The sequence below is a fragment of the Phenylobacterium sp. FG114 genome (assembly GCF_057809855.1).
Genome location: NZ_JBMDKU010000022.1, coordinates 1 through 46,166 on the forward strand (window position 1 = coordinate 1; position 46,166 = coordinate 46,166).

A 46,166-nucleotide genomic window follows, 5' to 3' on the forward strand; every position below is an offset into this window, starting at 1 on the left:
GGGTGACGATGATCTGCAGCGCCAGCACCGCGAAGGCGAGCATGATGCCGATCATGGCGAGCCCGAGGATGAGGGCGTCGGTGAGGGCGCCGGCGACGTCGAGCGGGTTGTTGATCGGCGCCGGGGTCTCGCCCAGCGCCTTCACGATCTCCCAGCCCTGCTGGAGGATGGCGCCCGGATTCAGGAAGTCGGCGCGGGAGAGGCTGCCGCCGCCGGCGGTCAGGCCAAGTTGGATGAACCCGCCCCAGATCGTCTGCGACAGCCCCTGCCAGTCGTTGATGATGTACGCGAAGGCGCCGATCAGCAGCACCTTGCCGAAGCCCGAGGCCAGCACTTCGCGGTTCGACGACAGCGCCCACTGGATGCCGGTCAGCGCCACCACGAGGGCGATCATCAAGCCGAAGACGCCGTTCACGGCTCCGCCCAAGGCGTCGAAGCCGGCCGAGATCGTGTTCGAGAACACGGTCATCAGGTCATTTGCTGTGTCGGTGGTGACGGCCATCGTCGAGCTCGTGAGCTAGTTGCGGGCGTGTGGCAGCGGATCGAAGTCGGGGTTCGCGGGCGCGCTCCCCTGCCTCCCCCAGAACTGACGCCGGGCCTCCGCCCCCGCCTGGCGTTCAGCGGTCCGTCGCGCGCTCTCGGCCGCCAGCAGCCGGGACTGCGCGAGCAGCAGCGTGCGCATCGATCCCAAGTCCTCGGCGAGGACGGCCAACACCTGGGTCGAGGACTGGATCGCGGCGGTCTGGCCGTCGGCCGACTGGCTGGCGCCGAGCGCGCCTTGCAGCCGCCCGGTCCGGCCCCGGCTCAGCCGCTCCAGCTCCGCGGCAGTTCGGGCCAGGTCCTGCGCGGTCTCCCGGGCCTGGGTGTTGCGCCCCCGCGCCTGCTCCAGCGCCGTGCGGGGATCCAGGCCGTCGACTGTCGCGGGGTACAGCCGCTCGAAGTCGCGCTGCAGGCCCTGGACGTCGGTCGCGATGCCACGGACGGAGCGGGCGAGCTCGCCGATGTCGCGCAGGGTGTCGGACGTCTCGGTCAGATGGCTGTAGGGCGACTTCGCCAGTCCCCGGGCCTGGTTCGCCAGGCCGCGGGCCTCGTTGGCGAGGCTTTCCAGCTGGCGGGCCGCCTGCAGGGCGTTCTCCAGGTGGTTTTTCGGGTCGAACACCACCTGCTGCGCCTGGGCGGGCTTGGGCTCCGAGCAGGCGGCCAGCGCCAGCGCCAAGGGCGCGACGGCCGCCGCCCAGCTACTCCGCCGCGAGCGGCAGCTCGTCGAGCGCGTCGAAGAGCGTGTCCACATGGGAAAACCCCTTGGCTGCGAGGAAGGCGCGCACGAACCCCTCGGGGCCGGTGCGGGCGAGGATCTGGTCGATGAGGGCGTGATCCTCAGGCGCGGAGGCGCCGCAGAGGGCCAAGGCCACGCCGTTGAGCTTGAGATCGAACAGCCGGCGGCCCTGGGGCTGGCGCCAGTAGTAGGCGCGCTTGGGCGTCGCGAACGCGATGAGCTCCAGCTGCCGGCGATTGAGGCCGAAGCCCTGGTAGAGCGGCGCCGAGGCCGGCTCCAGCGCGCGCGGGTTCGGCAGGAAGACCTGGGTCGGGCAGGACTCGATCAGGCTGGCGGCGATCGACGAGGCGGCCACGTCTTCCAACGACTGCGTCGCGAACACCACGGCAACGCGTCGCTTGCGCAGCGTCTTCAGCCACTCGCGAATCTTCGCCGCGAAGGTGGTGTCGTCCAGGAAGAGCCAGGCCTCGTCGAGGACGAGCAGGGTGGGCCGGCCATCGAACCCGCGCTCGAGGTCGTGGAAGAGCGCCGCCAGCACCGGCGCCAGCGCCGAGCGCGTCGCCATCAGCGTCTCGAGTTCGAAGGTGTCGAAGCGGGTCTCGCGCAGGGTCGCGCCGGCGCCGTCGAGCAGGCTCCCGTGCGGACCCTTCAGCGTAAGAGGCTCGAGCGCCGCGGCGACCGCGCGATCCTGCACCAGCGCGCAGAACACGGTCATCGACCGCTGCTCGACCGGCGCGTCGGCCAGCGTCGCCAGCGCGCTCCAGATCTCCTCACGCAGCTGCGGGCGGACCTCGACGCCCGCCTTGGCGACGGCGTCCTCGATCCATTCCGCCGCCCAGGCGCGCTCCGCCGGTTCGTCCACCCGCGCGAGCGGCTGCAGGGCGATGTCGGCGCCGGGCTCCAGGGCCCGCCAGGCCCCGCCCGCGGCCAAGGTGGCGGCGCGGGCGCTGCGGCCCTTGTCGAGGAAGACCACCCGCGCCCCCGGATAGCGAAACCACTGCAGGGCCAGGAACGAGAGGAAGGCGCTCTTCCCCGCGCCGGTCGGCCCCACCACCATGGCGTGGCCGACGTCGCCGACGTGCAGCACCAGCCGGAAGGGCGTCGACCCCGTGGTCCGCGCCACCGCAAGCGGCGGCCCCGCCAGGCAGGCGTCGCCGGCCGGACCCGCCCAGACCGCGGAGACCGGCAGGAGGTCGGCGAGGTTGAGGGTACTGACCAGTGGCCGGCGGACGTCGGCGTAGGGCTCGCCCGGCAGGCCGCCCAGCCACGCCTCGACCGCGTTCAGATCCTCGGTGCGGGCGACCAGGCCCTGGGCGTTCAGCGCCATCTCGACGGCGCGCGCCTTGTCCGTGGCGCGCGCCGCGTCCGGATCGAGGATCGTCACGGTGAGGGTCAGGTAGCCGAAGGCGCAGGCTTCCGACCCCAGTGCGGCCAGCGCGCCGTCGCACTCCTCGGTCTTGCCGGCGGCGTCGGTGTCGAGAAGCGGAACCTCCTCCTTGGTGATGGCCTCGCGCAGCAGGACGCCCACGCCCTTGCGCTTGGCGAACCAGCGCTTGCGCAGGCGGGTGATCTCCCGCTCCCCATCGGCCTTGTCGAGGGCGATCCAGCGCGCCGTCCAGCGGTACTCGAACGGCAGGGACGAGAGCGCATCGAGCAGCCCCGGCCGCGTCGCCGCCGGCAGGCTCCGAGCCGAGACGACCTTCAGCCAGTGGCCGCCGAGCCTGGGGCTGACGCCTCCGGTCAGCGGCTCGTCCGCCAGGGTCGCATCGAGAAACGCCGGCGCGCCCTGCGGATCCACCCGGTGGCTGCGGGTCGAGACGCAGGCGTGCAGCCAGGTAAGCAGGTCGGCGTCGCCGAGCCGCTCGGCCTGGGGCAGGGTGTCGGCGACCAGGTCGAGGATGGCGTCGGCCTCGCGCTGGAAGGCCTCCAGGGCCGCACGCCAGTCCCGTCCGTTGCGCGCGAGTCCGTCGAACATCACCCGCTCGAGCCTGCGGGTCTCGTCGGCCGGCGGCAGCCAGGTGAGGCTCAGGCGGAAATCCGTCTCGAACGCCGGGTCGGCGGTTTCGAACACCGCCCGCCGCTCGGCGTCGAGCAACCAGGCGGCGGTGACTGTCGGCTCATCGTGGGGATAGGGATCGGCCGGACGCCGGCGCGCCTCGACGTGCAGGCACCAGCCGGTGCCCAATCGCTTCAGGGCGTTGTTGAGGCGGGCGCGGACGGCCATCAGTTCGTCCTCCGTCGAGGACTCCAGGTCGGGGCCGCGAAAGCGCATGGCCGTCAGGAAGGAGCCGTCCTTGTTCAGGACGACGCCGGGGGCGACGAGCGCCGCCCAGGGCAGGTGGTCTGCGAGGCTGGCCGGGCGCCGGCGGGCTTCGTCGAGGAACCGCATGGCCGCCTCACGCGTCCAGGTGGCCGGCGCGGCCGAGGTGCCGGCGCAGGACGTCGAAGAAGCGCTTGTCGGCGCGGGCGACGTAGAGGCCGAGGCCATGGGCGAACGCCCACCACAGGATCCCGAGCCACCAGATGCGCAGCGCCAGGCCCAGCACCAGGGCCACCGTGCCCATCAGGATCGCGTAGTCCCGAGGCATGCCCGCCAACAGGACGGGTTCGGCAAGGCCCTGTGCAACGGGGAGGTCCCAGCCTTCGCGATGCACCAGCTCGCTCATCACGCCACCTCCAGCCCGCCGGCGAAACCGAAGAAGTCGAGGAAGAAGGTCGAGGCGGCGAAGGCGATCGACAGGCCGAACAGAATGCCGATCCCGCGGCGCATGCCCGAGCCGCTCTCGCTCATGGCGATCCCCGCCCCAAAGATGACGACGGCGATCACGGCGGCGACCTGGACGACCGGGCCGGTGACCGACTCGACGATCTGCTGCAACGGCCCTTCCCAGGGCATCCCCGTCCCGCCGGCCCAGGCCGGGCCGGCGATCAACAGGCCGCAAAGGGCTGTCGCGGCCCGAAGGCCACGTGGGATCAGCTTGCACATCGTTGCAATCCTCGGCGCGTCGTCGCGCTCTGGTTGCAATGCAACGTGAGATGATTCGAGTTGTCAACAGGGTTGGTGGGAAAATTATTGCACATTTTCCGCACTGTGCGAGTAAGTCGCCCACGACTTTCAGGTAACTTGCGTACGACTTGCCGAATCCGAGGGAAAACGTTGATCACTCTTCGATGATCGATTTTCCGGTGTCCGCAACTTAACTTTGTTCACCTTGAGATGAAGCTTCGCAGTTCTCAATGTGCGTGATGTTGTACCCCCGATTCGGGCCGAGAATTGGAGTTCCGCACATGAGTTTTGCGTGGGCGGTTGGCCCGGAGTCCTCAGGCCGCGCCAAGCTGCCATGGCCGATCGCGGGCAGCGGACCGGGCGCCGATGTCCTGCGGGACGCGCGGGTCCTCGTGGTCGAGGATGAATTCATGATCGCCGCCCTGCTGCAGGATCGGCTTCAAGACCTTGGCTGCAGCGTCGTCGGGCCGGCGCATGAGATCGAGGAGGCCCTGGAACTGCTGGCGAGCAAGCCGGTGGACGCCGCCGTCCTCGACGTGAACATCTCAGGTCGCATGGTTTTCCCGGTTGCCGATGCCCTGGCCGAGCGGGATATCCCGTTCATCTTCGCGACGGCCTATGAGGCGACGAGCCTGGTGTCACGGCATGCCGAACGCTCGGTCCTCGCCAAGCCCTATAATGAGCGCGCCCTGGAACACGCCCTGCGCGCCGTCCTCCTCGGCCGGCGCCGCAGCTGACACGTCGCGACGCGCGGTCACGAACCCAAGGCAGGGAAGAAGGTCAGGCTTCCGGCCTCACGGATCGACACGCGTGAAGCGCACGCGTTCGTCGCCCTCCAGCAGGTCCGCGCGGTACCGGCAGCGAAGCCATGACCCGCATTGGACACGCGAGGGCTCCTGGGTCTCTTCGTTGGCCCACCACGCCGCGTGGTGCGCGCGCTTCGGCAACAGCGCCCCCAGCACCCGCTCGATATCTCGAAACGTCATCTCATAGGTGGCCGCCTTCTGGCGGCGCAGATGACCTTCCAGCGCGTCGTACTTCCCCAACTCTACCTCTCGATCTCACGCCCCCGCTCGGGCGAGGGCGGCCTATCAACCCTTGTGCCGATAGGGCGTCCAGGGGATACGGACCGTCGGCCGTTTGGCCGCACCCCTGACTCCAGAGTCGCGATGAACGGCAGTCGTCAGCAAGCCCTTCAAGATGCGCGCAAGCTCGTCCGCACCTTCGGCTCTGCGCCGGACGCGCGCGGACGCGCCGTGGCGGTGCTGTCGGAGTTGAAGCGCGCCGAGGGCTGGTCCGACGCACAGCGCCGCGAGATCGCGGCTGTGGCGGACTGGGTGCAGCGTGGCCCTTCGGTCACGGCGCTGGAGCCGAAGCTCCGCGCCCTCATTGCGGCGCTGAGCTGACCGGATGGCGGGTTGACGGCTCAGCCCGCCGACGCGTGCGCGGGCCGAAGGGCGTAGTCGCCGTGGGCGTCGAGCCCCGTCAGCGTGGTGACGGTCTCCACCTGCCGTCCGCTCGGTGTCCGGCGGATGTGCACGATGAGATCGATCGCCTGGGCGATGGCCCGTCGCGGGGGGCGGGCGACCACTTCGGCGAGCAGGTCCTCAAGCCGGGACAGGGTCTCCTCGGCGGAGTTGGCGTGCAGGGTGCAGAGCCCGCCGGGATGGCCCGTGTTCCAGGCCTTGAGGGTCTCCAGCGCCGCGGCCCCGTCGCGCATCTCACCCACCACGATCCGGTCCGGCCGCATCCGCAGCGCGTCGCGGACCAGGTCCACGACGCCGATGGGCTTCGGCTGCCGGCGCGTGAGGACGGGCACCAGGTCCCAGGCGGAGCACTGCAGTTCCGGCGTGTCCTCGATCAGGAAGATCCGGTCCCCGACGAGGGCCGGCTCCGCCAGGATGGCGTTGGCGAGCGTGGTCTTGCCGGATCCGGCCCCGCCCGAGATCAGGATGTTGCGGCGCCCCGCCACAGCGGCCCGGATCGCCGCCGCCTGGCCCGCGTCGAGCACCCGTTGCGCGACATAGTCGTCCAGCGTCCAGACCACCGACGGGCGCTTGCGGATCGAGAAGGCGGGCCGCGCGCAGACCGGCGGCAGGAAGCCCTGGAAGCGTTCGCCGGACGGCAACACGCCGGAGAGCCTCGGATCCTCCCGGGTGATGGGCTCGTCCATGTAGTCGGCCACCAGGCGGATGACCCGCTCGCGGGCCGGGTCCGACAGCCGCGCGCCGGCCTCCGCGCGCCCTTCGCCCAGCCGGTCGACGACGATGCGCCCGTCCGGATTGGCCAGCACCTCCACGACCGCAGGGTCGGCAAGCGCGCCCAGCACCACCTCGCCCAAGGCGTGGTCCAGGGCGTCGCGCTTGCGCGAGAGGGCCAGGGCCGCGCTGCTCATTCGGCGGCAGTCGAGAAGGACCGCAGTTCGGGAGCCGTCCTGTCGTCGGCGCGCGACGTGCCGCCCGCGACGATCCGGGCGGCCGCCGCGTCGAGCAGGCGCTCGATGCGCGCCTCGACCGCGGCGCGCAGCAGCGGGTCCTGGTCGGCGGCGGTGTCCGGCAGGCGCGCGAAGAAGGCCCGCGCGAATTCCACGAGCAGTTCCTGGACGATCGTCATGTCGCGCGCCGTGGCGCGCATGTGGTCGCGCAGCGCCCGGTCCAGCGAGGCCACGCGGTCCTCCGGATCTGCCGCCGGCCGGCGCTGCAGGCCGCGGGCGATCGCCTGTTCGGCGGCGCGGCTGAGGGTCATTCGGTTGGCGCGGGCCTCGCGCCGCAAGGCGAGCTCCGTCTTCGGGTTCTCGAAGTAGACCTGCACGCGAGGAGTGGGCTTCTCGTCAGCTCTGGCCACGGTGTCCTCCCTGCAGGTGATCCAGCACGGCGTCCTGGGCCGCCAGGTCCTCGGCCGCCCGCTGGTAGATTTCCGCGACCCGGGCCGCCGCCTTCTTGTCGTCCATGGCGGCGACCGCCTCCTTGAAGCGCGGCAGGACCGCCGCGGCGTCCTCGCCGAACGCCCGGCGCCCGGCCCAGGGGTGCGCCGGCCGACCGGGGCTGTCGGTTCCGCCCTGGGGCGGCGCGACCGCGGCGCGGCGGCGGAACGGCTCGCGTTCGTCGTATCGAACCTTGCGGGTGCGCAGCGGCTTTTGGCCCGCCACGAAGACGAGCTGGTCGTCGTCCGGCAACGCGCGGATTTCACCGGGCTCCAGGAGCGGCCGCTCCACCTCCGAGCGGGAGACCGAGCTCCGCCCCGCGCCCAGGCCTGCCGGGCCGCTGCGGCTGGTGCGGGTCTCGGCGATCGTCCCTGTGAGCCGGGACACCTTGTCCTGGGTGATAGGGTCCAGCGCCGCGAACGCGGTGTAGACGAAGCAGTTGTCGAGGATGGTGTTGTTGGGTCCGTAGGTCTCGACGATATCGTTGAGGCTCTGGGCGACGAACAGGGTCTTGAGCCCGTAGCCGCTCATCAGCCTGAGGCTCTTCTCGAAGAACTCGACCCGGCCGAGCAGCGGGAACTCGTCCATCGCCATCAGCAGCTTGTGGCGCTTGGCGCGCCCCGCCGCGTCCATCCGCTCATGCGCAGTGAGCGATTGCGCGGCGGCATAGAACAGCAGCCGCACCAGCGGCTTCAGCGCCGCGGCGTCGGCCGGGGCGACCTGGACATAGAGGCTGACCGGCGCCTCGGCGCACATCAGGTCGCCGACCTGGAAGTCCGACGCCGAAAGGGCGCGCTCCACGTCCTCGCCCGCGAGCCACTTGAGGTAGGATCGCGCCGTCCCCTGCACCGAGGTGCGGAAGCGATCGTGCATAGCGGCGTAGCCCTTCACCGCGGTGCGAACGAAAGGGTGCGTCTGCGGCGCGCCGTCGGCGTCGCGGACGTGCTGGGTGCGCAGCATGGCTTCCGCCGCCTCGTCGAGGTCCGCGAGCAGCTCGCGCACCTTGAGCAGGGTCTTGGCCTCGTCCTCGGCGGTGTAGAGCACGTGGAGGATCACGGCTTCCAGGATCTCCGACGCCGACTTGTCCCAGATCGCCTCCTCATCCCGGACGCCCCCGGGGTCCGAGAGGATGGACACCAGGCGTTGCACCTGGGCGAGCTCGCCCGGGCCCGGCCGGATCTCGGCCAGGGGATTCCAGCGTGCGGAGCCGAGGTCACGAGGGTTGAAGCGCAGCGCGTGGGAGAAGCCAGCGCGCCAGCCCGCAGTGACCGCCCAGAGTTCGCCCTTGGGATCGTGGATCATCGCGCTCTCGGTCCAGCTCAGCAGGCTGGGGACGACATGCCCCCTGCCCTTACCGCTTCGCGTCCCGCCGGTGACGAGGCTCGGCCGCAGGTCCGCAGTGATCAGCAGGCGACCGCCCATCTCGCCGACGACGCACCCGGCCTTGCCGAAAAGACCCGCGCGGCGCGCATCCTCGCGCCCGCCCCAACCTCGCGTCCGGCGGGGCGCCCCGCCCTGCCCTTCGAACAGGATGGCGCCGCCCAGGCCGCCCGCCACGGCGAGGAGGATGAGCGAGGTCGCCGAGGCAAAGACGCGCGGGGCCTCGGTTCCGAATTCCTTCCTCCAGGCGAGGATGCGCCAGGGCGCGTAGATCGTGAGATCGGAGGACGCCTGCAGGCCGCCGCCCAGCGCCGGCGACCACGCGAAGGTCCACCCCACGAACTGGGTCGCGGCCTGTAAGCCCAGCAGCAGCCCGCCCGCCGCCGACACGATGCGAAGACCGGCGCCCAACGCCGTCAGCCCTGTACGTTACTCATGCCTCAAGGAAGGCGCTCCGCAGTCCGAATGTTCCCCGGCTCCCTGTTCAAATTAAGTATTTGTTTTATATCGGAAGTTTTTCGATTTAGCGTCGGAAGAATTCCTGCCGAATACCACATCTGGCTGCGACTCGGAGGGCGTCTGGTCGCGTGATCCGCAGGCCTTCGACGCAACACCGAAAGCATCCTCGGCAGGAATTCCGCCGAGGCCTGGCGGCTTATTCAGCACATACCGCGCGATGGCGTGTCCCCGCTTGATCGCGCGCCCGAGGCCCCCTAACTCCACAATAAGTCGCGTTCGTAACAGGACGATTGCTATGGTTGCGAATAAGAACGCAGACCCCTTCGGCCTCGCAAAGCTTGCCCCGGAGATTCTGATCCCGCTCCGCAAGATGCGGAACGTCCCGCCGCCAGAGATGGCCAAGCGGATGGGCATCTCGTCTCGCGCCTACAACGACTTCGAGAACGGCCGAACCAAACTCCTGGTCGAACGGGTGATGCTGTTCGCCGAGATCCTGCGGTTGGACCACGTCGCCATCCTCTCGGCCTTCCATTATCGCAAACCGCGCATCGCCCATGTCTTCGCCCAGAACAAGTTCATGCTGGTTCAGACCAGCGCCGTCGACGAGCTGGACGAGGCGACACAGGATGCGATCGCGGCGGTCGACCCGCTTACGACCTTGGACGCCCACCTGCAGTTCTACGCCCAGCTCGCTGAGCATGGGCGAGCGCAGATGCGGGCCGCGGACGGCAGGCGGCCGTGACGGGTTTTGACTCTTAGGCGAAGTTCGGAACGTCTGCTGGCCGGCACTATGCTCAGCGCCGGCGACCAAGGCGCCGGTCTGACTCGTTGCCGACTTTGGGAGGTCCGCCCTACCGGCACGTCGTGCTCAGGTCGGCCTACATGAAGAGCCGATAGGGATAGACGTTCCGCGGCAAGTCCGGGACATTCGCGATCGTTCGCGCCAGCCTTTGGGAGTAGCGGATGCTCACAGGCACGGGGTCGTATAGCGCGTCGTTGTTCCAATCCATCTTGGTCAGGGCGAGCGCCTCCTGAGCCGTGAGCTCAAGGGGGCCGCTTCCTGTATGCCGGATGAGCTGGAGAGGCCTCGGGATGCTCTTTTTACCTTGGTAGTAGTCGCCACTCGTGGAGACCTCAGGCGCATTGCCCGCCACCCACACCAGCGCCGAATTGCCGGATCGCACGACCATCGTCCCCCGTGGCACCGGGTAGTTGGATGGTCGGGTGGGCGGCTTGGTCTGGCCTGACTTGATCAGCCAGACGCCGCGCCAGCAGGAGGCCGAGCTGACCTCGACGCACTCAATTTCTCGGACGCCCGCCAGGGCGTCGAACGCGCCCTCGATCTCGCTATCCTTGAAGGCCGTGGTCTTGTGGATGACCATCCGCTTGGGCAGGTTCCCGCCATTGCGGCCCTGGTAGAGCGCGAGGCTCCGTGCCAGCACGGCGCGCATGTCGTCACGGCTCAGGAAGGGGTTTCGTTGGGCTTCCGCGAGGTCGGTGACAGGGTCTCGGGCTTCGAAGGCGACGAACTGCATGCCGCCGCCGTCCATGTCGAAGACCTGCGAGCAGCAAGTCACATAGTGCGCGTCTCGCTGGTCGCCCCGCAACGCGTAGGCCAGCCCGATATAGGCGGTGTCGGCCGGGACGCCTTTCAACGGCGCCAGCTTCCACGGCGTGCCGCCGGCCTTCACATAAAGCGCGGTCGCCAGCCGCCAAGCCAATGAAGCCTTATGGCTGAATGTGAACGCCCGATCGTTGAGGACCTGGGTAGGGATGTTGTGTCTCGCGCCGAGGGCCTTGAGCGCGTCGTGCGCGTCGAAGAACTGGCTTCGCGTCGCCGCGCTCCAGCTGTCGGGGAAATGGACCAGCACGACGTCAAAGGCGTCGCGAGTTGCGTCGAGACGGCGAAGTGCGGCTTCCATCGCGAGAAACAGCCGTGCCGGCGGGTCGCCGTCGCCAGGAAGGTCTTTCAGATGCTCGGGCCATTTGACGTGCGCCTCAGGCGGGGCGGATTCGAGCCCGATATGGAACAGCGCCTCGAAACCCGGATACCCCGGCACGTATTCGGACCGGTCCGACGGGCGGTGCGGATTGCGCAGCGACAGCATCAGCTCGCCGCGGCGCTTGAAAGCGCTCGCCGGGCCCACCGTGGCAATCCGTACCCGCGGCGTATATCCGCCCAACGAGCCTTTCGAATAGGGTCCGTAGTTGACCAGCCCTCTCAGCGGATGGACATCCACATGGGTGGCGTTGGAGGGCGAAAACGCCAGGAAGGGCTCGTCCAGCAAGGTGAATGGCGGAAGCTTCGCCACCGAGGCAGGCGCGCTCATCACTTGGTCCTGTCGAAATAGACGTGGTGATGGCCCGGCCGGCTCCAGCCGGTAACCGGCGAAACCTCGAAGACCGCGTCGATCCCCGAGCCGTCCTCCAACCCGAAAGCCTCCCGTTTGCCACTCCCGCTGCTGGTCAGAAGTTGGGCCCAAGCACTAATGATGTCCGCCCAACTCCGGTTGTAGCGCTGCGCCCAGCGCTCTCGCCGCCAGTCGCCGACCGGATCGCCCCCACGGTCGACGCGTGCGTTCATCGGAGCCGGAGCGGCGGCGTCGACCTCTCCCGGGCCGCCTTCATCGGAAAAGTCCGGTCTCGGGATGGACACGAAGGTGTAGGGCTCGAACCCACACCACCAGCGCCCGTCGACTTGGTCCAGCTTCAGGGAAACGCCTTCCTGGAACGGAAATCCGAGTTTGGGGACGGTTCCGGTCAACGCGCCTCCATAGGCCTCCCGTAGCCTCGCCAGCGCCTGCGCGTTCCGCCGAGCCCGTTCTGCATCTTCTCCCTCGCGCGGCGCGGCGACGACGATGGAATGCCCCCCACGCCTATATTTCGGAATGAGCGGACGACGGCTCGCGAGGCTCCTGACGAGCGCGTCGTAAATCAGTCCCAGCGCCCAGCTGTCGGCGGTGGGGTCAAGGTTGACCTCTCCCGCAAGCCTCACGCCAAGCGGCGCAAGCGCATCCAGAATATCCTGGTCCCTGCCGAAGACGGCAAGCTCCCGCCCGTTCGCTGCCGCGGTCGCCCTGCACTTACTCACCTTCAACAGCTCTCTTACGGCGGCAGACGTGGCCGGTTCTCGGAGCGTCATTCGCCTCGCGCGGCGGGGTACAGCTTCGACGAGCAGCGCGGAATAGCGCAGGACGGGGAACGGCCGGGCTTCGGCGGTCGGCAACTGTACGGGCGTCAGGCGCGGCGCTGGGCGGCCCCGCATCACCCAATCGAACAGCGCCGTGGGTAGGTCGGTCGTCTTGAGAATTTCAGCGGCCAGTTCGTCGAAGGTCGCGCACTCGACGATCTGTGCATCGACGCCGGCGTTCCGCGCGCGGTTCAGGAAGTCCGTAACCGCCGGCAGCAATCGAGACGCCGAACCCGTCACCCAGTACAGCCCGTTCGGAAACGGCGACGGGCTATCGAGGGCGGAATTCAACGCCTCCATGACCGAAGTGTCCCGACCGCTGTAGCCTACAAATACCATTCCGTAGCGCTTGCCGGCTTCCACCAGCACATGCCGCATCCGGGCGTCCTGCTGCTCCAGCTCCGATCCGGTATTCTTGATAGTGATCGACTGGTAGTCGCCGTGAAGCTTGGCCACCAGCGGCCAATCCGACTCGCTCAGGCACCGCATCGCGCGGTCGGCAGAGTCGATGGCCGCGACCGTTGGGCGGGCTTGATCGCCCGGGGGCAATAGCGCGTTGGCTGAGACGGCAGAGTCCTCCGCCAGCGGATCGAAGTTCGTCGTGAAAACGCACTCGGCCTTCCGAGCCGCCACCAGGCTCCCGAGAACCTTGTGCCCGAAGCAGGGCGTCCCCTTGGAAATCGCGTCGTCGATGTACTGCCTTCGATGCCGGGGCTCTGGGTAGACCGCTTCAAAGGCGGCGGCGTACTCGGTCGGATCGCCTTCCGGCGGAAGGATTGACGTGCGCTGGAAGAAGGCGTCAATCCTTTCGATCCAGACAGGATCGCCGATATCGATCTCGCGCTTTGACAGCTTTGTCTCGCGGCAGAAAATCTGAGCCTTGAAGTCCCGGATCATCGCGTAGCCCGTCGGAATCCCCGACGCCGCCGACGCGCCTGCGCCGAGGAACCACGCGATCAGATTAGGCCTCAGAGCGAAGACGGTCGCGAACTGCGCGGCGGACAGTGTTGGAATGGAATTGATGCGGCAATTCCTTCAGCGTGCTCAAGGAGCAAGCATAGTTCAGGTCGACTCAGCAACTGTAAACCCAGTTTGCCATGCGGCATCTTGCAACTTTTCGGCGCACGGCCTCGCCGGTTTGGCGCATGCGCGAGGACGCTCGCGCTTCTTCCACCGGGGTGGCCAAGAGTGTTGGCTGGTAGCTCGGTCACCGGGCTAACGCCTCCGTTCATTCGACCCTATTTCGCTGCGGCCTTCAGGGAGACCTCGAGCTCGCTCAATCTGATCGCGAGCTGGCGCCCCTCTTCCGGTCCGCCCTTGTGGACGATCCCGACTACTTCGTCTTTGACGTTCAGGATTGGCCCACCCGACATGCCTGGTGTCAGCTGCTGAGTGACTTCGAACAGTAAAAGGCCGGATCGGACTGTCAGCAGACTGACCTCGCCAGGTCGGATGTTTAGGCGCTCACCCTTTCCCCACAACGGGAACCCCACAGCCAACACAGCATCGGTGACCGCAGCCGCTTTCGCGGCGGGTTCGAGCTCGTGGAATTCGGTGGGCGGGATAGTGGCATGGTCGAGCACCGCCAGATCCCGATCCTTATCGTAGTGCTGAACCTTCACCTTATAGGTGGTCGTATGTCTCGTCGGATGGAGGACCTCGACCTCGTCCAGGCCCTTGACGCAGTGCGCCGCGGTCACCAAGCCGACGCCCGCGAGGAAGAAGGCTGTGCCGTTGTGCTTCTCGGGAACTTCGACGACCCAGACCGCGCGGTCGCGCCGCTCGGCGACAGTCGGAGTGAGCTTGATCAGCTTGGCAGGAAAACTCTTATTGTAGCGCTGAGCCAGGGAGCGAACGACGGGGTCGGTCTGGCCCTTGAGATACGTGACATAGGCGATTTTGCCCCGGAGGTGGGTAGCGAGCGCGCCCTTGCCGCCGGTAGCGTCGTGTCTTGCCTGCGCAGCGGCAAGGCCTAGCTTCTCAATGGAGTGCAGCACCGCCCGGATGTGCCGGATGTAGCGCCGGTCGACGTTGAGGCCGGCGTTGATTTTGACGCCCGTCACCATCCGCCGTGAGTTGCGCTCGGCGTAATGGGCCTTGTCAGGGTTCACCACGAACCCATTGCTCGTGATCGCTTCACGCAGCTGAGGCGCTAGCAGGTCGGGCGAGAACCGGCCGGCCGCTGGGGCGGCGGCTTCGAACAGCGGTGTCGGAGGCTGATAGCTGGAGAAGGTGATGTCGTCGGCATAGCGCGTGTAGATCGCGCGGGCGGACTTGGCGAGCAGCAAGAGGTCGGTGTCGAGGCGATAGCAAATCATGTTCGACAGGACCGGGCTGGTGGGCGCGCCCTGCGGAAGATGACCCATGTGGCAGCAGAGTCGGGCGATGATCTCCGACACGCGTGGGTCGACGCCCAACGCACGAAGGACCCCGGCGACCCGCTTCTCCGTGATCGCCGGAAAAAAGTCCCGAAGATCCAAGTTCATGACGAAGCGACGGCGACCATGAGCTTCTGCGTTGGTCTTCACAGATCGATCGGGCACGAAGCCGTGGACAGGCTGGCGCGGCCGGTAAAGCTGGTCGAGCAACGGGACGAGCTGGCGTTGGATGATCTTCAGGCGCCGGTCGGGCGCACTGATGGTCCGAACCTTGCCTGACCGCTTCGCGATGTCGAACTCGGAATACATCCGGTGGCGGAACCACCAGATTTTCTTCAGTTCCGCCGGGGTGACCTTCAGGTGGGCGAGGAGCGTTGCCTCGCTGGCGAGTTCAGGCGGGATTGGGATCGGAATTCGTTTGCCGAAGGCGCGCCGGGCGGATGGCACGAGGTCTCCCTTCCAATCCGCCAGGTTGCCGTGAACCATGTGGCGGCCACGATATGTACAGACGTTCGCTCTTAGGCCGCAGTTGCACAGCCCGTATGCGAAGGGAGACCCCGCGCGACTAGGGTTATCAGCCGCCGTTCGATTCATCCAGAGAGCCCACGCCGGGATTGCTGGCGCCCGCAACACGGCGAGGGACTGGCCGTCGCGAACGTCCGGTTCCCGATCCGATCTGAACTTCTGCTCCTGGCGCTGCTGCAACGGCCAACGGCTTCACGTCGCGCGTGGCGAATGGATTGGTGTCACGCAGCTCGCCCCCGCGCAGCCGGCCTCTTGCAACGCTTGCTCGTCACGCCCATGTTCTTGCTTTGATCTGAGGGGCGCTACCATGGCGAAGACCGAGAAGACCAGCCGAACCGCCGCATCGGCCGCCGCACGTACTCTGAGCAATCCGAAGGCATCGGCGGCCGCGAGGAGCGCCGCGGGGTCTGCCCTGACCCAGAGGGGTAGCAAAGAGGTCACCAGCGCTGCTGCGGCCTCGAAGGCCTCGGCGACGCTTCGCAGCGCCACCGCCTCCAAGGCGGCGAAGAGCGCGGCCGCTTCGGCGCTGACCCAGCGCCCGAGTAAGCGTGGAAGTTGATGGCGGGGTGTTGGGCAGGCCTTGAGTAAGGCCTACAGGGGAAGTCCAGCGTCTACTGTGCTGACCGCTGACATCATCACCTTCGACCAAGCGCTAGCCGAGAGCGACGGCCAAACTACCCGGCGCACGCGTCTGGGACGACCCGTTTCTTGGTGCGGGGCGGCGAAGCCCGGTCTTGGGACCGCGCGTAGGCTCAGCCATGCGGCTCACCTGGTGGCAAACTGAACCGGGCAGTTCCTGGGCGCGATTGTTGTTGCAGAACGCTGAAATGCTGCTCAACTGATACGAGCGATCGGGGGCAGAGCTACTCATGGTGGGCGGGCTGAAAGGCCGTTCGCGCGGGAAGCGCGCGAGTTGGTGCGCCGGGGCCGTTGGCGTCCTGGCGCCGCTAGTCGCGTATGCACAGGCCGAGCCTGCGGCACCGGCGAAGGAACCTCTGTTCACCAGCGTCGCCGATATCGAGCGCCCCCCCATGGCACTGCCGCAGGTGTTGGGCGGCGTCGAACCGCCCCCGCAGAACTGGCCTGCCACCTTCATCGCCACCGGTCTTAGGGCCTGCACAGGCTCGCTGCTCGGACCTCGGGTGCTCCTCACCGCGGCGCACTGCGTGGCGAACGGCGGAAAGGCCCGCCTCGGCCGCAGCCGCACTGAGAAGTCCGCCACGTGCCAGCACATGGACGGCTACGACCCGGTATCCCCACCCGTCCGCGACTACGCGATCTGCATCCTATCCGAGGCCGACGCCATCGTGGCTCCGCTCTACGAAAGGGTGAACACGGATGCATCGCGGGTGAAGCGCGACGCCGACATCCTGCTCACCGGCTTCGGGTGCAACCAGACGAGCGGCGACGGCGGCGGCGTCTTCCGCATCGGGACGTCGCGGGTGGAGCGCCTGCCCACGACCCTGAGCTACGCGATCGTCTCGAGCGGCGGAGCGGCGCTGTGCTTCGGCGACAGCGGCGGCGGCGCGTTCCTGGCGGAACCCGCCACGCTGAGGCGCATCATCGCCGGCGTCGGCCTCTCGGGCGCCGCGGCGAAGGCGCAAGGCGCGCAGGACAGCGAGTCAGCGGTCTCGAGCCTCTCGACCCCGGAGTTCGTCGCCTTCGCCTCCAGATGGAAGGCCGAGGGGGTCTGCGGGATCACGCCCGGCATGGCCAACTGCCGCAAGCCGCCGTGGCCGATGTGATGGTGCGCCGCCGCCTGCATCTGACCTTGGCGCTTTGCCTCCTGACTGGGGCGCAGGCGGAGGCTGGAGAAAGCATCACCGTCCGCTCGGCGCTCGTCGTGCCGGCGGCCGCCGAGGAGTATCTCGCGCGCTCGGCCGAGCCGGTGACCGCCGCGATTCCGGCCGGCGTGGATCCCGGGGCCGTTGTCGAGGACTACTGCGGCAAGATCACCGACGCCTTCGACAAGCTCCTGAAGCAGGAGAACCGGACGTTCGCCTGGCAGCGGACCGAGACGCCGCGGGTCCTCGCGGTGCCGGCATGCTTCTACGACACCCGCGAGCCGCGCGCGGCGCGGGCGCAGCCGAACGACACCCTGCGTACGTTCGCCGACCGTTGGGTTGGCGCGGCCGGGCCCAAGACCCTCGCCGCAATCCTCCTCCTGAACCCGATACTGCCGCAGGACGTCGAGCCGTCCGCGCGGGGCGCCATCGCGCTCACGCCCGGACAGGTCTACCAGATGCCCCGCGTCACCCGGGTGCGGACCTACGCCCTGCGCGCGGCGGTGGCCTGGCGGACGGCGCTCGACACGCTCTCGAACATGCTCGACGCCGAAGATGGACAGGCCGTCCGCCTGGCCCGGGCCGATGAGAAGCTCATCCTGCTCGCGACGTCCCAGGAAGGCGAACTGACCTGCCGGGTCGAGACGAAGCCACCCGCCACATGGCCATTCGACCAGGCCCTCCTGCTCACCGTTCTGAACGACCCCGGCATCTCCGGGGCGATGGTCGAACCGGCCCGCGTCGCGATCGCCGACACGGGTCTTGCGGACCTGCCGACGATCTTCCCACCCGCGGTCTTCGCCTACGGTCCGGAACGTGACGCGCCGGACTACCAGGACAACGACGAGCCGAAGAACGACATCGTCGACGACATCATTGGCGCGAACATCGCGGTCAACAACGCGCGGACGACGCCCTCGCCCACCGATCCGTTCGCGAGCCACGGCACGGAGATGGCCAGCCTCGCCTTGGGAGGGCCCTCGTATTGGGCGAGCCAGAAGGACAAGCCGGCCAAGCAGCAGCGCGTGACTCTGCGCATCCTGAACGTCGCCGACCAGGGTGGCGGGATCGCGGTCCGGACGCTGCCGGACGCGATCGCCTATGCGCGGACGGCGGACGCCGACATCATCAGCCTCAGCCTCAGCACCGCGAACAACTCGTCGAGCCTGTACACGGCGGTCGAGATCAGCAAGACCCTGCTCTTCGTCGTCGCCGCGGGGAACACCAACAACGATTTCCGGTCGAGCTTCACCTACCCGGCCGCTTACGGCGGCCTAGCCGGCGACCACAAGGCCCAAGTGCTGACGGTCGCGGCGGCCGCCTGGAACGGGGACCTCGCCTTCTGGTCGCCGCGTCAGTCGGACGCCATCGACATCGCGGCCCCGGGTTGCCTCGTGCCGGCCACCGCGCCGGACGGCACCACGAAGCTGCGCAACGGATCCTCCCACGCGACCGCCCTGGTGGCCTTCACAGCCGGCCTCCTTCGATCGCTCGAGCCCAAGAAGCCTCCACGTTGGCTCAAGTCGCGCCTGCAGCTGGCGGCGGACTTCTATCCCGCGATGGAGAACACGGTCGCGGCGGGCGGCATCCTCAATCCGGTGAAGGCCGTGAGCCTGCGGATGTCCGTCCTCGAGACGGAGCGCGGTAAGCTCCGGTTCGGGCGTATCGGCGATCCGCTCGAGACCCTGGACTTCTGCGATCGTGAAGGCGGCGAGTTCCCCAACGCCGTTATCCGCAAGCTCTCCTGGGACGGGGCGCGCCAGCAGCTGAGGATCGGCTATCTCGATCCGGTGGGGAACTTCAAGACGGCGCGCTGCGCGCCCCGCCCCGACGTGGCGGTCACCTTCGCCGAGATAACGCCGACATCCGGCCAGCCGACGCCGATCCCCGTCCGAAGCATCGTCGATCTTGTGATCGCCGAACCATGAAGCTGCCCCCCCTTATCGCTGGAGAGGAATTGTCCATGAAGGCCCGCCACGTCATCGCCGCCGCCGCTGGGCTCGGCGTGTGCCTCACTGCAGGACTTGCGATCGCTGCGTCCGAACCCGCCTTCAAGGCGACCCAGGCGCTGCCGAAGGCGATGATCTCGACGACGATCAAGGAGACTCTGATCGCCTGTCCCGCGGACGACCCCGACCACCTCGCGAGGGTGCGGACGAGCGCTGTCGTCGACACGAAATACGAGGCCGATCAGCGGCGGACGTACGAGATCACTGCGAAGGGTGGCGGCTGGGCGACCGTTGGGTTCGACCTTGAGTGGACGGGAGATGGGCGGCTCACCAAGATCAATGCGAGTTCCGAGGGGGCGGGCGGCGCCGTGCTCGGCGGCTTGTTCAAAGCCATCGCCGGCTTCGCCGCACCATTCGTGGGCGAGGGCGCCGCTCCGCCGCCGGACTGCCTTCCCGAGGTGCTGAAGGCGACGCGCGAAGCGAAGGCCCTCCGGGACCAGATCCTCGAGCTGGAAGCCAAGGCCGCAGGCGCGGAACCGCAGGTCAGCGCCGGGGGCGGACAAGGCGGCCAGGCCGGCTCGGCCAACAAGGAGGCGGGCGGCAAGGACTCCGGTGGGGCGGCCAAGCTCGCGGCGCTCAAGGAACTGCTCACCCGGCGCGAAGGCCAGCTGACCCTCTCCCAGCCCCTTGAGCTCGACCTTGCGACCGCGACTCCGATCGTCGTGGCGGCCGACAAGGACGGGCCCGCGCGGACCGTGGGGTTCATCGCCCTGCGCAAGGGGCCCAGCGCCTACGACAAGTGGTTCAGGATCGAGGGCTACACCGCCGCGCAGGACAAGGTCGGCTGGATCGCGCGTCTTGAGCCCTACGGACTGAAGGGTCTGAAGGGACTGGCGCTGAAGGCCTCGAGCGGCGTCCCCCTCGTCATCGCGCCAGCCGCCAACAACTCACCGCTCGTCAACGAGGTCGCCTATGTCCAGGCGCCGCCTGTGACGGTGAGCGCCTGCGGGTTCGATCCCGGCAAGGGCGACTGCGCCGGAGCCATCTCGAGCGGGCCGAGCTTCCTTCCCCAGGCCGCGCCGGCCAGGTTCTTGAGCCTGAAGACGTCGTTGTTCGGCTCGCGGAGCCTCGCGGCCACCTTCTCGCCGCAGGGGTCCCCCCTGACCATCAGCTACAAGACCAAGGCGCAGATCGAGCAGATCGCGAATGCCATCAGCGGCGCTTCGGAAGCGGTGGGCACGCTGCGCAAGGCCGACACGACCCAGATGCAAAACGAACTCGCCGAGACGAAGGCGGCGATCGAACTCCTCGAGGCCCGCAAGAAGCTCGCCGACCTGCAGGCGAAGGACTGAGTCCGTCGTGTCGCGTGTCCGGCCTGTCCTTCGACTTGCGGCGAGCCTCGTCGCCGTCGTCGCGCTGTGCGGTTCGGCTGTCGCCCCGCCGTCCCCGCCCCTCGAACCCGGCGACCTGGAGGTGGACGGCAAGCTGTGGGGGGCGCCGGAGAAGGACGGGGACAAAGACGGCCGCCGGGCGCAGGACCTCAGTGGGATGGCATGCGCCCCGCCCGAGGCCGACGGTCGGCGCATCTGCGTTGTCGCCGACGACGAGAGCCAAGGTGTCCAGGTGGTCATCGTCCGCGACCGGCGTCTTGCCGTCGGGGCCTGGATTCGCCTGACGGACGCCAGCTTCGAAGGCCGCGCGATCGAGCTCGACGCGGAGGCGGTCGCGTACGCCAACGGCTATTTCTATGTCGCGGGATCGCATGGGCGTCCGCGCCACGGCGACGTCGAGGGGCGTGAGCCCGAGAGCCAGTCCCGAGCCAAGGCCAGCAAGCAGGTCTATCGCCTCCAGTTCCCGCTGGTCGCGGGCGGGCGGCTCGATGTCGAGGCCGAACCGGAGATCGTGGCGTCGGGCGAGCTCAGCCGCTTCCTGACGACACAGGCGGAACTCTCGCCGGCCTTCGACCGGCCGCTCGCGGATGGCGGACTGACGATCAATGGCTTCGCCGTCCGTGGCCGCTACGCCTACATCGGCTTTCGCGGGCCTCTGTTGCCGAACGGCGACGCCATCATCCTGGCGGCGCCGCTGACCGCCTTGTTCGAAGGCGAGCCGGGCGTGGGTGCGGTCTTCCCCATCCCCCTCGGCCTCGACGCGCGGAAGCGTCCGCGGGGTATCCGCGACCTTGCCGCGACCGACCAGGGCTTCGTCGGCATCGCCGGCCCGTCGGGTGACGAGCCTGCCGACACGCCGATCTCGTGCGGTGACTTCGCCGTCTTCAGCTGGGCCTCGAACCGGCCCGTGGTCCGTACCGAGTTCGCCCCGTTCGGTCCCGGACCTGCCGACAAAGATGGGAACGCCCGCGCGTGGCGGCCGGAGAGCATCGTCCCGATCAGCCAGCGCGACGGTCGTCTGCGCGCGCTTCTGGTCTTCGATGGTCCGGTCGGTGGACGGCCCACCGTGATAGACGTGCCGTTGTCCGGAACGACGACGACCTGCTCGTTTTCGCCGCGCTGAGCGGCACAGGCGGAAAACAGCCCTATGCTGCGAACGCAGCTCTCGCCGGCAATTGAACGTCCGCTCTCCGGCTCGATCCCAATGTCTCTTCGTGGCGCTTCGCAGACGCTCGGACCGACGGGGGTGGCGCAAAGGCAACCCTTGCCCGTGGACGTCGCCGATGTCTTTGGAGCGGGCGCCGCGAGAAAATCAGCGCTCTCCAACGCTGATCGCCCTTTTTGCTGCACTGCGGGATCACACGCTCCCTGCGGGCGTTTTGTGCCCGACGGGCGAGGCGCCTGGGGGCCATATGCAAAATCTGGTTCGGACATTGGTGAAGGCGTCGAAACTGGTGGGCAAGCGGCGACCGCTATCGGCCGCCTTGCTGCTTCAGCGTCACGCGTTGTCCCTCGCGAGTCCGAAACCGGCGAAGGCCGCCAAGAGGAGGCGTGCGAAGGTCGCAGGAACTCGAACGCCTTCAAAGGCCGCGGGTGCTGTCCGCCCGGCCCCGAAGACATTCGTGGAGGGTCGCTACGGCCCTCAGGGCCGGCTGTCCTACAAGCTCTACACGCCTCAAGGCTCGTCACGGCGTCGCCTGCCCGTCGTGGTCATGCTCCACGGCTGCGGGCAGTCCGCGGCCGACTTCGCGCGCGGCACGGGAATGAACAGGCTGGCGGACGAGCTTGGCTTCATTGTGCTCTACCCGGAGCAATCCACCTCGGCCAACGTGGGCCGATGCTGGAACTGGCATCGCCCCGGTGACCAAAACCGCGGGAGCGGCGAGCCGGCGGCGATCGCGGAGCTGACCCGCCAGATCATTGCGCTCTGCAAGGCAAATCCGGCTCGCGTCTACATCGCTGGCATGTCGGCCGGCGGTGCGGCCGCCGCGGTGATCGCGGCCGCCTACCCCGAGCTCTTCGTCGCCGTTGGCGTCCATTCGGGACTCGCCTGTGGGAACGTGACCACCTTGACGGGCGCCATGTCCGCAATGCGGCGGGGCATCGCCCCCGGCGGCGGCCCGGTCGGCAAGACGGTGCGACCGCTGCCGACCATCGTGTTTCACGGCGATCAGGACAGCACCGTGCACCCGTCCAACGCAATGGGCTTCCTGAGCCACCTGAAGCGATCAAGCGCCAGGCCGCTCACCAGTCGGCAACGTCAAGGCCGGTCACCGGGCGGGCGGAGCTTCACGCGCACCGAGTACCGGCAAGGCGCAGGCCCGGTGCTGCTCGAGGAATGGGTGGTGCACGGCAGCGGCCATGCTTGGTGCGGCGGACACGGCTCCGGATCGCACACGGACCCGGCGGGGCCGGATGCTTCGCGCGAGATCATGCGCTTTTTCCTGGCGCGAAAGCGGCCAATCGCGAGCCGCGCCCTGGCGAAGGTGAGTGCCTGACAAGCCCGCCGGAGGTCCAACCGGGGTGACCTCAACATCCGTCCGTGGCGCGAGACGGACCAAAAGGCAGCGAGCGCCACACAATAGTCGGCGCCGGTGGACCTCCCCAATGGCGCGGTCACGAAGCCAGCCACGTAGTGTGGCTCGGCAATTCCGGGTGGAAGGGCTGGAGCCTCAAACCCTTCATCCTCGACGGCGACTGGACTTGTGACGTGCAACGGCGCGGACTTCCGCGGGCCGCGCGAACGGCCCGGTGGGCCCGGTCAGTACGCGGACGTCGCCCCGCGCCCCGGCCTCGTCTGCCTCAACGCCCCGAAAGACGGGCTCGATCTCGACCTGATGGTCGAACTGTTCGACGCGGCGCTCGATGAGATCGCGAGCAGCGGGGGGTGAACTAGGTTCTCAAGATCGGCGTCGACGGGAATGAACTCGAGGTGGTTCGATACGATTTGCCTGCCGGTTAGTGTCAGCGAAGGAGCTCGTCTGGAGCGACGCCAAGCACCACGGAAACATGCCACAGGGTAAGCAGTGTTACATTCTGCTTGCCGCGCTCCATGGCGCTGATGTGCGCGCGATCCACGCCAAGCTCGTCGGCTAGGCGAGCTTGGGTGAGTCCTACGCGCGTTCGGATTTCCCGAAGGTTGCCTCCGAACCGCATCCTGATGTCCATCCCAAGGATGGATGCCAACCGTGTATCTTAGTGCGACGTACCAAAATACACGCCCACGCCATGCTGCCCGCTAATCCGACGTGGACTCTGCCCTTTCTTGGAAGAGCAATTCCGCCGGTTCGGCCTCAAGCGCCTCGGCGACCTGCCAGAGTGTGAGGAGCGTGACGTTCTGGTCCCCGCCTTCCATTAAGCTGATGTGGGACCGATCAATGCCCATCCGTTCGGCCAGCGCAGCTTGGGTTAGCCCCGCCCCTACGCGAAGCCTCAGCACGTTTCGGCCGAACAACTCCCTGATGTCCATCTGTAAGGATGGACACCGGCTGTGCATTTTAGTGCGACGTATTATAATACACGGGCCGATTTGGATTTCGCCCGCGCATGAGCAGTCTGGAGGCTACCGGATCCCAAGAACCCGACGCGCGCGCCGCGGTGGAGCGGGCTTATGCGCGGCACCGGTCATGGCTGCTTGCGTTCCTGAACCGCCGCTTCGGAACGCTCGTGGGAGAGGATCTGGCCCAGGAGGCCTTCGCCCGGACGTTGGCGAGCGGGGCCGATGTTCGCAATCCGCGGGCGTTCCTGGCCAAGGTGGCGATCCGCGCGGCGATGGAGGAGCTGCGGCGGCGGCCGGAGCCGGGCTTCGTCTACACGATGCCGGCGGCTGTGGCCCCGGAGGCCGAGCAGGCGTTGCTGCTGGAGCAGACGATCCAGGCGCTGCCGGAACCGATTCGCGACGTCTTTGTCTTGAGCCGGTTCGGAGGTCTCTCTAATGTGGAGATCGCCCAACGCTGCAATCTATCCGTGAAGCACGTCGAAGCCCGACTCACGGAAGCGCGGCGGAGGTGTGCGGCCCTGATGCAGGACTGAGGCGGCAGCCCATGAGCGAGTCAGCAGATCGTTCGCGCGCGACCGAGGCCTCTCAATGGTTCACCACGATGACCGGCGGCGACATCGCCCCGGCTGAGCTCGATGCGTTCCGCGCCTGGCGGCGCGATCCCGCCAACGCCGCGGCCTTCGAGGCGGTGAAGAAGGGTTGGGAGGCAGCGGGCGGCCTGGCGGAGCGGCCTTCGATGGCGGCCCTGACCGAGGCTGCCCTGGCGAAATATCCGGCCAGGGCCGGAACGGGTCAGGCGCGTCCCTCCCGACGCTTCGTCCTGGCGCCCCTCGGGCTGGGCCTGGCCGGATTGGTGGTGGCCGGCGGCGTCTTCCTGGGCTGGCGCGACCGAGAGCCGACCTACGCGACCCAGGTCGGGGGTCAGCGGCTCGAGGTGCTGGCGGATGGCACCCGGCTGCGGCTCAATACCGACACGCGGGTGCGGATCGACTTCCGCGGCGGCGAGCGCCGGGTGGTGCTGGAGCATGGCCAAGCATTCTTCGACGTGGCGCACGATGCGGCGCGCCCCTTCATCGTCGAGGCGGACGGCGCTCGGGTGCGGGCGATCGGCACCCGGTTCGACGTGCGCCATGACAGCCGCGCCGTCCGGGTGACGCTCGTACAGGGCCGCGTCGAGGTTCGCGGCGCCGATGGCAGCGCGGCCGAGCTCGCGCCGGGGCAGGCCGTCGTCGTGGACCGCCGCGGCTTGTCGCGGCCCGCGGCCACCAACGTCAGCGCGGTGGCGAGCTGGACCACCGGGCGCCTCACCTTCTCCGGCGTGCCGCTGCGCGACGCCGTCGCCGAGGTGAACCGCTACTCCGACCAGAAGATCGTGCTGGAGGCGCCCGAGAGCGTCGCCGGCGAGCTCGTCAGCGGCCAGTTCGTCGCCGGCGACGTCGAGACCTTCGTGGCCGGGGCGCGCTCGCTCTACGGCCTCAAGGTCACGTCACAGACACCCCGGGAGATCCGGCTGTCGCCAGGGTGACGAACTTTTTTTGACATCGGCCCAAGGGTTTTGTGGCGGTTTTCCCCTCTACCCCTGCAGACGAACCTCGTGGCGCCGAAGCAAGACCATTCCGGTAGCGCAGAGCCCGCGGTCGTCGCGGGGGAAACATGTTCGAAGGTTCCGAGTATCGCGTAGGGCGCCGGTGGGCCTGGCTCGCCACCGCCGCAGTCCTGTTCGCCGGCGCGGCCCAGGCGCAGACGACCTACGCGGTGTCGCTGACCGGTGGGGGTCTCGAGCCCGCCCTCCTCGGCCTCGCCAGCCAGACCAAGCAACAGATCATGTTCTCCAAGGGCGTCGTAGCGGGTCTGCGCGCGCCGCCGGTGAAGGGCCAGATGACGCCCGAGGAGGCTCTGGACAAGTTGCTCGTGGGCGCGGACCTGCGTGCGCGCCGGGTCAACGCCCAGCTGATCGTGGTGGAGCGGAACGCCGGACGCGCGGCCGCGGACGGCCGCCCTTTCGGAGATGACGCCGACGCCGCGGTGGCGGCGGCGGGGCCAACCCTGGTCGACGAGGTGACCGTCACCGGGTCCAACATCCGCGGCGCCCCGCCGGCTGCGCCGCTGCGGATCGTCAGCCAAGCCCAGCTCCAGGCCTCGGGGCATGCGACCCTGGTCGATGCCTTGCGCGCCCTCCCCGAGAATTTTTCGGGCGGGGCCAGCGAAGGCAACAGCCTGACCGGGGGTGACGGGCTCAGCCGCAACATCACCTATGGCAGCGCCCTGAACCTGCGCGGCCTGGGCAACAACGCGACCCTGGTGCTGCTCAACGGCCGACGTGTGGCGGGCTCCGGGGCGTTCGCCGACTTTGTCGACGTCTCGATGATCCCAACCACCGCGGTCGAACGGGTCGAGGTCCTTCTGGATGGCGCGTCGGCCGTCTACGGCGCCGATGCGGTGGGCGGGGTGGTGAACGTCATCCTGCGGCGCAAGTTCGAGGGGGACGAGACCCAGCTGTTCGCCGGCATCGGCACGGCCGGGGAGCCGGCCCAGGGCCGGATCGCCCATACGTTCGGACGGCGTTGGACGGACGGCGGCGTCGTGGTGTCCTACGAGCTGCAGAAGCGCGACGCCCTGCACACGAAGGACCGCGAGTTCTCGCGAAGCGCCGACCTTCGGCCCTTCGGCGGCGGCGACTTCCGGGTGACCAACGCCTTTCCCGGCAACATCCTGGGCCCCGACCCGGTGACGGGCGGCAACGTGCCCCGCTTCGCCATCCCCGCCGGGCAGCCGGGCACGGCGCTCCGGCCAACGGACTTCCAGGCCGGCACGGTCAACTACAGCAACCCGCGCCTCGGGGCCGACATCCTGCCGCGGCAGACCCAGAACTCGGTCTACCTCTCGGTGGACCAGGCGCTGGGCCAGGTGGAGCTCACGGCAGACGCGCGCTACGCCTATCGGCGGTTCAAGGCCGACCTCACCCCGGTGGTGTCGACGTTCACGGTGGGCCGCGGAAACCCGTTCTTCGTCTCGCCCACCGGGGCGGCCACCCACAGCATCGCGTACAACTGGTACTCGGACCTCGGGAACCCGCAGAACCAGGGCTCGGCCGAAACCCTCGGGCTTTCAGTCGGGGCGAAGGCCCCGCTGTTCCGCGACTGGCGCGGGGAGGCCTACGCGACCTTCGACCAGGAGATCGCCGAGTCGCGCGGCTTCGGCTTCATCAACGCGCTGGTGCTCGGCGAAGCCCTCGGCAACACCGCCGATCGCGCGGATACCCCCTACAACGCCGCCCGCGACGGCTTCTTCAATCCCTTCAACGGCCTCGCCGGCGGCAACAGCGCCAACGTCGTTGGGGCCATCGGATCCGGCCGCGTCTGGAGCCGCATCCGCAGCCGGGTCGCCGCGGTCAACATCCAGGCCGACGGCGCCGTACTGCAGCTGCCCGCGGGCCCGCTGAAGCTCGCGGTCGGCGCCTCGGCGCGGCGCGAGAGCCTGGTGCGCACCGGCGACAATTGGCTCTCGACCCCCGCGCCCGTCCCGATCAGCACGCCGACCGATGCCGAGCGTGACGTGCTGGCCGCCTTCGCCGAGGCCCGCGTACCGCTCTTCGGGCCTAACAACGCCCGGCCAGGATTCCACCGCCTGGAACTCTCGATCGCCGGCCGCGTCGAACACTATGAGGTCGCGGGCTCCACCGCCAATCCGAGCGTGGGGGTCGTCTGGGAGCCGATCGAGGGCGTTCGCCTGAGAAGCACCTTCAGCCGCTCCTTCCGCGCGCCGGCCCTGCGCGAGCAGTTCGATCCCGCGAGCGTGGCGCCCACCCTCCTGTCCCAGGGTCCCGCCCGGGTCCGCGTCCTGACGCTCAATGGCGGCAATCCGGACCTCGATCCCGAGACCGCGAGGTCCTGGACCGCCGGCTTCGACCTGGCCCCGGCGCGCTGGCCGGGCTTCAAGCTCAGCGCCACCTTCTACGATGTGCGGTTCGAGGACCGCATCGGTCGCCCGGCCGCGGTCAATCTCTCGAACGCGCTGACGGACGCGAGCCTTGCGCCTTTCGTGACGCGGATGTCGCCGGCCACGAACCCCGCGGATCTCGCCCTCATCACTGCGGCGCTTGCGAGCGCTCCGTTCGTCTCCACGGGCGGAGCCTTCCCGCCGACCGACTACGGGGCGATCATCGACAACCGCTATGTGAACACCACCACGCTGCACGTGCGCGGGATCGATGTGTCGGCGAGCTACGCCTTCGACGTCGGCGCGGCCGACCACATCGGCCTGGGCGGCGCCGTCAGCTACATGCTGGATTACGAGCAGCAGTTCACGCCGACCGCGCCCACGATCGATCGCGTCAACGTCGCCAACTTCCCGCTCCGCCTGCGCGGCCGCCTGACCGCGGACTGGACCCGCGGGCGGCTCACCGTTGCCGGCGCCGCGAACTACACCGGACGCTATCAGGACAGCCGCGGCGAGCGCATCGGCGACTTCGTGTCCTTCGACGCCCAGGTGCGGCTCGCGCCGGCGGAGTCCGGGGTGCTGAAGGCGTTGGCGGTGCGCCTCAACGTCCGCAACCTCTTCGACCGCGACCCACCCTTCTACAACAACACCGAAGGCTTCGCGTACGACCCGGCCAACGCCGACTCCATCGGCCGGTTCGTTTCGCTCCAGCTCACGCGCGCTTGGTGAGGTCGGGTCATGACGCGCGCGACGATGGCCGGCGCCCTGGCGCTCGCCCTGCTGGCCGGCGCCCCCCACGCGCCGGCCAGCGCCCGCCCCTTCACCGTGGACGACCTCCTGTCCCAAGAGTCGTTCGGGGCTGTGGCCATCGACCCGGCCGGCCGATGGTTGGTGTTCGAGCAGCGCGATCGCTACGACCGGCTGCCCCGCTACGACATCGGCTACACGCCCAGTGAGGCGTTCCCCTGGCTCGCTGTCGTCGATCTGACGCGTCCGGGACGGGCCAGGCCCCTCCTTCCGCGCGACCCGGCCAGCGGCCAGATGCTGGGCCCGTTCTCCCCCTCCGGCCGGCAGCTCGTGGTCTATCGCCTTCGGGGCCGGACCAGGGGCTTCGGCGTCGTCCAGCTCGCCACCGGCGCGGTGCGCTGGTTCGACCTGGCGCCGCAGGACACCGCGCGCGGCCGGACCGTGCAGTGGCTGACCGAAGGCGAACTCCTCCTCATCGCGCGGCCGGACCGCCGGGCGCCGCCGGAGTTGCGATCCAACGACGACATCACCGAGCGCCTGCCGGCGTGGTGGGCGGCCGCGGCGCGGGGCGAGGCCGCTCGCACCGTCGTCGGCAGCGGGATCTATACCGGGCTTCGGCCGCGCGACCCCGCGCGCCGCTTGCTCCGTCTGGACATCCGCACCGGGGCGCAGACCCTCCTGGCCGCAGGCGAGTTCTTCGACCTCGAACTCTCGCCCGATCGGCGACACGTCGCGCTGCTGGAGTCCGGCCCGGACTTCCAGGTCCGCGGGGATGGACCGGTCCGCGGCATCGCCGGGCTCGAGACGGAGGTCACCCGGCTGTCGATCCTCGACCTCGCGCGGGGCGTTCGCACGCCGGCGTGCCTGGACTGCGATGTGCTGCCGCAACTGCTCGCCTGGTCGCCTGACGGCCGCGAGGTGCTCGCCTTCCGCCGCGGCGAGGACCGGACCTGGCAGGGCGGACGCCTGGTCCGCGTGGCCGCCACCACCGGCGCCGCCACCGAGCTGCCGGACGCGGTCACGCCGGAGCTCGGCCTCAATCCCGTGGTGGTCCGCGCCGGTTGGTTCGGATCGGAGCCTGTCATCTTCGGTCGGACGCCTGGCGCCCCGCGCGCCGATTGGCACCGGCTCGGCCCCTCCGGCCCCGTCAACCTGACCCGCGCCCTGCCGGCGCCGGACGGGCGCATTCGGGCGGCCGACCGTCGCCATCTCGTCCTGCTCGCGGGGGATCGCCTCTGGCGGATCGACCGGGCGGGGCGCGCGGAGGCCCTCGCCGAAGCGGCGGCGCGGGTCGCGATGCGCGACCAACGGGGCACGGACGGCGCTCGTCTCGCGAACCTCTTCCCCACGGGGTCCTGGATCGCTCTCGGCGCGGTTGGCGCCTCGCGGGTGACCTGGGTCGACACACGCGGCCTCACCGAAGCGCCGGGTGGGACGCGGGGGGCGGACGGCCTCTTCGCATCGCCGGGGCGCGTGAACAGCCTGGCCCGGTACGACATCGACGCGATCGGCGTGGAGCGGCTCAGCGTCCTGCAGCGGGGCAAGGCGCCGGTCGTGGTGGCGACGCTGAACGGAGGCCTCGCCGAGACGGATCCGATGCGGATTGAAGTCGTGCGGCACACCGGCGAACAGGGCGAGCCGCTCACGAGCTGGCTCTACCTCCCTGCCCTGCCGGCCGGCGCGCCGCCACCGCCGCTGATCGTGCGGCCCTACCTGGGGTACAGCCACGCCACCCCGCCCCGCGACCTCAAGATGGAGGGCGGCTTCTTCCAGAACCTGCGGATGATGACGGGCCACGGATACGCGGTGCTTGTGCCCAGCCTCCCAAATCCACCTGGCGGGATGCGGGAGCCCATGGCCAACGTCGGCGCCCGGATTCTCGCGGTCGAGCGCGCCGCACGCGAAGATCCGCGGCTGCAGGGGCTCTTCGATCCGGACCGCGAGGCGCTGCTCGGGTGGAGCTTCGGGGGCTACACGGTCATGGCGACCCTCACCCAGACCGACCACTTCCGGGCGGCGGTGGAGATGAGCGGGATCAGCGACCTCACCGCCTACTGGTCGAGCATCACCCTCAAGCGCGCCGTCTCGCCGGAGTACGGCTACGGATCCAACTGGGCGACGGGCACGGTGGAGGCGACCCAGCCGCAGATGGGAGCGCCGCCTTGGACGGACCCCGACCGCTACCGGCGCAACAGTCCCCTGCTGCACGCCGACAAGATCCGCACGCCGCTGCTGTTGATCCATGGGTGGCGAGACCAGATCCCCTATGCGGGGTCCCAGGCGATGTTCTCGGCCCTCTTTCGGCAGGGCAAGGACGCCCAGTTCGTCACCTACTGGGCGGCGGACCACATGAACGTCAGCCCCGGCGATGTGCGCGACGTCTGGGCGCGCACCTTCGAATTCCTGGATGCCCACCTGGGCCCCGCGGCGCCTACCAGCGGCCCGCCGCCCGCGAATCCGGCACGCGGCCCTGCCAGTGGCGCACCCAGGCCTCCACAGCCGCCGCGTTGAGGACATGCATGGCGTGCTGCGCCTGGCCGGTCATCAGGCGCTGCGGGTCGAGCGCATGACTGAGCTTGTCGCGGCTCAGGATGCCGGCGTCCGCGAGGCAACCGTGGACGAGGTAAGGGTGAAGGATGTCGCACGATGCCGCGACGCGGCGCGCCACATGGACGGTCAGGGCGCCCTTGGTGCGCCGGTTCAGCACCGCTTCCGGAATCCGATGCGCAAAGGCGCGGCGCGCGAGGGGCCGGTCGTAGGAGCCGCCGGCCAGATCGGGCACGGGAACCGACAGGCACAGCTCCATCACCGGCTGGCTGAAGAGGGGCATCAGGATGTCGGCCAGGGCCAGGCGGCGGCTGGGTTCGTAGAAGAAGTGCGTCACGGCGATCCCCTCGACGTGCAGGACCTTGCCGGGCGGCAGACCCGCTTGGCGCGCCGCCGTCACCCACTCGTGCTCGATCCTGGGCGCAATTTCCGCCCAGTCGCGCGTCAGCAGCGACGACGTCCCGCTCGGCCGCGCCTCGCGGCCCCGCTTTGCGGCCTGCACCTGGCCCACCACCGACCAGACGGACTGGCGGGTCCGTCGCGCCACGTTGGCGAGCACCGGGGAGCGCCAGGCGCCCCAGCCCAGGCGCGCGAACTCGTCGGCCGCGACCAGCGCCGTGGGGTACTGGAAGAAGACCCCGTCGCCCCCCTGGCCCGAAACGATCGCGGTTGCGCCGGACGTGCCAAGCAGCCTGGTCTCGAAGCGGTCCCGCATCCCGTCCATCGCGCCGATGGCGGGACGCGAGAAGACACCGATCTCCTTCAGCGATTCCTCATCCAACGGCTCGAAGCTCTTCGGCTGTTCGAGCAGCGGGACGCCCAGGCGCTCGGTCACGGCGCGCGCGAAGCGAGCCTCGTCCGCTTCGGGTCGCATCTCTCGATAATGGAGCCAATGCGCCACGCGGCCCGTGAGCGACGTCGCCCCGATCGCGCCAGCCAGGATCGAGGAATCGAGGCCGCCGGAGAGTTCCATCAGCACACGGTCGTGACGCCCGATCAGCGCCTCTACGGCGACGTCGACCCTCCGGACCAACTCCTCTTCGACCCAGCGGAGGTCCGCGCCGTCGTCGCGGGCGAAGGCGCTCGGCGTCCAGATCGGCGTCGGCGGCGCCGGGGCGCCGAGGGTCAGCATCTGGCCAGGCCCCACGCCCGTCATATCGTCGAACAGCGGCTCGGTTGTCCCTGCCGTCGGCGTGGCCAGGACGGCGGCGATGCGGTTCCAGTTGAGGGCCATGCCGCGCGGCCGCAGCCAGCCCGGGGCCGTCGCGACGTCGTCCGTCACCAGATGGAGACTGTCGCTCAGGCTCCAGGTGACGCACCCGAGCGCGCCGCTGGGGTCGCGGAAGACTTCGGTCGGACCCGGCCTGGGTGGGCGCAGAAGCGCGACGTACGCGCCCCACGCTTCCGCGGCCAACCGGCGGGCGAAGACGCCCGGATCACACGGCTCCGCGTCGGGCCCAGCCGGGGGCCAGAACGCAGATCCCGCTCGGCGGTGGACGTCCCCGATCACGACCCCCGCGCCGAAGACCTGGACGGCCGGCCAGACCGGGTCGCGGGTCCACACCGCCGCCCGGGTTGTCTTCGCCCGCGGCCGCCAGCCTTCGGCGGCGAGGCGGAGGCCGAAGTCTGAAGCTCGACCCGCCGGTGCAGCGTCGTCGCCGGACCAGCTCAAGACGATGAATGCGCGGCGCGTCATAGGGCCATGATCGGCGTGTAGCGGGCCACCCGGTCGAGCTCGTCATCCAGCACCACGTCTTCGACCTGGAGCCAGCAATGCGCGTCGAAAGGCCAGGTCGTGACGCCGAAGACCCAGGCCGCGTCCTGCCCGTGCCGATGAAGGTGCCGCAGCAGAAGGAAGGACCTCAGGAGGCACTTGTAGGTCACCGGCGCGTAGGGCGCCCATCGTTGGAAGCCATCGAGGAGCTCGAAGAGATCGATGGGCCGATCCACAAGGTGCGGCGCAGGACCGGCGCGCGCCGCCTCCAGCAGTTGGGCAAAGCTCCGGCCTCGGTACGTCCGCAAGAGATCCCAGAGCGCGACGACGGCATCTCGCGCGTCACGCACGCCGGGATGCGGATAGGTCGGGCGCAAGGCGGTCGTCCGCGCCGGCGGCGACCAGCGTCGGGCGGGCGATACATCGCCGAGCGGCTGGGCGAGGTTGCCCGCCAAGAGATCGGCGGCGAGCTCGTCGTCCGCCAGCACGAGCGTCCGGCGGTCCGCCAGGATTTCGGCGCTGTCGCACGCCCGGCAGAGATAGGCGCCGGCAGCCGCGTCGAGGAAAACGATATGCTCGTCCACGACAGCCGCGTGTATGGCGGGCTTGAGCATGAGCTGACGGGGCGTGGTCGACATGGGCGGGAGTCTCCCGCCGCCCCCTGGCGGGGGCGGCGGGTTCGGCCTCAGTCGAATTCAGGGCCGTCGTCGAGCTCGGGAACGCTGCCCTTGATCGCGTTGGTGAGACCCTTGGCGTCGCCCAGGCAGATCAGGCGCGAGGTCGGGGCCGACAGATGCTTGGACATGGTGTCCTCCGGTTTGGATATCGCCGGGTTGGCGACCTCACAACCCTCGGATGCACAAGCACTATACTCAATCTATATCGAGATATATTCGGATATATTATTGAGGCCCCTCCGACCGCGGCGGCTCCAGGAGGCGCGCGAGCGGTTCGGCCAGGGCGACGCGGCGTCGGTGGAACACCTGGATCGCCTGCGCACGTTGCCCGCGCGCCGCGGGGTCGGCGAGTTGGAGGAGCGCGTCAGCCTCCCCGGCAAGGTCGTCGATCAGGAGCGCCTCGCGCCGGCGCACGGGGGCGAGCCGGATGGCCGCGGTCCGGAAGGACTCGGGAGTGACCCGGCTGGCCGACTCGGCGACCCACGCCAGGAACAGGCGCTCGACGGCGCGGACAGGATCTTCGCCCAGGACCGGTTCTGGCGGACGGGCGTCGCGGTGCTGGCGTGGCGGCGCGCCCTGCGAGATGAGGAGGAGATGCTCGCTCATCCGGTAGAGGACCGCGACGTCGTCCGCCGTGAGCTCCGGCACGAAGAAGCCATCGCCGCGACGCTCCTCGAGCAGGCCTTCGCCGGCGAGCCGGGACAGCGCCTCGCGCACCGGGGTCGGACTGAGCTTCAGTCCGTCGGCCACCTCCTTGGCGGTCACCCGCGCGCCCGGCTCCAGCACCCCGTCGCGGAGCCGGCGCCGCAGGTCGATCAACGCCTGGCGGAAAGGTTCCACCCGTTCCGGGACCATGGGGGACTCCACGCTGCGCCTCACAAAGACCGGCCAGTCAACGCGCCTCCATCCAGGCTGGCAAGATGAATATATCTCCCAATACGGTTGTGATCAGGGCGTTCGCAGCATGCGTCGGCCTCGCGATGAGATATTCTTCCGTTGTTCGGCAGCAAATCTGCCGAGCGAATACTCCAATCATCTGGGCGCCCCGTGGCGGGCCGCCCGCAGGTCGCGTCTTGCGGAAGGCCTGCCCGGTCTGCGCGGGCCGCGAAATCCGCCCCCCGCACAAGATGATCGATCCGCGCGCCAGCCGTCCTTGGACGTAAGCGCGCCGGTCGGCTCGGAAGGTTGCTCGGTCTGTCTGGTATCGAGGCCCAACGTCGGCGCCGGCCGCTTCAGACCCAATGGACTCGGCCACGGCGCAGCCAGAAGTGCGAGCGGCAGCCGGTCTTGCGCCAGACCGAAGGGTGCAGCGTGGGCCGACAGTCGCGCTCAAGGGTGAGGTCCCACCGCGGGCGCGCCACGTCGAGCGTCATGAGCTCCAGGCGTTCGCCGCAGCCGCACGGGCAGCGCAGGCCCACCAGCCAGTCCTCGCCATGCTCCCGCGCCAGGACGAGGTCGCGGCGCGGGAGGCGGTCCGGCAGGGTATCGCCCTCGACGACCCGCAGCCGGCGCGCGGGCTGCAGCCGTTCGAACGCATTGCGCAGCCACCTCATGCGACGCGCTCCAGGTCGCTCAGCGCCGGCAGCCCCAGGAGCGGCTCGGACGCGCCCTGCGCCAGCAGCGGATTTTCGGTCCGGGCGAAGGCATCCTCGCTCAGTCGGTCCTCCTCGCTGGCGGCGAGGCTGATGAGGGTCCGGGCGCTCAGCCGGTTGGGCTCGTGCCGGAACGGATGGGCGCGCGCGATGTATTCGAGCACCGCCGCCGACGCCGTGCGCATGTTCAGGCTGACGACCGAGGGCGCCTCCTCGACCGCACCGCGGATGTAACCCTCCGCGCGCTGGCGGTCGTGCTCGGCCGGGCTCGCCGCGGCGAGGTACTCCGCGCGCAGCAACTGCGGCGTGTAGACCTCCCGGTCGCCCAGGGTCGCGCCGCCCGGCGACACGTAGTCGATGCGGCCCAGGACGTCCGCGATCGCCGGACCCGCCGAGGTCGAGCGCACCGGGATCACGACGCCCATGTCGATCAGCGGGATGCAGAAGGCCGCCGCCAGCCGATCGCAGAGGTAGCGACCCTCGGCGGTGTCAACGCAGCAGAACACCACGTCGGCCGCCGCCGCGGCGAGAACCGCGGGCCGCGCCATCAGGCTCGTCGGAAAGGCCATCACCCGGGCGTCCGGCCGGAAGGTCCGGATGGCCGCCTCGGTCATGCGCACCTTCAGGCGGCCCGCCTCGGCATCCGCCGTCGTGGCGTTGACGATGCGGTTGAGGTTCTTGGCCTCGATCCGGTCGAAGTCCACCAGGCCGATCTCGCCGAAGCCCATCCGCGCCACCTGCTCGGCGACGAGCGAGCCCGTACCCGAGACCCCGATGACGAAGGCCGAGAGGCGGCCGAGCTCCCGGGTCATGCCGCCCGAGAAGGCCATCGGCCGCGGCGCGCCCGCCGGCGCGTCGGACCACCAGTGGCGGATGTCGTGCCCGGCCACGGTCACCAGTTCCACGGGGCGGGTTGCACCAGCGCCTTCGAACAGGCGCGCGCGCACGGCGCCGTCCGGCGTCATGATCGCCGAGCCGTGCGGGCCCGGCAGGGCCGCATCCAGACTCGCCGCGAGCAGGGCGTCGCTGCGGTCATCCACGGCGGAGAAGGCGAACTGGCCGCCCGGATGAGAGTGGCAGACGATGATCGAGCCGTCGCGGGCCTCGGCCAGGTCGATCGCCTGCTCCAGGATCTCGCCCGGCCAGGTGAGCTCGTCGCGGCCGCGCACCGCGCAGGCCGCGTGCGGCACGGGCAGGACCTCCCGCACCGCCAGCTTGAGCCGTTCGGTTCCGAACCGCGAACACAGCAGAATCGCCGCGGCCTCCCGCCCGTCGCCCGGGTACAGGTGGGCCATCAGCTCGGCGTGACGAACGCCGGGGAACACGAGCGTGGGGCCGCGTACGATCATCGTTCGATCTCCCGAACAAGGGCCTCGTCGACGAGGCTGAGGTGGGTCACGAGGTTGTCGTTGACGGGGTTCCAGGCCCCCGCCGGGCGGTGGCGCGACCAGCGCTGGAAGGGAACGCCCTCGATGGATTCGAAGTGGTTCGCGGCGTCGATCGCCCGCCCCGTCACGAGCACCAGGTGCGGGTTGCAGTAGAACATGTCGAGCTCACCGCCCGGGTAGGTGGTGGGCACCTCGATCGCCAGCGTCGTCTGCCGCTGGACGTAGCCGTCGGGCAGCGGGTAGCCGTGCAGCAGAATCCAGCGGCGACCGCCGTCCAGCAGCGTCTCCCAGGCGCCGGGGTAGGCGGCGAGCCAGCCCTCATCCTGCGGCAGCAGCCGGAACTGCCGCCGCAGGGTCGGGCCCTCGCCGTTGTTGATCTGCCGAGGGGTCAGCCGCAGCTTCTCGAGCCCGGGGGTGCGCAGGTCGATCGTCGTGTCCAGGGTGATCGCCTGCTTTTCGCGGCCGGCCACCTTGAGGATAATGATCCACTCGTCGTCGGCGCTGAAGCCAGCGGCGACGATCGCCTCGCGGGCGGTCACCATCGGCTCGTGCCAGGTGGTCTGCACGCCTTGGACATTCAGCTTGTAGGTCTTCGGCTCGCGCCGGGTCTCGTGATTGGTGGCGATGAACTCCATCGAGGTCCCTTTCAGAATCGGTTTTTGATTGCGATTTCGCAATCGTGCGCTATATCTGTGCGACGGCGACTGTAATTGCAAGAGTGAAAATGAATGGCGAAATCAGAATTTGACGCCGGCGGGTTTCACAAGGCCCTCGAGGGCGTACGGGCGATGCGCGGCTTGAACTGGAAGCAGGTCGCGGAGGAGGCCGGCGTCAGCGCCTCGACGCTCACCCGGATGTCGCAGGGCAAGCGTCCCGACGTCGACAGCATGGCCGCGCTCGTCGGCTGGTCCGGTCTGCGCGCCGACGACTTCGTGCGGGGCGGCGCCCCGGGAGAGGCCGAGCGCGAGCCGCTGTCGCTGATCACGGCGACCCTGCGGAACGACCCGACGCTCAGCGACGACGGGCGTGACACCATGATCGACATGATCACCGCGGCCTACCTGCGGCTGCGGCGCCGCTGAGCCTTCCCCCTCGCCGCGAAAGCGCTTGACCGGGGCAAATCCCAAGCGCCAAGGTTTCATCTCGTGAGCGGCCGGGGCGAGTCCCGGCCGCACATCGTTATGGGGCTGGGCGCGCTTGGGGGATGAGCCGCGGAACGTGGGGGTTCGGCCGTGACGGCCGAGATCGCCATCCTGAACCGCCACGCGATCGCATTCGCCGCGGACAGCGCCGTGACGCTGGCGTCCGGCACCAACATCACCAAGATCTACGACACGGCCGAGAAGATCTTCGAGCTCTGCCGCCACCAGCCGCTAGCGCTGATGATCTACAACAACGCCACCTTCATGGAGGTGCCGCTCGAGGTGTTGATCGGTCGATTTCGCTCGACCCTCCGCGGCGACGCCGGCGCCCCCCCGCCCGAGTTCAAGAAGGTCACCGACATCTGGCCCAAGCTCGAGACCTTCCTGGTGGCGTTCCCCCGCACCCCGGCCGACGAGCACCGCCACCTCCAGCAGCTGGTCGCCGCGGAACTCGCCGCCCTGCAGAAGCGCATCCAGGCCATGATGCTGAGCTTCCTCGGTGGCAACGGCGGGAAACGCCGGCGCAAGACCCCGCCGGCCCCCGCCGAGCTGTTCATCCAGGCGGCGAAGGAGCGCCGCAGCCTGTTCGCCGTGCAGCCCCTGAGCGGCTATCTCGACGACAAGACCCTCGACGACTTCATCGCCGAATACGGCGGCGCCATCGACGAGACGCTGAAGCTGCCCCGGATCGTGCCGCGGGTGATCGGCTCGATCGCCGGCGATGGCCTGCGCGCCTTCCAGGAGCTGCTCTTCGACATCATCCGGTCGTCGGCTTCGACCGGCGCCTCCACCGGCTTCGTCTTGGGCGGCTTCGGCACCGAGGACATCTTTCCGACACTGAACGCGATAGAAGTGGACGGCCTGTATTTCGGCAAGCTTCGCGTGATCAATTCGGACATCCGCGCCGTCGACACCCAAGACAACCGGGCCATCATCGTACCGTTCGCCCAGAAGGACATGCCGCAGCGGTTCATGTCCGGGATCGACAGGTTGTTCGAGGACGAGCTGGAACGGCAGGTGGGCCAGATCGTTGACGACATCATCGCCCAGCATCCCCGCGTGTACGCCGCTGGGGAGGGCGGCCGCACCCGGTCCGCCGCCCTCAAGGCGTTCCGCGACGGCGTTGCAGGCCTCAAGAGAAATGCAGAGATCGGCCTGGAGTCAGTAGTCAATCACATGTCGAAGCGAGAATTGGCCGAGATGGCCCACTCGCTCGTAGAATTAACGTCTCATAAACGCCGCTTTTCCAACGAAGCGGAGACGGTCGGCGGCCCCATCGATGTGGCAATCCTGACACGCAACGAGGGATTCATCTGGATTCGTCGTAAACATTACTTTGACAAGGAGATGAACCCGGGCTACTTTGCTCGGGCCTACAGAGCCTGAGGAGGCGCGCGATGCACCCCGATTTCGCCGCAGATCCCGACAGCCTGCTGAGCAGCGACGACCTCGATCTTGTGCTGGCCGGCTATCGGCCGCCCAACCAAATCATGGAAGAGGTCAGCGAGAGCTTCCGCAAGGAATACGAGCGGCTGCGCGAGGCGCACGACGAAGCCGCCTGAGCCGTCCCGGCCGTTTCAGGGCGTCAGGAAGGCGTCCTCCACCGAGCGCAGCCGGATCGCCAGGTCCGGGCTCGCCGAGCGCATGACATCCAGATCGCGCAGGTCGCCGAAGTCGAGCCCGGTGTCGGCCTCCAGGCCCCGAACGCTCACCTGCGTGTCCTGGAAGTCGCCGAACACGAACCGGCTCTGACGGCGGCCGATCGCCGGGAGGAAGTCGGCCTGGCTGCGCTTGTAGGCCAGGGCCGCGAGCGACTGCAGCTCCGGATGGCGGTAGACGACGATCTTCCAGTACTCCACCGGCGTGCGGACGTCCTGGTAGACGGGGTCGTCCGACCGCAACACGGGGCCGGTCATCACCGTCGCCCGGATGTCTTCCCGATCGACGTTGTTGAGCACGTAGTTCTCAAGCGCGAGCCAGATCCCGGCGTTGAAGCGCTGCCGCTGCGGACAGGCATTGGTGGCGTGGAAGGTGTCGGCGTCGGCGATGGCCGCCTCAGGCCCCCAATTCGGATCCTCGCGCCGGGTCATGTGGCCGCGGCTGAACAGGTCCTGGCCTTCCAAGCCGTAGCACTCCCGGAGGATCTGATACTGCGTGTCGATCCTGGGGTCGTATTGCCAGACGTCGGTCCGCTCCACCTCGCGGTCGGAGAGGTCGCCGGCGATGTTCACCAGGCTGAAGAGCGGCAGCCGCCGGCTCTTGCTCACCACCACCGAGAAGTTCGTATAGGCCAGCTCGTGGGCGTCGCCCTTCGGACGGCGCGCGCGGGCATCGAGTTCGGCCGCGTCGTCCGCCCAGGTCCCCAGACCCGGCAGGCCGATCCGTTGTTCCGGGAAGAAGTGTGGGTCGAATCCTTCGCGGTCGGCGTAGTCCTCGATCCGGCCCGGCCGGTCGCGCACACGTTGCAGTTCCGCCGACTCGTCGGGCGAGAAGCGCCGCCATACGCCCGCCACCGGCTCAGCCTGTCGACTTCACGTGCAGGTGGGCGGGCGGCGTCGAGGTCAGCCGACCTTCGGGCGAGAGCACCCAGTCCTTGAGGCCGGTGACCGCTTGGCGGATCTGCTTCGCGGGGCCTTCGACCAGGACCGCGGCTGGCGTCGCCACCTCCAGGGTCAGCGGCGACACGGCCTCACGGAGATATGCGACCAACTGATCGACCTCGCCGGGCGACGGATCGTCGAGATGGTCGAAGGTCAGGAAGAAGCGAACCGGCGTCAGGTCCGCCCGCCCCTTCCGCGCGGCTCTCCCTCTAGGGGATGAGACCTTTGCCCTCATGCCTCGCTCCAAAACCCAGGCTCTTCGCCGCTTCGTATCCCAGCTTAGCGATATCATCAGACCGTTGCTGATCTCTATCGGGCCGCTGCAGCAATTCTTTGTCCTTGGCCAGCAAACGCGCAAGAGCGCCGGTGACCACCGGGCTCGCCATCGACGTCCCGCTCATGACCCCGAGATCGGTCGCGCTCACGGTTGAGACGATGCCCGAGCCCGGGGCGATGAAGTCCACCTCCGGGCCGCAGTTGCTGAAGTTCGCGAAGTAGACGTCGTCCTGCGGCGAGGGCGTCTCCGCGACTTCAAGATCCCGGGCTGAGCCTTTCGGCCAGCCGGCCATGTGCCCACAGGCGGCCACGGCCTCCACGTAGGGCGACCGCGCCGGGTATTCAACCGGGCCGCCCCCACCGTTGCCGGCCGCCGCCACGCAGAGGGATCCCAGCGCCCGGGCGCGGCGTATCTCGCGGATCATCAGGACCGGTTCGGTCGACTGTCCCAGGCTGAGGTTGATCAGGTCGCAGCCCTGGTCCACGGCGTCGCGGATGGCTTTGGCGACGGCCATCTCCAGCGCCTGGTCGGCGTCCTGGCGGAACACCCGGTAGATCAGGAACTCTGCCGCCGGCGCCATGCGGTGAATGATCCCGGCCACATGGGTTCCATGGCCCGAGCCGTTGTCGTCCCAGGCCTCGTCGGGCTCGTCCGTGGTGTTCCGACCGTAGGCCACCTTCATGCCCTCGGGGGGCGTCACGCCGGCGTCGATCACGGCCACCCGCACGCCGGCGCCGTCGTCGGCCTTGCCGGGTGCGCAGGTCAGCGCCAATCCGTCGTCGAACTTCGGGTCGATCGGGACCGGCGACAACGCCACGACGGTGGGTCCCTCGACCGCCACCTTCACGGCCTCGGCGTGCACGGGCCAGAAGTTGCCGAACGGGGTCACGATGACCAGATCCACTTCCGCAACCTTCGCCGGCAGCGGTACGCTGACGCGACCGCGCGCGTCGGTCTTCAGGTCCTTGACGCCGGAGCGGGTCTTTCGGTTGAAGACGATCACTACGTCGGCGGCGACGATGGGGGCGCCATCGGCGCCAACGACCACGACGTCCAGAGCCTCGGCGTCCGCCAGGCTCGGCAGACGCGCCGGCCTGAGGCCCACTTTGAAAGGATAAGCCCGCAACAGGTGCAAGACCCCCTCGGGCGCGATTTGTAGGCCGGGATAGAGGGCGCTCAACCGCAGGCTCTGCGCCTCGGTCATCTCGACGATCGATCCCGCGTTCAGGTCAATGGCTTCCACGACCCGGATCGGGGCCAGGTCGTCCTCGAGCGTCAGGTCCTCGGGCTGCTTCGGGTCGAGCGCCTGCGCGGAGAGGCTGGCCGAGAACTGCTTGCTGGCGGTCTCGGTCTCGGCGTTGAACACATTGTCGATAGGCACAACGACGTAGCGGCGCACGTCATCCCCGATCTTCTTGCCCGCCATGATCCCCCCAAATCGCGTGCAGCCTAGCAGTCGCACCACCTCCGCGATAGCCGGTCCCCCCGGCTCCCCCGGGGACCGTCGCGACGGGTGGAAGGATGGAGGCAGGCGCCGGTCTGTGAACTCAAGGAGAAGAAGGGAGACGCGATGGCACGCGATCCATATGGCGTTGGCGGCCTTGCCGACCTCGCCCAGACGCTCGGAGGCGACCTCTATGCCGGAGGACGACGCGCCCTCGTGCCGGCCCCTGGTCATGGCCCAGCCGACCGCTCGGTTTCGCTGCGTGTCGTCAACGGGCGGCTGTTGGTCCACAGCTTTGGCTCCGCCGACTGGCGCGAGATTCTCGACGACCTGCGCGCCCAGGGCTGGATCGACGCGGAAAACCGGCTCCGGTCGGGCGCCGCGGCCCCCGCCTGCGGCCCGCCGCCGCCCGACCGCACGCTCGCTGAGCGGGTGCGGGCCGCGGGCGCGCTCTGGGCGGCGGCGGGCGTGATCGCTCCGGAGAGCCCCGCGGCCCGGCACGGCCGTCTGCGCCGCGTCGACCTCACGGCGACGGACGCGCTTCGCGCCCATGCGGCCGCGCCGTTGGCGGTCTACGCAGACCGGGGGCCCTGGCTGCCGGCGCTGCTGGCCCAGATCACGGACCCTGAAGGCGCATTCACCGCCGTGGAGGTGACCTACCTGGACGCCCGCGGGCGCCGCAGCCGCCGCGCGCGGCCGGCGCGGAAGATCGTGGGCGTGATCCCGCCCGGATCGGCGGTGCGGCTCGCGGCGCCGGCCGAGGTCATGCTGGTGGGCGAAGGCGTCTTCACCACGCTGGCGGCGATGGCGCGCTTCGGCCTGCGGGGCTGGGCGCTGCTCTCCACCAGCAATCTGCGGCGCTGGCGACCGCCGCCCGAGGTGCGCCGCGTGCTGATCGCCGGGGACCGCGGCCGCGACGGCGAACGCTCGGCCGGAGTCCTGCGCACCGGCCTGGCGGACCTGGGCGTCGCGGCGGCCGTGGTGCTGCCGCCCCCGGGCGCCGGGGACTGGAACGACCTGGCGGTGCGGGAGGCGGAGGAAGGGAGGCGCGGGGCGCCCGGCGCATGAGGGGTTGGCTCTCGGCCCGGGCAGGAGACGACTGCCATGAACGACGTGACCCCTTCCGCCGCCCTCGCGGCGCCGGCGCGCGTGCGCCAGGTCTTCGCCCTGCGCGACCTCGACATCGCCCCGGAGAACCTGCGCGCCGGCGAGCCGCCCGACGACGAGATCCCGCAGCTGGCGGAGACGATCTTCGCCGCCGGCGTCCTGCAGGACATCACCGTGCGCCCGGGACGTAAGCGCGAGAAGCCCGGGATGGCGCTGGACGGCCGCCGCCGCCTGCTGGCGCTCTGGCTCCTGCGCGACGCGGGGCGGATCACCGACGACTATCCGCTGGAGGCGTTCGTGGAGACGGACCCCGCCCGCCAGGCCGCCGCGGTGCTGCTCACCAACACCGCCGTGCCCGTGCATCCGGCCGATGTCATCGTGGCGATCGGCAAGATGCTGAAGGCCAAGCTGACCCCGGACGTCATCGCCGGCGCGCTGGGCTATGCCGAGATCGACGTGCGACGGCTGGCGGCGCTGGCCGGCCTGCACCCCAAGGCCCTCGAGGCGCTGAAGGCCGGCCGCCTCAACCTGCGCCAGGCCAAGCTCCTGGCGCGCCTGCCGGACCGCAAGGAACAGGCCGAGGTCGCGGAAGCCGCCATGAACGGGTTCGGCTTCCAGGAGTGGCGGATCACCGACCGGCTGGACGCCGGCCAGGTCACCGTGCGCGACCGCCGCTTCCGGCTGGTGGGCGCGGACCGTTACGCCGCCGCCGGCGGGCGCATCGAGAGCGACCTCTTCGGGGAGCGCCCGGACGTGATCCTGGATCCCGACGTGCTGCAGGCGGCGTGGATCGCCCGCGCCGAGGCGATCGCCGGGGTCGTGGGGGGCGACGGCGTCGAGGTCCGCGTCTCCGTCGCCCCGCCCGAGATCGACGATCCGGCGCTCGAGCCGTTCGGGGAGGTCTATGGGATGGGACTGGACGCCGAAGGCTTGGCGGCCTGGGAAACCGCGCAGAACGCCGAGCAGGACGCCCAAGCGGCGTTGGCCGCTTGCGACTGGGCTTCGGAGGACGCGGACCCGCTGCTGGCGGCTTACCTGTCGGCGAAGCTGGGCGCGGACCTCGCGAGCGAGCCCGCCCGCGACGTAACCTTCGTGCAGGCCTTCTCGGACACGGCCACGGGGCTCAGCCTGCGCGCCTATGGGCCGCCGGCGCCGGTCGTCGAGAGCGATGAGGACGTTCGTGACGAGGGTGATGAAGGGGCCCCGACCGGCGCCGCGTCGCAGCCGGTTCCGCGCCGGGAGATGGCGGCGGTGACCGCCGTCCCGGTGGCGGTGGCGCCCCGGCCCGAGCTGGAGGGCGTGGGCCACGCCCTGCACGAGGTGCGCACCGACGTGGCCACCCGCGCCCTGATCCGCGCGCTGGCCGACGACCCGAGCGCGGCGCTCACCGCCCTGGTGGCGCGGCTCTTCACGGTGCTGGTGCTTTGCCAGGGGCGGGGTCGCGGCGGCGGGGCGCTGACGCTCGAGGCCGAGGCCTACGGGCGGCCGCGGGCAGCGCCGATCGAGGCCCTGGACGGTGACGTCCGTCGCCGTCTGGCCGACCGCAGGGCCGTGTGGGAGACCGCCGAGCTCTCGCCCATCGCCTGGGTCGCCGGCCTGCCGCACGGGGAGAAGATGGCGCTGCTGGCCGAGCTCGTCGCGCTCAGCCTCGACCTGCGGGAAGAGCGCACGACCTCGGTGCGGCGCGCGGCCCGGGCCGAGGCGGTGGAGATCGCCGCCCTCTGCCAGGCCGACGTCACCCTGCACTGGACGCCGGACGAGGCGTTCCTGGGCGCCCATCCCAAGGCCAAGCTCCTCGACATGCTCGACGCCATGGGCGCCGGGGAGACGCGGGCGGGCGCCGCCAAGAAGGACGAGCTGGTCTCGCTGGTCGCCGAGCGCGCGGCCGAGCGGGCCTGGGCGCCGGCCTACCTGTCCTGGGCGGCCGAACCCCCGGACGAGCCGGAGGCGGACGCGGACGGGGCGGCGGACGAGGCTGACGCGGTGGATGCCGCGCCCGTCGCCTCGGACGGCGAGCCTCTGGCCGCCTGACCGCTCGCCGGCCGCGCATGCCCGTCGCGAACGCCCGGCGCCTCGCACCGCAGGAGCCGGTGCGGCCGGGTCGTGGGCACGTCTGGAGCGCGCCTCGCCGCCCGTGAGGACGGCGGCTCCCACCGCGGTGCGCAGCCGGCCGACGGCGCCGTTCCGGTCGCTCCGGGACGGCGCCGTCCTTCTGGGAGGCGAAGGAAGGTCGGGTCGGGACGAGCCCGGCGGACCGGAGGGCGCCTTGCCCTTCGCGCCGGGCCGGAGCCTCGCCATGAACGCCGCCCTGCCCCTCTTCGCCGCGCCCGCCGTCCAGGACCGCCCCGCCAACCTGCTCGCCGCCGCCCGCGCCCTCGCGCCCCACCTCTCCCGCGGCCGGCCGCTGGAGCGGCGCGTGGTCTCCGCGGTGCTGACCACCGCCTTCGGGGCCACGGACGCGGAGGGCGCCTGGGACTGGCGCGACGCCTATGACGCGATCGAGGCGGCCATGGTGCTGCAGATCCGCCGCCTGACGCCGCAGGTGTCCCGGCTGGAGGACGCGCCGGCGCAGGTCGTGGACGCGCTGGCCGAGCTGGTGGCGCTGGGCCTGACCCACACGCGCCGGTCCGAACAGCAGCTGGCGTTCGATCAGTTCTCGACGCCGGCGCCGCTGGCCGCTCTGGTGGTCCTGGCCGCCCAGGTGCGGCCGGGCGACCGGGTGCTGGAGCCGTCGGCCGGTGTCGGCATGATCGCCGCCGTCGCCGAGGCCTGCGGCGCGGAAATCGCCCTCAACGAGCTGAGCGATCGCCGCGCGGGGATGCTGGACGGGCTGTTCGCGGCCGCATCGCGGACCCGGCTCGACGCCGCCCACCTGGGCGATCTGCTGCCGATGGCGGGCGGCTTCCACGCCTGCGTCCTGAACCCGCCCTTCGCCGGGCTGGCGTCGCATCTGCTGGCCGCCCTGCAGTGCCTGGCCGACGGCGGGCGGCTGTCGGCCATCGTGCCGGCGTCGGCCCTCTCCGACGCCGGCCTGCTGACGATGCTGCGGCGCTATTGCCGGATCGTCGGGCGGCTGGTCCTGCCGGCCGGAGCCTTCGCCAAGCACGGGACCGGCGTCGACACCGGCCTCCTCGTGGCGGATCGCGGCGCCGGCGAGGAAACCGCCCCGCTGCGCACGGCCGCGGCCCGGGCGGCGGCGCTGCCGCCCCGGTCGAGCGCCCAGCCGCGCGC

General features: G+C 69.6%; 41 protein-coding genes and 1 pseudogene. 19 read left to right on the forward strand and 23 right to left on the reverse strand.

Annotation, left to right across the window (positions count from 1 at the left end; translation table 11 throughout):
• The 5 genes from ACODSY_RS24590 to ACODSY_RS24610 form a co-directional block, all read right to left on the reverse strand.
• Positions 1-502 (reverse strand): type IV secretion system protein (locus tag ACODSY_RS24590; RefSeq protein ID WP_488954538.1); only part of this gene is annotated, 502 nt, incomplete at its 3' end.
• A 15-nt stretch (positions 503-517) separates the two neighbouring features.
• A complete protein-coding gene (locus tag ACODSY_RS24595) occupies positions 518-1,216 on the reverse strand; it encodes a TrbJ/VirB5 family protein (RefSeq protein WP_488954539.1) in 699 nt (232 codons plus the stop codon).
• A gap of 22 nt (positions 1,217-1,238) precedes the next feature.
• A complete protein-coding gene (gene trbE / locus ACODSY_RS24600) occupies positions 1,239-3,665 on the reverse strand; it encodes a conjugal transfer protein TrbE (RefSeq protein ID WP_488954540.1) in 2,427 nt (808 codons plus the stop codon).
• Between the two features lie 7 nt (positions 3,666-3,672).
• A complete protein-coding gene (locus tag ACODSY_RS24605; RefSeq protein WP_488954541.1) occupies positions 3,673-3,942 on the reverse strand; it encodes a VirB3 family type IV secretion system protein in 270 nt (89 codons plus the stop codon).
• Entirely contained in the window at positions 3,942-4,262 is a 321-nt protein-coding gene (locus ACODSY_RS24610; protein WP_488954542.1) for a TrbC/VirB2 family type IV secretion system protein, read from the reverse strand. Before ACODSY_RS24610 ends, ACODSY_RS24605 begins: the two co-directional genes overlap by 1 nt.
• 413 nt (positions 4,263-4,675) lie before the next feature.
• Here ACODSY_RS24610 and ACODSY_RS24615 point away from each other — a divergent pair, with 413 nt between their 5' ends.
• Positions 4,676-5,020: a response regulator gene (locus tag ACODSY_RS24615; protein ID WP_488954578.1), complete on the forward strand. Its 345-nt coding sequence runs from the start codon at positions 4,676-4,678 to the stop codon at positions 5,018-5,020.
• 57 nt (positions 5,021-5,077) lie between these two features.
• Here the strand turns inward: ACODSY_RS24615 and ACODSY_RS24620 are convergent, their stop codons facing one another.
• Positions 5,078-5,329: a DUF7662 domain-containing protein gene (locus ACODSY_RS24620; protein WP_488954543.1), complete on the reverse strand. Its 252-nt coding sequence runs from the start codon at positions 5,327-5,329 to the stop codon at positions 5,078-5,080.
• 123 nt (positions 5,330-5,452) lie between these two features.
• On the opposite strand from ACODSY_RS24620, the gene ACODSY_RS24625 reads away from it, so the two are divergent.
• Entirely contained in the window at positions 5,453-5,689 is a 237-nt protein-coding gene (locus ACODSY_RS24625; RefSeq protein WP_488954544.1) for a hypothetical protein, read from the forward strand.
• A 20-nt stretch (positions 5,690-5,709) separates the two neighbouring features.
• Here ACODSY_RS24625 and trbB read toward each other — a convergent pair whose 3' ends face one another.
• The 3 genes from trbB to ACODSY_RS24640 are packed head-to-tail and all read right to left on the reverse strand — an operon-like array spanning position 5,710 to position 8,997.
• Entirely contained in the window at positions 5,710-6,678 is a 969-nt protein-coding gene (gene trbB, locus ACODSY_RS24630) for a P-type conjugative transfer ATPase TrbB (RefSeq protein ID WP_488954545.1), read from the reverse strand.
• Positions 6,675-7,127, reverse strand: a complete 453-nt coding sequence (locus ACODSY_RS24635; protein ID WP_488954546.1) for a hypothetical protein — start codon at positions 7,125-7,127, stop codon at positions 6,675-6,677. Before ACODSY_RS24635 ends, trbB begins: the two co-directional genes overlap by 4 nt.
• On the reverse strand, positions 7,114-8,997 hold the full coding sequence (locus ACODSY_RS24640; RefSeq protein ID WP_488954547.1) for a type IV secretory system conjugative DNA transfer family protein: 1,884 nt from the start codon (positions 8,995-8,997) through the stop codon (positions 7,114-7,116). The genes ACODSY_RS24635 and ACODSY_RS24640 overlap by 14 nt, the downstream gene beginning before the upstream one ends.
• A 343-nt stretch (positions 8,998-9,340) precedes the next feature.
• Here ACODSY_RS24640 and ACODSY_RS24645 point away from each other — a divergent pair, with 343 nt between their 5' ends.
• Complete coding sequence (locus tag ACODSY_RS24645) at positions 9,341-9,787, forward strand: helix-turn-helix domain-containing protein (RefSeq protein WP_488954548.1); 447 nt, start codon at positions 9,341-9,343, stop codon at positions 9,785-9,787.
• Between the two features lie 136 nt (positions 9,788-9,923).
• On the opposite strand, the gene ACODSY_RS24650 is transcribed toward ACODSY_RS24645, so the two are convergent.
• The 3 genes from ACODSY_RS24650 to ACODSY_RS24660 form a co-directional block, all read right to left on the reverse strand.
• On the reverse strand, positions 9,924-11,375 hold the full coding sequence (locus ACODSY_RS24650; RefSeq protein ID WP_488954549.1) for an argonaute/piwi family protein: 1,452 nt from the start codon (positions 11,373-11,375) through the stop codon (positions 9,924-9,926).
• Positions 11,375-13,132: an SIR2 family protein gene (locus tag ACODSY_RS24655; RefSeq protein ID WP_488954550.1), complete on the reverse strand. Its 1,758-nt coding sequence runs from the start codon at positions 13,130-13,132 to the stop codon at positions 11,375-11,377. Before ACODSY_RS24655 ends, ACODSY_RS24650 begins: the two co-directional genes overlap by 1 nt.
• 341 nt (positions 13,133-13,473) lie before the next feature.
• Positions 13,474-15,099, reverse strand: a complete 1,626-nt coding sequence (locus ACODSY_RS24660) for a trypsin-like peptidase domain-containing protein (RefSeq protein ID WP_488954551.1) — start codon at positions 15,097-15,099, stop codon at positions 13,474-13,476.
• Between the two features lie 1,070 nt (positions 15,100-16,169).
• Here ACODSY_RS24660 and ACODSY_RS24665 point away from each other — a divergent pair.
• From ACODSY_RS24665 to ACODSY_RS24690, 6 genes are all read left to right on the forward strand, one after another.
• Entirely contained in the window at positions 16,170-16,883 is a 714-nt protein-coding gene (locus tag ACODSY_RS24665) for a trypsin-like serine protease (RefSeq protein ID WP_488954552.1), read from the forward strand.
• The gene (locus ACODSY_RS24670; protein ID WP_488954553.1) at positions 16,871-18,850 is read left to right on the forward strand and encodes a S8 family peptidase; all 1,980 of its coding nucleotides are present in this window, start codon (positions 16,871-16,873) and stop codon (positions 18,848-18,850) included. The genes ACODSY_RS24665 and ACODSY_RS24670 overlap by 13 nt, the downstream gene beginning before the upstream one ends.
• A gap of 35 nt (positions 18,851-18,885) precedes the next feature.
• Positions 18,886-20,223, forward strand: coding sequence for a hypothetical protein (locus ACODSY_RS24675; protein WP_488954554.1), 1,338 nt, complete (start codon positions 18,886-18,888; stop codon positions 20,221-20,223).
• 7 nt (positions 20,224-20,230) lie between these two features.
• Complete coding sequence (locus ACODSY_RS24680; RefSeq protein WP_488954555.1) at positions 20,231-21,385, forward strand: DUF3616 domain-containing protein; 1,155 nt, start codon at positions 20,231-20,233, stop codon at positions 21,383-21,385.
• A 289-nt stretch (positions 21,386-21,674) separates the two neighbouring features.
• On the forward strand, positions 21,675-22,760 hold the full coding sequence (locus ACODSY_RS24685; RefSeq protein ID WP_488954556.1) for an extracellular catalytic domain type 1 short-chain-length polyhydroxyalkanoate depolymerase: 1,086 nt from the start codon (positions 21,675-21,677) through the stop codon (positions 22,758-22,760).
• A 207-nt stretch (positions 22,761-22,967) separates the two neighbouring features.
• A complete protein-coding gene (locus tag ACODSY_RS24690; protein WP_488954557.1) occupies positions 22,968-23,153 on the forward strand; it encodes a hypothetical protein in 186 nt (61 codons plus the stop codon).
• 73 nt (positions 23,154-23,226) lie between these two features.
• Here the strand turns inward: ACODSY_RS24690 and ACODSY_RS24695 are convergent, their stop codons facing one another.
• Complete coding sequence (locus tag ACODSY_RS24695; protein WP_488954558.1) at positions 23,227-23,430, reverse strand: helix-turn-helix domain-containing protein; 204 nt, start codon at positions 23,428-23,430, stop codon at positions 23,227-23,229.
• 70 nt (positions 23,431-23,500) lie between these two features.
• Positions 23,501-23,731 carry a helix-turn-helix domain-containing protein gene (locus ACODSY_RS24700; RefSeq protein ID WP_488954559.1) on the reverse strand — a complete coding sequence of 77 codons (231 nt, stop codon included), beginning with the start codon at positions 23,729-23,731 and terminating at the stop codon, positions 23,501-23,503.
• A 77-nt stretch (positions 23,732-23,808) separates the two neighbouring features.
• Here ACODSY_RS24700 and ACODSY_RS24705 point away from each other — a divergent pair, with 77 nt between their 5' ends.
• From ACODSY_RS24705 to ACODSY_RS24720, 4 genes are all read left to right on the forward strand, one after another.
• Positions 23,809-24,294 (forward strand): RNA polymerase sigma factor, encoded by a 486-nt coding sequence (locus tag ACODSY_RS24705; RefSeq protein WP_488954560.1) that lies wholly within the window; start codon positions 23,809-23,811, stop codon positions 24,292-24,294.
• Between the two features lie 11 nt (positions 24,295-24,305).
• Positions 24,306-25,286, forward strand: coding sequence for a FecR family protein (locus ACODSY_RS24710; RefSeq protein WP_488954561.1), 981 nt, complete (start codon positions 24,306-24,308; stop codon positions 25,284-25,286).
• A 128-nt stretch (positions 25,287-25,414) separates the two neighbouring features.
• Positions 25,415-28,429, forward strand: a complete 3,015-nt coding sequence (locus ACODSY_RS24715) for a TonB-dependent receptor (RefSeq protein ID WP_488954562.1) — start codon at positions 25,415-25,417, stop codon at positions 28,427-28,429.
• A gap of 9 nt (positions 28,430-28,438) precedes the next feature.
• Positions 28,439-30,958: an alpha/beta hydrolase family protein gene (locus ACODSY_RS24720; RefSeq protein WP_488954563.1), complete on the forward strand. Its 2,520-nt coding sequence runs from the start codon at positions 28,439-28,441 to the stop codon at positions 30,956-30,958.
• Here ACODSY_RS24720 and ACODSY_RS24725 read toward each other — a convergent pair.
• The 6 genes from ACODSY_RS24725 to ACODSY_RS24750 all read right to left on the reverse strand — a co-directional run bounded on the left by ACODSY_RS24725 (position 30,879) and on the right by ACODSY_RS24750 (position 37,000).
• Positions 30,879-32,690, reverse strand: a complete 1,812-nt coding sequence (locus ACODSY_RS24725; protein WP_488954564.1) for an asparagine synthase-related protein — start codon at positions 32,688-32,690, stop codon at positions 30,879-30,881. The genes ACODSY_RS24720 and ACODSY_RS24725 overlap by 80 nt on opposite strands.
• Positions 32,687-33,292, reverse strand: coding sequence for a lasso peptide biosynthesis B2 protein (locus tag ACODSY_RS24730; RefSeq protein WP_488954565.1), 606 nt, complete (start codon positions 33,290-33,292; stop codon positions 32,687-32,689). The genes ACODSY_RS24725 and ACODSY_RS24730 overlap by 4 nt, the downstream gene beginning before the upstream one ends.
• A gap of 318 nt (positions 33,293-33,610) precedes the next feature.
• Complete coding sequence (locus tag ACODSY_RS24735) at positions 33,611-34,240, reverse strand: GntR family transcriptional regulator (protein WP_488954566.1); 630 nt, start codon at positions 34,238-34,240, stop codon at positions 33,611-33,613.
• A gap of 377 nt (positions 34,241-34,617) precedes the next feature.
• Positions 34,618-34,938, reverse strand: a complete 321-nt coding sequence (locus ACODSY_RS24740; RefSeq protein ID WP_488954567.1) for a ubiquitination-like system serine protease family protein — start codon at positions 34,936-34,938, stop codon at positions 34,618-34,620.
• The gene (locus tag ACODSY_RS24745) at positions 34,935-36,326 is read right to left on the reverse strand and encodes a ThiF family adenylyltransferase (RefSeq protein ID WP_488954568.1); all 1,392 of its coding nucleotides are present in this window, start codon (positions 36,324-36,326) and stop codon (positions 34,935-34,937) included. Before ACODSY_RS24745 ends, ACODSY_RS24740 begins: the two co-directional genes overlap by 4 nt.
• Positions 36,323-37,000, reverse strand: coding sequence for an E2/UBC family protein (locus tag ACODSY_RS24750; RefSeq protein WP_488954569.1), 678 nt, complete (start codon positions 36,998-37,000; stop codon positions 36,323-36,325). Before ACODSY_RS24750 ends, ACODSY_RS24745 begins: the two co-directional genes overlap by 4 nt.
• A 93-nt stretch (positions 37,001-37,093) precedes the next feature.
• Between ACODSY_RS24750 and ACODSY_RS24755 the strand changes: the two genes are divergently transcribed.
• The 3 genes from ACODSY_RS24755 (at position 37,094) to ACODSY_RS24765 (ending at position 39,069) form a co-directional block, all read left to right on the forward strand.
• Entirely contained in the window at positions 37,094-37,447 is a 354-nt protein-coding gene (locus ACODSY_RS24755) for a helix-turn-helix domain-containing protein (protein WP_488954570.1), read from the forward strand.
• A gap of 150 nt (positions 37,448-37,597) precedes the next feature.
• A complete protein-coding gene (locus ACODSY_RS24760) occupies positions 37,598-38,893 on the forward strand; it encodes a hypothetical protein (protein ID WP_488954571.1) in 1,296 nt (431 codons plus the stop codon).
• Positions 38,894-38,904: 11 nt separating this feature from the next.
• Positions 38,905-39,069 (forward strand): hypothetical protein, encoded by a 165-nt coding sequence (locus ACODSY_RS24765; RefSeq protein WP_488954572.1) that lies wholly within the window; start codon positions 38,905-38,907, stop codon positions 39,067-39,069.
• 15 nt (positions 39,070-39,084) lie between these two features.
• Here the strand turns inward: ACODSY_RS24765 and ACODSY_RS24770 are convergent, their stop codons facing one another.
• Genes ACODSY_RS24770 through ACODSY_RS24780 form a run of 3 tightly spaced genes read right to left on the reverse strand, consistent with a single transcriptional unit; the run spans position 39,085 to position 41,810 of the window.
• Positions 39,085-40,020, reverse strand: a complete 936-nt coding sequence (locus ACODSY_RS24770) for a DNA/RNA non-specific endonuclease (protein ID WP_488954573.1) — start codon at positions 40,018-40,020, stop codon at positions 39,085-39,087.
• 4 nt (positions 40,021-40,024) lie between these two features.
• A complete protein-coding gene (locus ACODSY_RS24775) occupies positions 40,025-40,342 on the reverse strand; it encodes a hypothetical protein (RefSeq protein WP_488954574.1) in 318 nt (105 codons plus the stop codon).
• Positions 40,317-41,810: a S8 family peptidase gene (locus ACODSY_RS24780; RefSeq protein ID WP_488954575.1), complete on the reverse strand. Its 1,494-nt coding sequence runs from the start codon at positions 41,808-41,810 to the stop codon at positions 40,317-40,319. Before ACODSY_RS24780 ends, ACODSY_RS24775 begins: the two co-directional genes overlap by 26 nt.
• 144 nt (positions 41,811-41,954) lie before the next feature.
• Between ACODSY_RS24780 and ACODSY_RS24785 the strand changes: the two genes are divergently transcribed.
• The 3 genes and pseudogenes from ACODSY_RS24785 to ACODSY_RS24795 all read left to right on the forward strand — a co-directional run.
• Entirely contained in the window at positions 41,955-42,896 is a 942-nt protein-coding gene (locus tag ACODSY_RS24785; RefSeq protein WP_488954576.1) for a toprim domain-containing protein, read from the forward strand.
• 36 nt (positions 42,897-42,932) lie between these two features.
• Complete coding sequence (locus ACODSY_RS24790) at positions 42,933-44,966, forward strand: ParB/RepB/Spo0J family partition protein (RefSeq protein WP_488954577.1); 2,034 nt, start codon at positions 42,933-42,935, stop codon at positions 44,964-44,966.
• A 265-nt stretch (positions 44,967-45,231) separates the two neighbouring features.
• Positions 45,232-46,166: pseudogene (locus ACODSY_RS24795) on the forward strand (methylase); the annotation flags it as partial.

Excerpts from the sequence above, each read along its gene's own strand:
- trbE (WP_488954540.1), bottom strand. The coding sequence starts at position 3,665 with ATGCGGTTCCTCGACGAAGCCCGCCGGCGCCCGGCCAGCCTCGCAGAC.
- ACODSY_RS24655 (WP_488954550.1), bottom strand. The coding sequence starts at position 13,132 with ATGATCCGGGACTTCAAGGCTCAGATTTTCTGCCGCGAGACAAAGCTG.
- ACODSY_RS24700 (WP_488954559.1), bottom strand. The coding sequence starts at position 23,731 with ATGGACATCAGGGAGTTGTTCGGCCGAAACGTGCTGAGGCTTCGCGTA.
- ACODSY_RS24660 (WP_488954551.1), bottom strand. The coding sequence starts at position 15,099 with ATGGTTCACGGCAACCTGGCGGATTGGAAGGGAGACCTCGTGCCATCC.
- ACODSY_RS24645 (WP_488954548.1), top strand. The coding sequence starts at position 9,341 with ATGGTTGCGAATAAGAACGCAGACCCCTTCGGCCTCGCAAAGCTTGCC.
- ACODSY_RS24720 (WP_488954563.1), top strand. The coding sequence starts at position 28,439 with ATGACGCGCGCGACGATGGCCGGCGCCCTGGCGCTCGCCCTGCTGGCC.
- ACODSY_RS24610 (WP_488954542.1), bottom strand. The coding sequence starts at position 4,262 with ATGTGCAAGCTGATCCCACGTGGCCTTCGGGCCGCGACAGCCCTTTGC.
- ACODSY_RS24780 (WP_488954575.1), bottom strand. The coding sequence starts at position 41,810 with ATGGCGGGCAAGAAGATCGGGGATGACGTGCGCCGCTACGTCGTTGTG.
- ACODSY_RS24625 (WP_488954544.1), top strand. The coding sequence starts at position 5,453 with ATGAACGGCAGTCGTCAGCAAGCCCTTCAAGATGCGCGCAAGCTCGTC.
- ACODSY_RS24605 (WP_488954541.1), bottom strand. The coding sequence starts at position 3,942 with ATGAGCGAGCTGGTGCATCGCGAAGGCTGGGACCTCCCCGTTGCACAG.
- ACODSY_RS24785 (WP_488954576.1), top strand. The coding sequence starts at position 41,955 with ATGGCACGCGATCCATATGGCGTTGGCGGCCTTGCCGACCTCGCCCAG.
- ACODSY_RS24765 (WP_488954572.1), top strand. The coding sequence starts at position 38,905 with ATGCACCCCGATTTCGCCGCAGATCCCGACAGCCTGCTGAGCAGCGAC.
- ACODSY_RS24750 (WP_488954569.1), bottom strand. The coding sequence starts at position 37,000 with ATGGAGTTCATCGCCACCAATCACGAGACCCGGCGCGAGCCGAAGACC.
- ACODSY_RS24740 (WP_488954567.1), bottom strand. The coding sequence starts at position 34,938 with ATGAGGTGGCTGCGCAATGCGTTCGAACGGCTGCAGCCCGCGCGCCGG.
- ACODSY_RS24665 (WP_488954552.1), top strand. The coding sequence starts at position 16,170 with ATGGCACTGCCGCAGGTGTTGGGCGGCGTCGAACCGCCCCCGCAGAAC.
- ACODSY_RS24745 (WP_488954568.1), bottom strand. The coding sequence starts at position 36,326 with ATGATCGTACGCGGCCCCACGCTCGTGTTCCCCGGCGTTCGTCACGCC.
- ACODSY_RS24705 (WP_488954560.1), top strand. The coding sequence starts at position 23,809 with ATGAGCAGTCTGGAGGCTACCGGATCCCAAGAACCCGACGCGCGCGCC.
- ACODSY_RS24725 (WP_488954564.1), bottom strand. The coding sequence starts at position 32,690 with ATGACGCGCCGCGCATTCATCGTCTTGAGCTGGTCCGGCGACGACGCT.
- ACODSY_RS24685 (WP_488954556.1), top strand. The coding sequence starts at position 21,675 with ATGCAAAATCTGGTTCGGACATTGGTGAAGGCGTCGAAACTGGTGGGC.
- ACODSY_RS24695 (WP_488954558.1), bottom strand. The coding sequence starts at position 23,430 with ATGGACATCAGGATGCGGTTCGGAGGCAACCTTCGGGAAATCCGAACG.
- ACODSY_RS24735 (WP_488954566.1), bottom strand. The coding sequence starts at position 34,240 with ATGGTCCCGGAACGGGTGGAACCTTTCCGCCAGGCGTTGATCGACCTG.
- ACODSY_RS24710 (WP_488954561.1), top strand. The coding sequence starts at position 24,306 with ATGAGCGAGTCAGCAGATCGTTCGCGCGCGACCGAGGCCTCTCAATGG.
- ACODSY_RS24790 (WP_488954577.1), top strand. The coding sequence starts at position 42,933 with ATGAACGACGTGACCCCTTCCGCCGCCCTCGCGGCGCCGGCGCGCGTG.
- ACODSY_RS24775 (WP_488954574.1), bottom strand. The coding sequence starts at position 40,342 with ATGAGGGCAAAGGTCTCATCCCCTAGAGGGAGAGCCGCGCGGAAGGGG.
- ACODSY_RS24650 (WP_488954549.1), bottom strand. The coding sequence starts at position 11,375 with ATGAGCGCGCCTGCCTCGGTGGCGAAGCTTCCGCCATTCACCTTGCTG.
- ACODSY_RS24755 (WP_488954570.1), top strand. The coding sequence starts at position 37,094 with ATGGCGAAATCAGAATTTGACGCCGGCGGGTTTCACAAGGCCCTCGAG.
- trbB (WP_488954545.1), bottom strand. The coding sequence starts at position 6,678 with ATGAGCAGCGCGGCCCTGGCCCTCTCGCGCAAGCGCGACGCCCTGGAC.
- ACODSY_RS24715 (WP_488954562.1), top strand. The coding sequence starts at position 25,415 with ATGTTCGAAGGTTCCGAGTATCGCGTAGGGCGCCGGTGGGCCTGGCTC.
- ACODSY_RS24675 (WP_488954554.1), top strand. The coding sequence starts at position 18,886 with ATGAAGGCCCGCCACGTCATCGCCGCCGCCGCTGGGCTCGGCGTGTGC.